The sequence below is a fragment of the Candidatus Binatia bacterium genome (genome assembly GCA_036493895.1).
Classification (GTDB): Bacteria; Desulfobacterota; Binatia; order UBA1149; family CAITLU01; genus DATNBU01.
The window spans coordinates 114,665-157,150 of record DASXOZ010000019.1 but is presented as its reverse complement, the minus strand read 5'-3'; the positions used below and the strand labels follow the sequence as shown (position 1 = coordinate 157,150).

39 protein-coding genes (1 of these 39 running past the window's edge) are annotated in these 42,486 nt (G+C 67.8%); 26 read left to right on the top strand and 13 right to left on the bottom strand.

Annotated elements, in window-relative coordinates:
• The 10 genes from VGK20_05755 to VGK20_05710 all read left to right on the top strand — a co-directional run.
• Positions 1 to 225 (top strand): RNA methyltransferase (locus VGK20_05755; GenBank protein HEY2773540.1); only part of this gene is annotated, 225 nt, incomplete at its 5' end.
• 101 nt (positions 226 to 326) lie between these two features.
• Complete coding sequence (locus tag VGK20_05750) at positions 327 to 626, top strand: putative quinol monooxygenase (GenBank protein HEY2773539.1); 300 nt, start codon at positions 327 to 329, stop codon at positions 624 to 626.
• A gap of 82 nt (positions 627 to 708) precedes the next feature.
• Positions 709 to 3,486, top strand: coding sequence for an MMPL family transporter (locus VGK20_05745; protein ID HEY2773538.1), 2,778 nt, complete (start codon positions 709 to 711; stop codon positions 3,484 to 3,486).
• A gap of 186 nt (positions 3,487 to 3,672) precedes the next feature.
• Positions 3,673 to 4,764, top strand: a complete 1,092-nt coding sequence (locus VGK20_05740; protein HEY2773537.1) for a Zn-dependent alcohol dehydrogenase — start codon at positions 3,673 to 3,675, stop codon at positions 4,762 to 4,764.
• Between the two features lie 3 nt (positions 4,765 to 4,767).
• On the top strand, positions 4,768 to 5,415 hold the full coding sequence (locus VGK20_05735; protein ID HEY2773536.1) for a hypothetical protein: 648 nt from the start codon (positions 4,768 to 4,770) through the stop codon (positions 5,413 to 5,415).
• Positions 5,416 to 5,457: 42 nt separating this feature from the next.
• Positions 5,458 to 6,528: a MaoC family dehydratase gene (locus VGK20_05730; protein HEY2773535.1), complete on the top strand. Its 1,071-nt coding sequence runs from the start codon at positions 5,458 to 5,460 to the stop codon at positions 6,526 to 6,528.
• 2 nt (positions 6,529 to 6,530) lie between these two features.
• The gene (locus VGK20_05725; protein HEY2773534.1) at positions 6,531 to 7,583 is read left to right on the top strand and encodes a hypothetical protein; all 1,053 of its coding nucleotides are present in this window, start codon (positions 6,531 to 6,533) and stop codon (positions 7,581 to 7,583) included.
• Between the two features lie 34 nt (positions 7,584 to 7,617).
• Positions 7,618 to 9,231 (top strand): NCS2 family permease, encoded by a 1,614-nt coding sequence (locus VGK20_05720; GenBank protein HEY2773533.1) that lies wholly within the window; start codon positions 7,618 to 7,620, stop codon positions 9,229 to 9,231.
• 13 nt (positions 9,232 to 9,244) lie between these two features.
• Positions 9,245 to 9,775 carry a gamma-glutamylcyclotransferase family protein gene (locus VGK20_05715; GenBank protein ID HEY2773532.1) on the top strand — a complete coding sequence of 177 codons (531 nt, stop codon included), beginning with the start codon at positions 9,245 to 9,247 and terminating at the stop codon, positions 9,773 to 9,775.
• A gap of 196 nt (positions 9,776 to 9,971) precedes the next feature.
• Positions 9,972 to 10,505 carry a hypothetical protein gene (locus VGK20_05710; GenBank protein ID HEY2773531.1) on the top strand — a complete coding sequence of 178 codons (534 nt, stop codon included), beginning with the start codon at positions 9,972 to 9,974 and terminating at the stop codon, positions 10,503 to 10,505.
• A 57-nt stretch (positions 10,506 to 10,562) separates the two neighbouring features.
• Here the strand turns inward: VGK20_05710 and VGK20_05705 are convergent, their stop codons facing one another.
• From VGK20_05705 to cofC, 6 genes are all read right to left on the bottom strand, one after another.
• Positions 10,563 to 11,432 (bottom strand): ankyrin repeat domain-containing protein, encoded by an 870-nt coding sequence (locus tag VGK20_05705; protein HEY2773530.1) that lies wholly within the window; start codon positions 11,430 to 11,432, stop codon positions 10,563 to 10,565.
• 81 nt (positions 11,433 to 11,513) lie between these two features.
• Positions 11,514 to 12,395 (bottom strand): aldo/keto reductase, encoded by an 882-nt coding sequence (locus VGK20_05700; GenBank protein HEY2773529.1) that lies wholly within the window; start codon positions 12,393 to 12,395, stop codon positions 11,514 to 11,516.
• 49 nt (positions 12,396 to 12,444) lie between these two features.
• Positions 12,445 to 13,416 (bottom strand): hypothetical protein, encoded by a 972-nt coding sequence (locus VGK20_05695; protein ID HEY2773528.1) that lies wholly within the window; start codon positions 13,414 to 13,416, stop codon positions 12,445 to 12,447.
• A complete protein-coding gene (locus tag VGK20_05690) occupies positions 13,413 to 14,036 on the bottom strand; it encodes a sigma-70 family RNA polymerase sigma factor (protein HEY2773527.1) in 624 nt (207 codons plus the stop codon). Before VGK20_05690 ends, VGK20_05695 begins: the two co-directional genes overlap by 4 nt.
• 17 nt (positions 14,037 to 14,053) lie before the next feature.
• Entirely contained in the window at positions 14,054 to 15,628 is a 1,575-nt protein-coding gene (locus tag VGK20_05685; protein ID HEY2773526.1) for a VWA domain-containing protein, read from the bottom strand.
• A gap of 267 nt (positions 15,629 to 15,895) precedes the next feature.
• Positions 15,896 to 16,567, bottom strand: a complete 672-nt coding sequence (cofC, locus tag VGK20_05680; GenBank protein ID HEY2773525.1) for a 2-phospho-L-lactate guanylyltransferase — start codon at positions 16,565 to 16,567, stop codon at positions 15,896 to 15,898.
• Positions 16,568 to 16,712: 145 nt separating this feature from the next.
• Here cofC and VGK20_05675 point away from each other — a divergent pair, with 145 nt between their 5' ends.
• From VGK20_05675 to VGK20_05655, 5 genes are read left to right on the top strand one after another with little or no spacing between them, the layout of a single operon-like run.
• On the top strand, positions 16,713 to 17,393 hold the full coding sequence (locus tag VGK20_05675; protein HEY2773524.1) for an RsmD family RNA methyltransferase: 681 nt from the start codon (positions 16,713 to 16,715) through the stop codon (positions 17,391 to 17,393).
• Positions 17,390 to 17,887: a pantetheine-phosphate adenylyltransferase gene (coaD, locus tag VGK20_05670; GenBank protein HEY2773523.1), complete on the top strand. Its 498-nt coding sequence runs from the start codon at positions 17,390 to 17,392 to the stop codon at positions 17,885 to 17,887. The genes VGK20_05675 and coaD overlap by 4 nt, the downstream gene beginning before the upstream one ends.
• A 2-nt stretch (positions 17,888 to 17,889) precedes the next feature.
• A complete protein-coding gene (locus tag VGK20_05665) occupies positions 17,890 to 19,077 on the top strand; it encodes a pyridoxal phosphate-dependent aminotransferase (protein HEY2773522.1) in 1,188 nt (395 codons plus the stop codon).
• Between the two features lie 11 nt (positions 19,078 to 19,088).
• Entirely contained in the window at positions 19,089 to 20,168 is a 1,080-nt protein-coding gene (locus VGK20_05660; GenBank protein ID HEY2773521.1) for an alcohol dehydrogenase catalytic domain-containing protein, read from the top strand.
• 7 nt (positions 20,169 to 20,175) lie between these two features.
• Positions 20,176 to 21,225 carry an alcohol dehydrogenase catalytic domain-containing protein gene (locus VGK20_05655; GenBank protein HEY2773520.1) on the top strand — a complete coding sequence of 350 codons (1,050 nt, stop codon included), beginning with the start codon at positions 20,176 to 20,178 and terminating at the stop codon, positions 21,223 to 21,225.
• 107 nt (positions 21,226 to 21,332) lie between these two features.
• On the opposite strand, the gene VGK20_05650 is transcribed toward VGK20_05655, so the two are convergent.
• Complete coding sequence (locus VGK20_05650; GenBank protein ID HEY2773519.1) at positions 21,333 to 21,590, bottom strand: hypothetical protein; 258 nt, start codon at positions 21,588 to 21,590, stop codon at positions 21,333 to 21,335.
• A gap of 430 nt (positions 21,591 to 22,020) precedes the next feature.
• On the opposite strand from VGK20_05650, the gene VGK20_05645 reads away from it, so the two are divergent.
• Together VGK20_05645 and VGK20_05640 are read left to right on the top strand one after the other, a co-directional pair.
• Complete coding sequence (locus tag VGK20_05645; protein ID HEY2773518.1) at positions 22,021 to 23,607, top strand: hypothetical protein; 1,587 nt, start codon at positions 22,021 to 22,023, stop codon at positions 23,605 to 23,607.
• Positions 23,608 to 23,631: 24 nt separating this feature from the next.
• A complete protein-coding gene (locus VGK20_05640) occupies positions 23,632 to 25,551 on the top strand; it encodes a sulfatase-like hydrolase/transferase (protein ID HEY2773517.1) in 1,920 nt (639 codons plus the stop codon).
• A gap of 66 nt (positions 25,552 to 25,617) precedes the next feature.
• On the opposite strand, the gene VGK20_05635 is transcribed toward VGK20_05640, so the two are convergent.
• Together VGK20_05635 and VGK20_05630 are read right to left on the bottom strand one after the other, a co-directional pair.
• Positions 25,618 to 27,723: a hypothetical protein gene (locus tag VGK20_05635; protein HEY2773516.1), complete on the bottom strand. Its 2,106-nt coding sequence runs from the start codon at positions 27,721 to 27,723 to the stop codon at positions 25,618 to 25,620.
• Positions 27,724 to 27,831: 108 nt separating this feature from the next.
• On the bottom strand, positions 27,832 to 28,566 hold the full coding sequence (locus VGK20_05630) for a hypothetical protein (GenBank protein HEY2773515.1): 735 nt from the start codon (positions 28,564 to 28,566) through the stop codon (positions 27,832 to 27,834).
• 311 nt (positions 28,567 to 28,877) lie between these two features.
• On the opposite strand from VGK20_05630, the gene VGK20_05625 reads away from it, so the two are divergent.
• The 7 genes from VGK20_05625 to rfbA all read left to right on the top strand — a co-directional run bounded on the left by VGK20_05625 (position 28,878) and on the right by rfbA (position 37,190).
• Positions 28,878 to 29,828, top strand: coding sequence for a glycosyltransferase family 2 protein (locus VGK20_05625; GenBank protein HEY2773514.1), 951 nt, complete (start codon positions 28,878 to 28,880; stop codon positions 29,826 to 29,828).
• On the top strand, positions 29,828 to 32,095 hold the full coding sequence (locus VGK20_05620; GenBank protein HEY2773513.1) for a glycosyltransferase: 2,268 nt from the start codon (positions 29,828 to 29,830) through the stop codon (positions 32,093 to 32,095). The genes VGK20_05625 and VGK20_05620 overlap by 1 nt, the downstream gene beginning before the upstream one ends.
• Complete coding sequence (locus VGK20_05615) at positions 32,092 to 33,189, top strand: glycosyltransferase family 1 protein (protein ID HEY2773512.1); 1,098 nt, start codon at positions 32,092 to 32,094, stop codon at positions 33,187 to 33,189. Before VGK20_05620 ends, VGK20_05615 begins: the two co-directional genes overlap by 4 nt.
• Positions 33,186 to 34,205, top strand: a complete 1,020-nt coding sequence (locus tag VGK20_05610; GenBank protein HEY2773511.1) for a glycosyltransferase family 2 protein — start codon at positions 33,186 to 33,188, stop codon at positions 34,203 to 34,205. The genes VGK20_05615 and VGK20_05610 overlap by 4 nt, the downstream gene beginning before the upstream one ends.
• Positions 34,206 to 34,251: 46 nt before the next feature.
• Entirely contained in the window at positions 34,252 to 35,028 is a 777-nt protein-coding gene (locus VGK20_05605) for a polyprenol monophosphomannose synthase (protein ID HEY2773510.1), read from the top strand.
• Positions 35,029 to 35,059: 31 nt separating this feature from the next.
• Positions 35,060 to 36,208 carry a glycosyltransferase family 4 protein gene (locus tag VGK20_05600; protein HEY2773509.1) on the top strand — a complete coding sequence of 383 codons (1,149 nt, stop codon included), beginning with the start codon at positions 35,060 to 35,062 and terminating at the stop codon, positions 36,206 to 36,208.
• A 109-nt stretch (positions 36,209 to 36,317) separates the two neighbouring features.
• Entirely contained in the window at positions 36,318 to 37,190 is an 873-nt protein-coding gene (gene rfbA, locus VGK20_05595; GenBank protein HEY2773508.1) for a glucose-1-phosphate thymidylyltransferase RfbA, read from the top strand.
• Between the two features lie 7 nt (positions 37,191 to 37,197).
• Here rfbA and rfbD read toward each other — a convergent pair whose 3' ends face one another.
• The 3 genes from rfbD to rfbB are packed head-to-tail and all read right to left on the bottom strand — an operon-like array spanning position 37,198 to position 39,714.
• Positions 37,198 to 38,055 (bottom strand): dTDP-4-dehydrorhamnose reductase, encoded by an 858-nt coding sequence (gene rfbD / locus VGK20_05590; GenBank protein ID HEY2773507.1) that lies wholly within the window; start codon positions 38,053 to 38,055, stop codon positions 37,198 to 37,200.
• 2 nt (positions 38,056 to 38,057) lie between these two features.
• Positions 38,058 to 38,645 (bottom strand): dTDP-4-dehydrorhamnose 3,5-epimerase, encoded by a 588-nt coding sequence (rfbC, locus tag VGK20_05585; GenBank protein ID HEY2773506.1) that lies wholly within the window; start codon positions 38,643 to 38,645, stop codon positions 38,058 to 38,060.
• A gap of 7 nt (positions 38,646 to 38,652) precedes the next feature.
• Positions 38,653 to 39,714, bottom strand: coding sequence for a dTDP-glucose 4,6-dehydratase (gene rfbB, locus VGK20_05580; protein ID HEY2773505.1), 1,062 nt, complete (start codon positions 39,712 to 39,714; stop codon positions 38,653 to 38,655).
• 241 nt (positions 39,715 to 39,955) lie between these two features.
• On the opposite strand from rfbB, the gene VGK20_05575 reads away from it, so the two are divergent.
• Together VGK20_05575 and VGK20_05570 are read left to right on the top strand one after the other, a co-directional pair.
• Positions 39,956 to 40,756 carry a glycosyltransferase family 2 protein gene (locus tag VGK20_05575; GenBank protein ID HEY2773504.1) on the top strand — a complete coding sequence of 267 codons (801 nt, stop codon included), beginning with the start codon at positions 39,956 to 39,958 and terminating at the stop codon, positions 40,754 to 40,756.
• An 18-nt stretch (positions 40,757 to 40,774) separates the two neighbouring features.
• Positions 40,775 to 41,725, top strand: a complete 951-nt coding sequence (locus tag VGK20_05570) for a class I SAM-dependent methyltransferase (GenBank protein ID HEY2773503.1) — start codon at positions 40,775 to 40,777, stop codon at positions 41,723 to 41,725.
• Here the strand turns inward: VGK20_05570 and VGK20_05565 are convergent.
• Positions 41,682 to 42,486, bottom strand: partial view of an acyltransferase gene (locus tag VGK20_05565; GenBank protein ID HEY2773502.1) — the 3' portion only. 527 nt of this gene lie beyond the right edge of the window; only the last 805 of its 1,332 coding nucleotides appear in the window; its start codon lies off the right edge, out of view; it ends in the stop codon at positions 41,682 to 41,684. The genes VGK20_05570 and VGK20_05565 overlap by 44 nt on opposite strands.

Sequence of the window (42,486 nt, the reverse complement as noted above, 5' to 3'; positions counted from 1 at the left end):
GCGCCGCCTGCCTCTGCCGCAGAGCAGGACGTGGCCATTGCCGATCTCGAAGGCGCCCTTGGCGAAATCGGTTTCCTCGACGGCGACCAGGGTGAGCGCGTCATGGCGTCGGTCGCATCGATCCTGGTCCGCAGCGGGCTCGACGAAAGAGAAAGCCGCATCGTTCGCGGCATTGCCCGCCAGATCCGCTGGGCTGCCCGGCGCGGCGCGACGCAGAAACTCTGACGTGCCGTGGGGTTGTTGCATGGAGCCCACACGGCAAGTACCGTTTCCCGGCTTCGTGCGTCGCAGGCCGAGCGGCAGCAAGATCCTGGAGGTTCCAAGCGATGGTCGTCGTTCTCGCGAGAATCAAAGCCCGCAGGGAATTCGCCGACGAGGTCGCCGGGCACTTCCGCGACCTCGTCGCGTGGATCGCGGACAACGAGGCTTCGACGCTGACCTACGCGTGCAACCGCTCCCAGGCCGATCCCGGCGAGTTCGTGTTCTTCGAGCGGTATGCCGACATGGCGTCGTTTCATGCCCACTCCCAATCGGCGCGCTTCGGAGAGCTGATCGCCAAGCTCCAGGGCAAGCTCACCGCAGCCCCGGAGATCACGATGCTCGACGAGGTGGCGGCAAAGCTCTGAGAACCGGCAAGCCAGAGAGCGGACGACGGCGCCGCGTCACGGCCGCGCCCTCTCGGCCGGAAGTACGGACAGGAGTACGCAATTGATTCGCGCGCTGGCATCGCTGGCAAGGCGGCCGAAAACCTGGATGGTCGCGATGGTCGCGATGACGCTGGTCGCCGTCGCCGGCATTTCGCGCCTTCAGTTCGACGGATCGGTCGAATCGCTGAGCGTCCCCGGCGATCCCGCGCGTCTGTACGACGAGCAGATCCGCAAGCAGTTCGGCGACGAAGAGATCGGCATCGCGCTGCTCGAGGCCGACAACATCTACAGCGTCGACGAGATCAAGGAGCTGCACGGGCTGACCGATGCGCTCGCGAAGGTGCCCGGCGTCGCGCGCACGCTCAGCATCACCAACGCGTCCGATCCGGTTGCCGACGTCTTCAACCCGCCGACGCTGCTGGAAGAAGGGCCGGTGACGCCGGCGAGCGTCGCCAAGCTGAAGGAGCGCGTCAAGGCCAACCCCATCTACGTTCCGAACCTCGTTGCCGCCGATGGCAAGGCGGCGGCAGTGACGCTGTTCTTCAAGGGCGGCATCACGACCGAGGGCGAGAACGAAGCCGACGCTGCGGTGCGCAAGGTGCTGGCCGATTACAAGGGCGGCGGCACGATCTTCTACACCGGAATGTCGACGATCCGCGTGCAGGCCGTCGAGCACATGCGCCACGACCTGCAGGAGTTCCTGCCGATGAGCCTGGCGGTGATGGCCGTCGTGCTCTACTCGATCTTCCGGTCCGTGCGCGCGATGGTGCTGCCGCTGCTGGCGCTCGCGCTCGGCGTCGGTTCCCTCGTGGGACTGATGGGCTGGTTCCAGGAGCCGATCACGCTGGCAACGCTCGTTCTGCCGTCGTTGCTGCTGGTGATCGGCGGCTCCTACGCGATCCACATCGTCAACGCGTATCTCGACCTGGTCCGTCGCAGCGAGATTGCCGAAAAAGGCGACGAGGCCGTCTTCGCCGCGGTGCTCGACCGGGTCGGTCTTCCGGTGTTCGTCTCGGCGCTGACCAACGCCGTCGGTTTCGGCTCACTGGCGATCCATCCCATCCCTGCCATCGCCAGCCTCGGCAAGTTCGCGGTGCTCGGCATTGCCGTCGTGATGGTCGGCAGCATGATCGGCCTTCCGCTGGCGCTGCTGTCGATGCCGGGGCGCCGCGTGGAAACCGAAGAAGCACCGGACCACGACGCCGCGCACCGCCACGGAGCGCCACGCCTGGAGAGGACAGTGGCCGCCGTCGGAAGGTTCTGCGTCGAGCACCGCGGGCTCGTGCTTGCCAGCGCCGCGCTGCTCACGGTCGCGATGACCTACGGAGCCACGCTCGTCGAGGTCGACACCGATTTCCTGCGCGCGTTCCGCGAAAGCTCGCCGGTGCGCCAGGCTTTCATGGAGATCAAGAACAGGCTGGCCGGGCCGAATCCGATCTCCGTCGTCATCACCGCGCCCGAGCCCGGCTATTTCCGCGACATCACGGCGCTCCACCACGTCAAGGATTTCCAGAACTGGGTCAAGACCGCCGACGGCGTCGACACCAGCCTTTCGCTCGTCGATTACCTCGACGAGCTGGACCTGGGGCTGCAGCAGGCCGGCGGCGAGATGATTCTCAACGAGACGACCGGCGAAGTCGTCGAGGCTCCTCCGCCCAAGAGTTTCTGGGAATCCCCGGACAAGCAGCTTCCGCAGGTGCTCCAGCTCGTCACGGCCAATCCGCGCTCGTTCTCGGGCGTCGTCGACAAGGACTTCCAGCGCCTGCGCATCACGCTGCGCACGTCGCTGACCGGCTCGCGCGATACTTCCGCGCTGATGCAGCAGATCCGCGACCACGCCGCCGACCTGTTCCCGCGCGGCGTCGACGTGCAGCTCACGGGCACGCTGGTCGTCATGGCCGCGACGTCCAACGAGATTCTTTCGGGGCAGATCGAGAGCACGGCCATCGCATTCGGCATCATCCTGGTGCTGCTGTCGTTCATGTTCCTTTCGCTGCGCGTCGGTGCGATGGCGATGATCCCGAACGTGATTCCGATCGTCGCGTTCTTCGGCGTGATGGGCTTCGCCGGCATCCAGCTCAACCTGGCGACCAGCATCATCGCCGCCATCGCGCTCGGCATCTCCGTCGACGGCACGGTGCACTACATGGCGCGCCTGAACCGCCTCGTGAAGGGCGCCGAAACCCAGAGCGAAGCGCTGCTGGCCACGCTGCGCATCATCGCGCGACCGGTGGTCGCGATGACGCTGATGCTCGCCGCCGGTTTCCTGGTGATGATGACGTCGAGCTTCGTCATCATTTCGACGTTCGGCTGGCTGACGGCGCTGACGATGATGGTTTCGCTGGTGACGACGCTGTTCCTCGTGCCCGCCACGCTGTCGACGATGTCGGTGATCAGCGTCTGGGACCTCGTCTCCTCGCGCCTCGGGCCGAGCCCTCATCTTACGATTCCGCTGTTCGAAGGGCTCGGCCGCGTCGGCGTGCGGCTGGTCGTCCTTCTCGGCAATCTCAAGAGCTTCCACAGCGGCGAGTACGTCGTGCGCCGCGGCGAAGAAGGACACGAGATGTACCTGATCCTGACCGGCAGCGGCCAGGTGCAGCTCGACCACGGCGTCAACATCCCTCTTCCGCGCGGCGGCATCGTCGGCGAAATGGCTTTGCTGCGCCGGGCGCCGCGCGGCGCCGACGTCGTCGCGTCCACCGATCTCGACGCGCTCGTGATCGACGAGGACTTCCTGCGCCGCCTGCGCATCCGCTACCCGCGTTTGGCTTCGAAGTTTTTCTTGAATATCGCCCGCATTCTCAGCGACCGGCTTGACGTCGCCAACCGCCGGCCCTGAGTCTCAGGCCGACTCGCAGGCCGCGGAAAAAGGCCCATCTGCGTCGTTGGACCCGGAAACCGGGAGCTACGACGTACAGGAAGTACGCCTCCGCTCCCGGTTTCCGGGTCCGCCTAGCATCTGGACCTTTTTGCGCGGCCTGATGATACGTTGACCGGTCCGGATCGGTACAAGGAGGAGAACTACATGCCGCGCGCCGCTGTCGTCTACCAGAAGGACCAACCGATGAAGGTCGAGGAGGTCGTCGTGCGGCCTCCCGGTGAGCACGAAGTCCGGGTCCGGGTCAAAGCCTGCGGCGTCTGCCACAGTGACCTGTCGGCGCTGAACGAGTTCTTTGCGTGCCCCACACCGGTCGTGCTCGGGCACGAAGCGGCGGGCATCGTCGAGGAGGTCGGCAGCGGCGTTACTTCCGTTGCGGTCGGTGACCACGTCGTCGCCGCGTGGTCTCCGTCCTGCGGCCAGTGCCGCTTCTGCAAGTCGGGAAAGCCGCACCTTTGCAACCTCGCCGACGATCCGACGTCGCGGGCCATGGACCGCATGACCTCGGCCGGCACGCCGGTGGCGTCCTTCCTCGGCGTCGGCGGTTTTGCCGAACACATCCTTCTTGCCGACAACGCGGTGATCCGCATCGACAAGTCGATGCCGTTCGACCGGGCTGCGCTGCTCGGCTGCGCGGTCATCACCGGCTACGGTGCTGCGCGCTACGCGGCCGACGTGCAGCCGGGCGACGACGTCGCGGTGTTCGGCTGCGGAGGCGTCGGACTCAACATCATCCAGGGCTGCCGCATGGCCGGCGCGGGCCTCATCGTCGCGATCGACCTCGACGATGCCAAGCTCGAGATCGCCAGGAAGTTCGGCGCCACCCACACGCTGCGCGGCGACGCGCCCGACCTGCACAAGGCGATCCGCGCGCTGACGCGGGAGCGCGCCGGCCTGGACTTCGCCTTCGAGGCCGTCGGCAACGCCGAGATCGCGCGAGTCGCGTTCCTTTCGATCGCCAAGGGCGGCGAACTCGTGCTCGTCGGGATCGCGCACATGAAAGAGAAGGTCTCGCTGTCGCAGATCGCGGCCGTGACCCAGGAAAAGGCCGTGCGCGGCACCACCAACGGCTCGGCCGACTCGTGGAAGACCGTGCCGCTGCTGATCGACCTGTACCGTCGCAAGGAGCTGCTGCTCGACGAGCTCGTATCGCGCACGTACCGCCTCGACGAGATCAACGAGGCGATGGCCGATCTTCGCAGCGGTCGCAACGCGCGCGGCGTCGTCGTAATGGACTGAGTGATGCGGGTCGCGTCCGTTTTCGTTGCCGTGCTTGCGGCGCTGGCCGTTGCCGGCGCGCACCAGGACGCCCGCGCGCAGGACCCTGAGCCGGTCCCGTCGTACAACCCTTTCGGTCCCGGCTACGATCCGACGCGGCCGCCTCCGCAGGCACCTTCGACGCGCGGCCCGGGAATTTCGTCGGCATCGCCTGTCGTCGCCGGACCGGCCGAGGTCGAGAACCGGCCTCCGGAGGCCGGCCCCGCCCTTTACGGTGTCGTGCTCGACATCGAGGTCGCGCCATCGTCGATGACCGATCCCCTGGATGCAAAATCCGTCACCGCCAGGACGAAGGACGGCCAGACGCTTGTGCTCAACGCGGCGTGCCTGCCAACCGCGCAGGATCCGCTGACCGTGTCGCGTTCCGGCGGCTCGATCGGCTCGTGGAACGTCTCGATCGGTGGTCGCATTTTCCAGTGCGGCGGCCGCAACGCGCACATGACAACCGAGCTCGGTGCCAACGGCTCTTTTCGCCTGAGCACCGTCGAGACGAAGTGGAGAGGTCCGCTGGTGCTGATGTTCGTTGCCGGCAAGAGCCCGGTCGTCTCGGTGACCGTGCTCGGCAGGACGATCCACGTCGCAGCGGCCGCCACCGGCCAGAAGAAGAAGTGACCCCGCGCGCCCTCGGCGCGCCGTCCCAAGGAGATCGACCGCGTGAGCGTGATCCGCAAGAAAACCGGCAATTTTCTCGAAGACTTCCGCGTCGGCGGCGTCTTCCGTCACAAGGGCGGCAAGACCGTCAACGAGGGCCTGTTCAACTCGTTCACCGAGTTCAACATGACGACGAATCCGCTGTCGAAGAACCGCGAGTACGCGCGGCTGTACGGCTACGACGACATCGTCTGCCCGCCGGGCCTGGTGATGAACGTCGTGTTTTCCCAGACCGTCGAGGACGTCTCCGAGAACGCGCGTGCCAACCTCGAGTACATCGACATGCGCTTCGGCGCGCCGGTGTATCCCGGCGACACGCTCGAGTCCGAGACGACGGTGCTCGGCGTCGCGTCGTCGACGCGCGACCCCGATCGCGGTGTCGTCCACGTCGCCAGCGTCGGCCGCAAGCAGACCGGCGAGGTCGTGCTCGCATTCGAGCGCAAGGTGCAGGTGTGGAAGGGCGACCTCGCGGCCTCGGTCGGCGATGCGACGCTGGAGAAAAAGCCTTCGGTCGAATGCGCGCCGTGGATCCCCGCCTACGACAAGGCGCGCCAGTACAAGGCCAGGGCGCACCTGTCCAACCGCGACACCTACTTCGAGGACTTTCGCGCCGGCGACGTCTTCGAGCATTCGCGCGGACGGATGGTGACCGACGAGCACATCGCGCTGACGGCCCAGCTCGACAACACGTCCCAGGTGCACTGCAACCAGCACATGATCGATGCGAACCCCGACAAATACATCGGCGGACGGCTGATCATCTACGGCGGGATTCCCTTCAACCTGTGCCTCGGGCTTTCATGCCCGGACATCGCCGACAACGCTCTGGCCGACGTCGTCTACAAGACGGGGCGCCACGTCGGGCCGCTGTTTTCCGGCGACACGGTGTTCGCATCCACGGAGATCCGCGAGTGCCGCCCTTATCCTGGCCGCGAAGACCTCGGACTGCTGGCCGTGACGCTGAAGGGCCACAAGTTCGCCCGCGCGACGGCGGGCGACGAGGCGCCGAAAAAGACCGACATTTTCGTGCTCGAGCGCGAGATTGCCGTCAAGCGTCGCAGCCACTACGCGTAGGCATGGGCGAGACTGCGACAGGGACGGTCGAGTACGAAGGAGTCGAAGTGGCCTCCTCCTGCGGCGACGTTGCGTCCGAATGGGCACTGCTCGACAGCCACGCTGCGATCGTCGATTCGAAGTGGCGCCGCTTCTTCACGGCCACCGGCGACGAACGGCGCGAGTACCTGCACGGGCAGACCAGTGCCGACGTGGCCTCGCTCGGCGAAGGCGACGGCTGCGCCGCGGCAGTGCTCACGGCGCAGGGACGGCCCCAGGCGCTGGTCGCGCTGTACGAGCTCGGCGAAACGATCTGGATCGCGACGACGGCTTCTCATTCGGCCGCGGCGCGCACCGCGCTGACGCGACACCTCGTTGCCGACGATTGCGACTTCGGCGAGGAGATCCCGGCACGCTGCTTCAGCATCGCGGGGCCCGGTACGCACGCGCTTCTGGCTGCCGCCGGCGCCGCCGACCAGTTTCGCGGCCGCGCGTGGGCGGCTGCGGCGGCGCGGATCGCCGGGCACGAGGTGCTGCTTTTTTCGCGCGACGACCTTCGCGTCCCGTGGATCGACGTGCTCATCTGCGACAGCGCCGGCAATGCCGGCGACGCCGGAGCCGTCCTCTCCACAATCGAGGCGGCCGGCGCTCGACGCTGCGGCGTCTCAGCGGTCGAGATCGTGCGCATCGAGAGCGGCTGTGCGCGCTTTGCCGTCGACGTCGACGAATCGCGCATCGCCGTCGAAGCCCGGCTCCAGTGGGCGATCCATTTCGCCAAGGGCTGCTACGTCGGCCAGGAAGTCGTCGAGCGGGCAGTCAGCCGCGGGCGCATCAACCACGAGCTCTCGCTGGTGTCGGTGGCTGCCGAAGTGGCACACGGGGACCGCGTCCACGGCGGCGGCGAGCGCGACGTGGTGACGAGCTTTGCCGCCTCTCCCCGCCTCGGCCCGATCGCGCTTGCGTACCTGCCGGTCGCGATGGCCTCGCCGGGCTCCTCGGTGACGTTTGGAGATGCGGGCATCGCCGGGACGGTGCTGCCGTGGCCGCGAGAGCGCACACTGGCCGGACGCGGCTGAACGCGTTCCTCCGCTACAATCGAAACGGCTGCCCGTGACCACCGCACGACCGCAAAACGCGTTTCGCTGGTTCGTGCGCGGCGACATCGACGGCTTTTTCGGCCTCGCGATCGACAACCTCGTCCAGCTCCTGGTCATCGTCGCGCTCTGCCGCTCGGTGCTCGGCTTCGATGATGCGATTCTGCTCGGCCGCGTCCTTCCCGGTGCAGCGGTCTCCATCCTCGTCGGCAACCTGTTCTACGCGTGGCAGGCGGCCGGCCTTGCCAGGCGCCAGGGACGCGGCGACGTGACCGCGCTGCCGTACGGCATCAACACCGTCAGCCTGTTCGCGTTCGTGTTTCTCGTGATGCTGCCGGCGCGGCTGGCGGCGATTGCGGGCGGCGCATCGCCGGCCGACGCGTCGCTGCAGGCGTGGAGAGCCGGGCTCGCGGCCTGCTTCGGAAGCGGGCTTCTCGAGAGCGCCGGCGCCTTCATCGCCGAAACGATCCGCCGCCGCACCCCGCGCGCGGCGCTGCTGTCGTCGCTGGCGGGGATCGCCGTGTCGTTCATCGCGCTCGGTTTTTTCTTCAAGGCGTACGCATCGCCGATGGTCGGCATTCCGACGCTCGTCATTGTCCTGGTTGCCTATTTCGGACGCGTGCGGCTGGTCGGCGGCGTTCCCGGCGGCCTGGTCGCGATCGTTGTCGGCACCCTTCTGTGCTGGATCAGCGGCGTGGCCACTGCGGGCGCGGGAGCCTGGCACGATGCGGCGGCGAGCCTGGGCATTCGCATCCCCGCGCCGGTGCTGGGCGATCTGTTCCGCTCCCTCGGCGACGGCAGCATCGTCACGTATCTTTCGGTGATCGTGCCGATGGGCGTCGTCAACGTCATCGGGTCGTTGCAGAACATCGAAAGCGCCGCGGCCGCCGGCGACGAGTACGAAGCAAGGCCGTCGCTGCTCGCCAACGGCATCGGCACCCTTGCGGCGTGCGCGTTCGGAAGCTGTTTCCCGACGACGATCTACATCGGTCATCCCGGATGGAAGGCGATGGGCGCGCGCGTCGGCTACTCGATCCTGGGCGGCGTGTTCGCGACGGTACTGTGTCTTACCGGCGCCGCCGGCCTGGTCGCGCTCGCCGTGCCGATCGAAGCCGGCATGGCGATCGTGCTCTACATCGGCATCATCATCGTCGCGCAGGCCTTCGACGCGACTCCGCGCCACCACGCGGCAGCGGTTGCCGTCGGTCTTCTTCCCGGCATTGCCGCGTGGGGAACGATGATGCTCAAGACCGGGCTTCGCGCGGGCGGAGTCGGCATGCCGGGCGGCACGCCGTTTTCGGCGGTGCTCGAAGGCAAGCTCGCCATGTTTGACCTTGCCGGTCGCGGCGCGTTCGCGCTGGAGCAGGGATTCATTTTCACGGCGATGGTGCTGGCGGCGGTGACGGCCGAAGTCATCGACGGCAACTTCGCGCGCGCGGCGGCGTGGTGCGTCGCGGCGGCGGTGCTTTCGTTCGTCGGGCTGATGCACGCGTACGCATGGACCCCGGGGGACACGGTGGTCGCGCTGGGTTTCGGGACCGGAATGTCCTGGGCGGGCGCGTACCTGCTGGCCGCCGCGATCCTGGTCGTGGTGCCACTGGTGCGCACCGAAGGGGAGGGCGGCCATTGAGCCGCGTCGCGAAGTGATCCGCGTCTACGCTTACGGCTCCAATCTCTGCGTCGAGAGGCTGCGCGCGCGCACGCCGAGCGCGTACGTCGCCGCGGTCGGAACGGTCGCCGGCCATGCGCTGCGCTGGAACAAGCGCTGTCCCGACGGCTCGGGCAAGTGCAACGCGTTCGCGACCGGGATCGAGACCGACGTCATCTGGGGCGTGGTCTACGAGTTGTCGGCGCCCGACAAGGTCGTGCTCGACCGCTTCGAAGGGCTCGGGCACGACTACTTCGAGCAGACCGTGGAAGTGCGCACCCGCGACGGCGACGTCATGGCGGCGATCGCCTACGTCGCCAATCCTGCGCTGCTCGACGACGGCCTGCGGCCGTTTCGCTGGTACAAGGATTTCGTCACGACCGGTGCTCGCCAGCACGGACTGCCCGTCGCGTACCGCGCGCTGCTGGAGGCCGCCGAGGCGCAGGACGATTGCAACGCCGAGCGCCACGCGCGCGAGACCGCGGTGCTCGAGGCCGCGCTTCGCACGCTGCGCGAGGTTGAGTAAGGCAGGGATTCTACCGGGCCGGCGGCGGCGCTACCCCCGCCGAGCGGAGCATGATGTTCCCGGCCGGGTGTGCGCCCGGCTTCCCGCGCGCTTTCGCAGGGGTTCCATGTCACACTGCCGCGACGGGGGCAGGAAGATCGGGCCGGCTCGCTCGAGCAGGACCCCGCGCCGCGCACACCCAGGACACGGAGGCATCGTGAAGAAGACATCGATCTTGCTGCTGCTCAGCGCTGCGGCAGCACTGGCCGGCTGCGGAGGATTGTTCGGAGGGGGCGGAGGCGGTGGCGACACTGCCGAAGTCATGGGCAACATCCTGGACACGACTCCCGAGATCGGCGGCCGCAACGTCGTGGTCTTCGCCTATCGCGTCAAGGACGTTCCGGCCGATTGCACGACGCCGGTACTCCCCCGGACCAACGACACGAACTCGAACGAAGAGCTGAAGGACGGCAACTCCACCTTCGACATGACCAAGGTGAAGACCGGCCGACTGGTCCTCGTGTTCCTGCTCGACAATCCCGGCAAGGATGCGGACGGAAAAATCGATCCCGGCGATCCGGTCGCGGTGCTCGACGATCCGGAATGCGTGCTCGACGACGTGCCGAACAAGTACGTGATCGAAGCCACCGACATCAAGATCAACTTCGGGCTGACCGACGTCCTCGGATTCCCGGCCCCCGGTCGGGCCGAGGCGGGCAACCTGAAGGAATTCCCGAAAAACCAGAAGTAACGGAGTCGCCGAAACCGTCGCGCGGCGGTCGTCGTCGCGCACGCGAGCAGGGATTTTTCAGGGTTCCCGCGCTTCCTTGCGAAGCTCGGCCAGGCGCGCGGCGCTCGGCTCGGCAAGTCCTGCCTTGCGCAGCCTGGCGGCCACCTGCTGCTGGCCGCTGAGGACTGCGAACTCGAGCAGCGTCACCTCGTCGTCCATCTTGACGGTCGCATCCGCGCCGGCATCGAGCAGCATCGAGACCATCTCGGGCTTGCTCTTGCCGACGGCGAGCGTGAGGGCGTCCAGGTCGGCATCGTCGTCGACGAGGCGCAGCTCCAGGTCGGGTTTCGCTTCGAGCAGGGCCTTCAGCACCGCAACGTTGTCCGCGGCGACTGCCTGGATCAGAGCCGTCTTGCCGTTGGCGGCCCTTGCGTTGATATCGGCGCCGGCGGCGAGCAGGGCACGGACGACCGCGGGAGCTCCGGTCTGCGAAGCTGCCGCCATCAGCGCGGTATCGCCTTCGCGCGCTTTCAGCTGCTCGTCGACAGCGTGCAGCGGCGCGTCGACCTTGGCACCGTGCTGCAGCAGCAGTTGCACGGTGGCGACGTCGCCGTTCTCGGCCGCCATCACCAAGGGCGCAAGGCCGGCGCTGGTCTTGTTCGGGTCGGCTTTGAATTCCAGCAGCAGGGCGGCCACGTCGGCGTGGCGTCCCGCGATGGCGTAGCCAAGGGCAGTGGCACCGGTCGAGCGGGCGGCATTGGCGTCGATACCGTTGGCCAGCAGCTTCTTGACCTCTTCGGCGTTGCCCTTTTCGCACTCGAGCAACAGGTCCGCGTCACGAAGGATCGTGCGCGCGGCCGAGAGGTCTTCGGGCTTGGGAACGGGAAGCTCGACGGGTGCCCTGTCGGCGGAGGCCGGCCCCGCGGCGACCAGGACGGCGGCGAGCACGGCGAATCTCAGCAGCCAGAGCATCCGGCAATTGTGCAGGAACCGGCGGAAATCGAAAGATTCGCGCGTGCGGCCCTGCGTTCAGATGTCGTCGAGACCGGCTTCGAACAGCGGCTGCATTCCGTAGCGCGCAATGTCGGCGTCGATTTCGGCGAGGGAGGGCGCCGGGGCCGGTGCCGCCGCAGCTTCGAGGATCGGCCGGAGCAGCCGCCCGTCGCTCGAGGAGTTCAGGAAAAACCCGGGCCGCGACAGCGCGAAGCGAACGCCGCGGCCGATCGCATCGGCGTCGGTCAGCGGCTCGTACCAGCTGAAGTGTGCCGCGGCGCCGTCCTGCCAGCGCCGCCTGGCCACCGACTTGATCGTCTGCAGCGCGACGCCGCGGTCGCGGCACAGCGCGGCAAGCTCCTCGAAGTCGGATGCATACGCCGCCTGGCGCATCATCGTCGCGTTGTACGGCACCAGCACGCTGTCGAACGCGAATCGCTGCAGGCTGAGAATGTGGCGCCGGGCGACGGTGAAGCCGTGCCCGGTGACGCCGACGAAGCGCACCAGCCCTTCGGCGCGCGCATCGACCAGTGCTTCGAGCGCGCCGCCGGCCCCGAGCGCGACTTCCCACTCATGGGGGTCGACGAGATTGTGAAGCTGGATGAGGTCGACCTGGTCCACCTGCATCCGCTCGAGGGAGCGCCGGATACTTTCGTAGGCGCCCTTCTTCGTCCGCTCTCCGGTCTTCGTCGCAAGGAAGAAATCGCGGCGGTGCGTTTTCATCCACGGTGCGACGCGCAGCTCGGAGTCGCCGTACGCCGCGGCGGTATCGATGTGGTTGATCCCGTATTCCAGCAGCGTTTCGAGCAGGTGGTCGGCGCGGTCCTGGCGCATCGAATAAAGCGCGGCAGCGCCGAAGATCACGCGGCTCGAGAGGTGGCCGGTGCTGCCGAAAGGGAGACGGTCGATCTGTGCCATGTCCGCAGTTCTAGCGCGCCGCCACTGTGGACGCACGCGCCGGGCAACGTTACGGCGACGGCGACGAGACCAGCACCTGCTCTTCGTGCCCGTCTTTCGTCTGCAGCATCAGGATCACGCTCGCGAGCTGTCCGTCCTTGAGATGAAGCACGACGCGTGTCGCGTGGCGACCGGCGTACAGGCCGCTCTCGAGCGTGGCGGGCGGCGAGATCGCGATGTCGGCTGCGCCGTCGACGACGGAGCACGACTGGTGAATCGCGTTCGACACGCGCTCGCACGCTTCACTGGCGCTCAGGCCCGGGTCGAGGCCGAGCGGCCACGGCGTCCGCTGCCGTCCGGGGCTGTTCCCAAGAACGGAAGCCGACGCTTCGGCGGATTGCTTCTTGTCGGGCATATCTGCGAAGTCCTGCGCGCGCGGCTGGGATGACGCCAGGGCGCCGGACATGCCAGCCGGCGGAGCCGCGGTCACGGCAGGCGGCGGTGGAGCCGGCACGGCAGCCGACGGTGGAGCGGCCGGAGTGTCACTCCTCTGGTAGCCGAGGGATCTGAGCTTCTCTTGGGTTGCAGAATCCACCCCAGCATTCGGGTTCGGTTTCCGAGCGGCCTTCGCGGCAGTTTCCGCGTCGCGGGCAATCTTCGCACGTTTCGTAGACGTCGTTTCCCGCTCGTTCTCCATGGCGCTGGAACGCGCGGCCGATGACGGCGTGGAAGGCCGCACCGCGCTGTTGGTGCTGGCGAAGTCATCGACGTTCGAGACAAGCGGCGACCCTGGCGGAGCCAGGCGCGTCAGCGCGACTGTCAGGATCACCCCTGCGGCGGCAGCCAGTGGAGCCAGATAGCGCAAGCGAAGCACCGATCGACGACCACGACCAGTCGCCGCGACGGCATCGCGTGCCGCATCGAGAATCGCACGGTCGACCTCGGCGCGCGGTTCGTCGCTCGAAAGTTCGCGATAGAGCCGGCGAAGCTGCTCGTCGCCGGGAAGGTCGTCTGCGCCCTGCTCGTCCAGTCGATCGCTCACAGCCATCCCTCCAGGCACTTTCGCAGGCGTGCGATGGCGTAGCGGACACGGCTCTTGATCGTCTCGGGCTCGGCGCCGGTCACTGTCGCGATGTCGCCGAGGCCGAGTCCCGACTCCTCCTTGAGAAGGAAGGCTTCGCGCTGCGCCGGCGGAAGCGCGTCCAGGCAGCGTCGCACGGCATCGCCGGCCGCGTTGTGCTTCCACGCAGCGTCCGCTGCCGACATCACGCAGGTGTCGGCGAGGTCTGGGCCGCCGTCGGCATCGATGGAGACGTCGAGCGAATGGGGCTTGCGGGCGCGGTAGTAGTCGATGAGACGCGAGTGCGCGATGCGATAGAGATAGGTCTTCAGAGTGGCGGCCGGGATCCAGCGGTCGCGCCCGCGCACGAGGGTCATCCAGACGTCGTGGTACAGTTCCTCGCCGGCATCCGGTTCGCCGGCCTGGCGCACCAGGAATCGATAAAGCGAGCCGCGATAGCGACGATAGAGTGCTTCGAAGGCTGCTGCGTCGCCGAGCTGCCACGCGTGCATCAGGTCTTCGTCGGAGATGGCCTCGTGCATCGGCGTCGCCGCGACTTGCGCGACGACGCCGATGTTACCACTACGCCGGGTCCTGGCCACCAGCCGAGCCACGCGCCTCAGGAGAGGACTTTGGCCGATCGCACGAGGGAGACGAATTCACTGCGGTAACCGAATTCGTCCTTGCCGCGCGAACCCAGAGCGAGGTCGAGAACATTGTCCATCGTCCAGGCTCCGGTCTGCTTCCCGCCGCGAAGGAGCTGGCCGAACCCGGCCACGGCGGTCGCGAACCGGAAGTCGTCGCCGGCGTTGGCGAAGGAAGCCAGCAACGCGGACTTCTCGACGGGAAACTCGACCAGCTTGCTGTCGGAGCCGCCGGGCTGCTTGTAGCGCAGCTTGACGAACGCGATCTCGGCGGCGCTGGCGAGATCCGGTGACGGCTCATCCGCCGAGGGCGCCGTGTGGCGGTAACGCAGGGGATCGACGGATGCAGCGGCGCCTACCGGTGTCAGTTCGTATAGTGCGGTCACCGACTGCCCGGCTCCGACTTCGCCGGCATCGACCTTGTCGTTGTTGAAATCCTCGCGCGCCAGCGCGCGATTCTCGTAACCGATCAGCCGGTACTCGCGCACGGCGCGAGGATTGAACTCGACCTGCACCTTGACGTCCTTCGCGACCGTCACCAGCGTGGAGTGCATCTGGTCGACGAGAACCTTGCGTCCCTCGGTCAGGTTGTCGATGTACGCGTAGCTGCCGTTACCCGTGTCGGCGAGCTGCTCCATGTTCTGCTCGTTGTAGTTGTCGACACCGAAGCCGAGCGTCGACAGCTGCACTCCCGACTCGCGCTCGTGGGCGACGAGGTCCTTCAGCTGCTGGAAGTCGGTGATCCCGACGTTGAAATCGCCATCGGTCGCGAGCAGCACCCGGTTGATTGCGCCCTGGATGAAGCTCGCGCGGGCAGCGCGGTAGGCAAGACGGATTCCCGCTTCCCCGGCCGTCGATCCGCCTGCGGAAAGCCCGTCGATCGCCCGGCTGATCTTGTCGTGCTCGTTGCCCGGTGTGGGGTCGAGAACCACTGCGGTGTTGCCGGCATAGACGACGAGGCTCAGCCGGTCCTGGCTGCGAAGCTGGTCCACGAGCAGCTCGAGGGATTGCTTGAGCAGCGGCAGCTTGTTCGGCTGGTCCATCGAACCCGAGACGTCGATCAGGAACACGAGGTTCGCCGGTGGCATCGACCGGGCCTCGACGTCGTCGGCGCGCACGGCAACCCGCATCAGCCAGTGCTCGCCATTCCAGGGGCACGGCGCGAGCTCGGTGCGAACGCCGAACGGATCCTTGCCGTTGCCTGCCGGGTAGTCGTACGGAAAGTAGTTGATCATCTCCTCGACGCGCACCGCATCCTGCGGAGGGCGTCTTCCGCCGGCGATGAAGCGCCGGACGTTCGAGTAGCTGCCGGTGTCGACGTCGAGGCTGAACGTCGAGACGGGATCGTCGGCGACACGTTTGATCGGATTGTCGTCGATGTGCTGGTAGCGCTCGGTGTTGGAAGGGATTGGAGGAGCATTCCCGGCGAGTGCCTGGTCGCGAGCGATCTTCGCGCGTTTGGTGAACAGCGTTTCCCGCCCGTTCTCCAGGGTCTTCTGCTGGTCGGACAGATGTGTCGCCGTCGATCCGTCGATTGCAGCCACCGGCATGTTCGAACTGCTCGCGAGGGTGGACGGAGCCGCGTCCGGCTGCCGCTGGCCACAAGCGGCGAGCCCGGCGAGGATCGCAAGGAGAGCGGCGAGAACTGGAATATTGCAGGCGAATTCTCTGGAATGGCGCACTGGACACCTCCGTTGGAGACTGGCTTCCAACGGAAGAACGGCGCCCCGGGCCAAAACGGGTTGTCGGGTGGAAAATAAAGGCTCGCCTGGACGAGCGCACCGATTCGACGGGAACTCCGGGAACCCTTGAGGCGCTCAGCTCTCCGCCGCCGCTTCGCCTGGATCGCGGGCCAGCAGCTCGCGCCACTGCTCGACGAGCTCGCAGGTGCGATAGCCGTCGCGCGACGGCAGTGCCTCGAGGTCGGCCGGGGTGTCGACGTCGATGGCGAACCCCTCGAGCGCGAGGATCAGCATCTCGACTTCGCGCAGGCGGCATTCCTGACGATATGCTGCGAGGCTCTCGCCTTCGAACCGGAAATCGATCGGCATCGGCAGGCTGGTGACCAGCGCGTTGGTGCCGGTGGCCGACGACGACGGGACGACGATGACCGGGTAGCGCTCGGCGTCCACTTCGAAGAGCGCGTCGATCTCGAACGGATCCAGAAGCGGAACGTCTCCCGGAATCGTCAGCAGTCTCGTTATACCGCGAGAGGACAGCTCGCCGGCGGCAAAGGTTACGGCGGCATTGAGACCGCGCGCATTGCCCTCCTCCAGCGTCTCGGCGCCGAGGCGCCGGGCGTGGCGGAGAAGCCCCGCATCCGAGCTGACGACGACGATGCGCGACAGGCGCGTTGCCGCGGACAGGGCCGCGAGCATGTCTTCGAGCATCGCCAGCGCCAGCTCCTCGCGCTGGGACTCGGCAAGGCAGCCCGCGAGGCGCTTTTTCGCGCCGGCAATCGAGCGAACCGGGATCAGCGCCGCGTTCACGACGCGCGACCGTAGAGCAGACTCGCCCGGCAGTAAAGATGCACACGAGGGCGCGCAATTTTGCCCGCCGGCCCTCTCTCGGATATAACGCGACCACTTGCGGGGCCGGCATTTTTGCCGATCCGCAGGCCGCACGAGACCGGGGATGCGAGTCATCGGTGGAACCTTCGGCGGCCGCCGGCTGCGGGCGGTCGAAGGGCGCGTGACACGGCCCACCAGCGATCGCGTTCGCGAAGCGCTTTTCAGCCGGCTCGAAGCCCGCTACGGCCTTTCCGGCGCGACAATCCTCGACGTTTTCGCAGGAACCGGCGCCCTGGCCATCGAAGCCGTCAGCCGCGGGGCCTTCCGGGCCGTCTGCATCGAGCTCGAGCGTCGCGCCCTCGACACGCTTCGCGGCAACGTCCGCGAGCTCGACATCGGTCGCCAGATTCGGGTTTTTGCCGACGACTACCGGCGCGTGCTGGCCCGCCTGGCCGCGAAGGCGCCGGGCGGCAGCGACCCGGCCCCGGCCCCGGCACTGCCTGCCCAGCCGCCCGGCCGTACGTTCGACGGCGTTTTCATCGATCCTCCTTATGGCAAGGGACTGGCGCTCGAGGCCCTGGAGTCGGTCGTCCAGCTCGCTCTGGTCAAGCCGGGCGGCTGGGTCACGGTCGAGGTCGGCCGTCGCGAGTCGCTGCCGCCGGTGGTGGCCGGACCGATGTCGCTGCTGACGCGTGTGCGCGACGACGTCTATGGGGATACAAGGCTCGCGCTCTATGAGGCCGCGCGTCCTGCGGCCCGGAGCGGTCCGGCTGCCGAGGCGCCGGCGGCGGAGGTCGAGCAATGAGATCAGGTTTCGCGGTCTATCCCGGCTCCTTCGATCCGTTGACCAACGGACACATGGACATCCTGCGCCGCGCCCTGAGCGTCTTCGACGAGGTGCGCGTGGCGGTGGCCTACAACCAGGAAAAACCGTCGGGCCTGTTCACGCCTCCCGAGCGCGTGACGATGATCCAGGAAGTCGTCCGCGAAGAGTTCGGATCCCACGTCAGCGCCGATGCGTTCCACGGCCTGCTGACCGAGTACTGCCGAAGCATCGGCGCAGGCACCATCGTGCGCGGACTTCGCGCCGTCGCCGATTTCGAATACGAGTTCCAGATGACGATGATGAACCGCCATCTCGCGCCCGACGTCGAGACGGTGTTCCTGATGGCCGGCGAGCAGCATTTCTACACCAGCTCGCGCCTGGTCAAGGAAGTGGCCAGCCTCGGCGGCGACGTTCACGGGCTGGTGCCCGACATTGTCGAGCCCCACCTGCTGGCGCGCGTCGGAAGGGGCTGAGAGTGGTCGCACCGCCTCTTTCCAGCCGCCTGGCTCGCGTCAAGCCGTCGTCGACGCTCGCAATGACGGCCAGGGTGCTCGAGCTCCAGCAAAAGGGTGTCCAGGTGATCGGCTTCGCGGCCGGAGAGCCGGATTTCCCGACGTGGAGCCACGTCTGCGAAGCGGCGCACCAGGCGATCCGCGACGGCCAGTTCCGCTACACCGCGGTCGGCGGCACGCCGAAGCTGAAGGAAGCGATCCGCACCAAGCTGCAGCGAGACAACGATCTCGTCTACGCGGACAACGAAGTCGTCGCGAGCTGCGGCGGCAAGCATTCGCTGTACAACGCGATGCAGGCCGTGCTCGACGAAGGCGACGAAGTGGTCGTACCGGGGCCGTTCTGGGTGAGCTATCCGGACATGGCGGCGCTGTCGGGCGGCAACGCGCGCATCGCGATGGCGGACGAAGCCAACGGTTTCCTGCTGACGCCGAAGGAATTGGAGGCCGCTCTCACTCCGAAAACGAAGCTGCTGATCCTCAACAGCCCGTCCAATCCGACCGGCGCTACGTATTCCGAGGACCAGCTCGCCGCGCTCGCCGACGTGCTCACGCGGCACGCGTGCTGGATCATCGTCGACGACGTCTACGAGTTCATCCGCTACGACGGCACCAGGCCGCGCCACCTGGCCACGCTCCAGCCGGCTCTTCGCGATCGCATCATCCTCTGCAACTCGGTCTCGAAAACCTACGCGATGACCGGATGGCGGATCGGCTACACCGCTGCGCCGGCGCCGGTCGTCAAGGCGATCACGACGCTGCAGAGCCAGTCGACTTCCAACCCGAGCTCGATCGCTCAGGCTGCGGCTGCCGCGGCGCTGGCAGGTCCCCAGGACCAGCTCGCGCCGATGGTCACCGAGTTCCGGCGGCGTCGCGACTACATCTGCGAGCGCGTGCGGGCCGTTCCGGGCTTTCGCGTCGACGTTCCAGGCGGCGCGTTCTACGTGTTCGTCAACGCGAGCGGAGCGTTCGACCGTGCCGGAGTAAATGACGGCGACGCGCTCGCCCTCAAGTTGCTCGACGGCGCGCGAGTCGGCGTAGTCGGCGGCAACGATTTCGGCAGCGCCGACCACTTCCGCATTTCGTACGCGACGTCGATGGAGTCGATCGAGAAGGGGATGGACGCAATCGAGCGCTTCCTCGGCTCGCTGTAGCCCGCACCGCAATGAAGCAGGTCGTCCTCGAGCAGCCCCGTCGCCTCGTGCTTCGCGACGTCGCCGATCCCGTTCCCGGGCCCGAGGACGTCGTCGTCGAAGTGCGCGCGGCGCTCACGTGCGGCACGGATCTCAAGTCGTACCGGCGAGGGCATCCGAAATTCCCGTACCCGGCGCCGTTCGGTCACGAAGCCTCGGGCATCGTCGTCGCAAGCGGCAGCTCCCAGTCGGCGTTCCACGTCGGCGACGCGCTGATGCTCGCGAACAGCGGGCCCTGCGGCGCCTGTTTCTGGTGCCGCAACGACGAGGAAAACCTGTGCCTGACGCTGACCGGCGAGCTTCTCGTCGGCGCCTATGCGGAATACCTTCTGGTGCCGGCGCGGGTGCTGCGGCGCAACGCGTTCGTCAAGCCGGAATCGATGCCGTTCGAGACGGCGGCGCTGCTCGAGCCGCTGTCGTCGGTGTGCTTCGGCCTGACCAGGATTCCCACGCGCAAGGTACGCGGCGCGGCAACGGTGCTGCTGATCGGCAGCGGCCCGATCGCGATGCTGTGGCTGCGGGCGCTGCAGGCCGCCGGCGCCGAGCGCGTGATCGTCGCCGGAAAAAGGCCGGCGCGGCTGCAGACCGCCAGGAGCATGGGGGCGATCGAGACCATCTCGCTGGCGCCCGGCGACGACGAGGCGCTTCTGTCGATGATCGCCGATGCCACCGACGGTCGAGGCTGCGACGCCGTCGTCGAATGCACGGGACAGACCGAAGTCTGGGAGTCCGCGCCCCGCTACGCGCGCCGCGGGGCGAGCGTCGTGCTGTTCGGCGGCTGCGCGGCCGGAACTACGGTCTCGTTCGATACGATGCGCCTGCACTACGACGGCATCGAGCTGACGAGCCCGTTCCACTTTCGTCCGCGCGACGTGGCCGAAGCGCGCCGCCTGCTGTCGCGTGACGACCTCGACTGGTCGCCGCTGGTCAGCGGTCGTGTGGGGCTGGCCGAAGTGCCGGAACTGTTCGCCCGTCTCGGCGACCGCGGCGAAATGAAGATTGCGGTGATCCCGGAGCACGGCGCGGCGGCGACGTCCGGCACCGGCGCCTGAACCCGACATGAAAGTTGCACGTCTCTACAGCGCCACCGACATTCGCGTCGAAGAGGTGGACCGCCCGGTGCCGGGGCCGGGGCAGGCGCTGGTGCGTACCCGCGCTTGCGGCATCTGCACCGGCGACATCATGGGCTGGTACCTCGAGCGGCGTGCGCCGCTGGTGTTCGGGCACGAGCCGGCCGGCGACATCGTTGCGCTCGGGGAAGGCGCTGCCGAAATCCTCGGCCGAGACGAACGCAGCTTCGCGGTCGGCGATCGCGTCTTCGTGCATCACCACGCGCCGTGCGGCCAGTGCCGCGCGTGCCGCCAGGGCCGCCACGTGCACTGCGCGACGTGGCGCCGCACCAACCTCGTGCCCGGCGGCATGGCCGAGTTCTTCGTCGTGCCGGCCGAGAACCTGGCCACCGATACGCTGCGTCTTCCCGAGAAGATGACCTACGCCGAAGGAAGCCTCGTCGAGCCCGCGGCCTGCGCCGTCAAATCGCTGCGACGCGCGGAGCTTTCCGCCGGCGACACGATTCTCATCGTCGGCCTCGGCATCATGGGCATGCTGCACGTCGTGCTCGCGCGTGCGGCCGGCCTTCGCGTCATCGGTGCAGACCTCGTCGATTTCCGGCTGCGTCGCGCGCTCGAGCTCGGCGCCGAAGCCGTGATCGACGTACGCTCGCAGAAGCTGGCCGAAGGAATGCTCGAGAAATGCGCCGCGAAAGCCGATGCAGTGATCTGCGGGCCGGGTTCGATCGACGCGATGGAAGCGAGCATCGATGCGGCGGCTGCGGGTGGCCGCGTCGTGCTGTTCACGACGTCGAAGCCGGACGAAGTGCTTCCCGTGCGCCCTTACCGCATTTATTTCGACGAGATCTCGATCGTGCCGAGCTACTCGTGCGGACCCGACGACACGCAGGCCGCGTTCGACGCGATCCGCGGCGGCATCATCCGCGAACAGGACCTGATCACGCACCGCTTCGGCATCGATCGGGTGACCGATGCGTTTCGCGCGGCAGCGCGCGTGGACGAGGCCCTCAAGACCATCGTCGAGTTCGACGCAGGCTGAAACACGAAGGGAGCGCTGGGGCCAGGCGCCAGCGCGCAACATCCGTGCGTGCAACGCATGGAGGAGCGGGGCTGGTGCCTGGCACCGGTCTGGATGGAAACGGCCTGCTACTTTCGCAGGCCCTTGTGGAAGACGGTCTCCGACTTCTCGGCGGCCATCGCCGCGCGGTCGGCTGCAGCTTCGGCGCGGTTGGCCGCGGCCTCGGCACGATTGGCAGCTTCCTCGATGCGCATCAGGTCACCTTCGGCGACCACCGAGCCGCCGCCGCTGTGACTGGTGCGGGAGCAGTGTCCCTGCGCACACATGCATCCGCTCGACAGCGCCGCCACCGCCACCGCCGCCACGATCCACTTCGCATTCATCATTCTCTTGGCTCCTTTTCGGGGTGCCGGTCCCGATTGCGCGTTCTGCCGTGCGCCGCTGCGCACGACGGACACGCGGGCGCTTGCCCGCCTGCCGCGTGACCGGGACGTTCGAACCTCGGACGGCCCCCCTCGAATCCCTCGAAGATAAGCCGACTTCCGGGCATTTGCCAAGCAGGGGGCACCCGGTTCCGTGTGCCTTACTTCCGCCGCCTGCCCGGCAGTCCGGCCCAAACGTGCGTCGCGGCGCGCGATTGCCGGGGAATCGGGACCGGCGGCGCTCGTCCTTCGTGTTGACACGGCCGCCGGCACGGCTGGCGGCGCCGGTCGTTCTCCATTGCCGGCGGGCGATCGGCCGAAGCGCGCAGCCCGCTCGGCGGAGCGGCCTGCGGGCGCGTGGAAGGCGCGGGTTCGCGCCGCTATCATCCGCGCGATGTCTCTCGCGTCGGCCTCGCCGCTTGCCCGGGAAGGACGAGAGCTGCCGCTCGCCGACTGCGCCGTCAGCCTCGCCCTGGACCGGCCCCTCGCCCGGATCGCCGCGCTCGTCGCCGCGACCGCGGCTTCGTACGCTGCCGAACTGGCCGCTGCCGCGGCGGCCGTCCTGCTGTACCTGCCGGCGCTGCGGTTCGGTTTCGTCTTCGACGACGGCTCGCTGATCGACGCCAGCGGCTGGCCGCAGCGCCTCGGCGGCCTCGTGCCGTATCGGCCGCTGCGTTACGCGAGCTACCTCGTCGACGGCTGGCTCGGCGGCACGCCGTGGATCTACCACGCCCACAACATCGCGCTCCACGCGCTCGCGTGCGCGCTCGTTGCGAGCATTGCGCGCAGGCTCGGGGCGGCGCGCATCGCGGCGGCAGCGGCCGGGCTGCTCGTCGCCGTTCATCCGATTGCAGTCGAGTCGGTGGCCTACGTTGCGGGACGACGCGATCTTCTGTGCGTGGCGCTCGGCCTGGCTGCCGTGCTCGTGTGGATCCGCGGTCGCGCGCCGGCGGCACTGGTGCTGGTGGTGCTCGCGACGGCTGCCAAGGAAAGCGGACTGCTCTTTGCGTCTCCGCTCGTCGCGGCCTCCGTGGCCGGCATCGGTCCTCGCATGGACGATGCATCGCAGAAGCGCGCGCTTGCTGCACTGTTCGCAGCCGCAATCGCGGTCGCGGCACTGCTCGTTGCGGGATACGGCGCAGTCGGTCCCTGGGGCCCGGCCGGCGACGTCGCGTCGGTCGCGTTCGTCGGCCGCGTCGCAATGCACTACGCGAGCGGCCTGCTCGGGCTTCGCTCTTTCGCGCCCGAATATCCTGCTCTTCTTCAGTATTCCCCTGCTGCCGGTGAGCTTGCGCTGCACCTGCTGTTCGCGGCCGCGATTGCCGGCGCCGTCGTGCTGTCGCTGCGCCGATGCCGCAGAGCGAGCGGTAGCGACAGATCGCCTGCTTTTGCCGCCGCATGGACCGCGATGGCAATGCTCGCCGTCGCGATATGGGGAGGACTTCACGAGCCGGGAGCCGATCGTCACGCGTATCTCCTGCTCGCGCCCATCGCGATTGCGGCCGCGTTGCTGCTGACGCGCACGCGTTTGGTTCATGCGCCGCGGTACCTCGCACCGATCGCAATCGCTGCGCTGCTGCTGGCGAGCGCCGCTGCCAGTTACGGCCAGATGCAGATCTGGGGCAGCGAGGGCGCACTGTGGACTCGCGCGGCCGCCGATCCGGCGGCGTCTTCGCGCGTGCACGCCAACCTTGCGCGCAGTCTCGCGCTCGAGGGCAACCTGCGCGGCGCCACCGGTCATCTCCATGTCGCCATCGAGCGCGATCCCGCCAATCCGCGGCTGTACCTCGGCCTGGCAGCGCTGCGCTGCGCTGCCGGACATCCGTCGTGGGCCAGGCGCGATCTCGAACGGGCGCGCGTCGCCGGCGCTGCCGGCGGCGAGGTTGCGGCCGTCGAGCAGGATTGCAATTTCCCCCTTGCAGTGAGCCCGGTCGCTGCGCCTGACAGCGGCCACTCTCCGGATCCCGGCTCGGGATCCTGAGCCCGTACGGGCTTCTCAACCGTCATGACCTGCGCCGCCGTCGTCTTCTGTTGCGTCATCGCGCTCGCCTGTGCGGGCGGCTTCGGTGCTCCGGCGTTCGCGGCGGTCGTCGCATCGGATGCGTTTCGCGCCGCGCTTCCTTTCCTCGGCATCCTGATCGCTGCGCGTTTCGCGTCGATCCGCCGGCCGGGCAGCATCCGCACGATCGATCGCGTGCACGCCGCGCTGCAAGGCCTGCTGGCGGGCATGGCCTACGGCTGGTGGTGGGTCGAGCCGCACGCGCTGCTGACTTCGTCGTCGCCGGGAAGCCTCGTCGCGATGGGCTATCTCGCGGTGGCCGGTGGCCTGGTCGGACTGGTCATGGCGATCGTGGCCGAGCGGGCCCGGGACCCGCGCATCGCGCGCGAGATCATGCTCGGGGCCTTCGTGCTGTTCCTGTTAGGCGGCGGTCGCATCTACCGCGCGTACGACCACATCGAAGCCGGAGCGAGGCTGGCAGCGGCGCTCGCCATTTTTGCCTCCACGCTGGCGCTGGCACTGGCATCGTGGCTGGCGCTTCGAAGACGGCCCCGCGTCGCCGCAGCGATTCCCGCGCTCGCGCCGGCAGTGGCCGGCCTGGCGCTGCTTTGGTTCGCGAGCTCGGGTGCACCGGCCGTCGCCACGAGTCGCGACTCGGTGCTGCTCGTCGTCGTCGATACGCTGAGGGCGGATATCGCGGACGGACGCTTTGCGGCCGATCCCGGCGCGATGCCCGAGCTCGAACGCATCGCCGGTTCGGGAGTGCGCTTCACGCAGGCCGTCTCGCCGGCGCCGTGGACCCTGCCTGCAACGGTGAGCCTGCTCAGCGGCTGGAACCCCCACCGTCACCTGTTCGGCGTCAGTGCGTCCAACTGGGACGAGCTGCCGGGCGATCCGCGCGCCGTGTACATGGCCGGTGCCCTGCGCGACGGCGGCTACCTGACCTCCGCATTCGTGCGCAATCCGTACCTGAGGCCGTATTTCGGCTTCGACCGCGGCTTCTACCAGTTTCGCCCGTACCACGGCCGCGCCGTCGACGGCATCGCGCTCGCGCTGGACTGGCTGCACGACCACGCGGATTCGCCGTCGTTCACGCTGTTGCACCTGATGGACCCGCACTGGCCGTACGAAGCGCCGGAAGGATTCGGCGCGCCGCGCCAGCCGTGCCCGGACTGCGACACTCTGTTCGGCGCCCAATACTGGCCGACGACCGCCGCCGACCGCGCCGAGCTCCAGCGGCGTTATGCAGCCGAAGTGCGTTACACCGATGCGATGCTCGGCCGCCTCTTCGACACGCTGTCGGCCGGCGGGATCCTCGACCATAGCTGGCTCATCGTCACCGCCGACCACGGCGAGGAATTCTGGGAGCACGGAGGATTCCTGCACGGGCACTCGCTCTACGACGAGCTGCTGCGCGTCCCGCTGGTCATCGTGCCTCCACTCGCCGACAGAAGCGCACACCGCCATGTCCGCTTCGACATGCAGGTGCGCCTGGAGGACGTCGCGGCGACGATCCTGGACATCGCGGGCCTGGACACCTCGCTCGCGGTCGACGGCAAGTCGTTGATGCGAATCCTGCGCGGCGAAATGGACATCACGCCGCGCGTCGAAGTTTCGGGGCTCGTCAAGTCGCCGAAGGACCTCCGCTGGTCGGTACGCATGCCGCCGTGGAAGGCCGTCGTGTCGCCGGATCTCAAGGACAATCGGCTGTTCGATCTCGCGCACGACCCCGGCGAGCAGCACAGCCTGCTGTTCCCGCAAGTGCCGGGGCCGCGCGATCGCGCCAACGGTGAGAAGTTCTTCGAGCTGCAGCGCATGCCGCTGTGGATGCACCTGCCGGTCCATCGCAAGCCGGCGCCGGCGCGTTCCATTGCTCCGGAAGCCGACACGCGCCGCCAGCTTCGCAGCCTCGGCTACGCCAACTGACCAGCAGGTTGCGGAAAAACCCGGACCGAGGGGAGGGGTTTTTCCGCAGCCTGCCGGAGCGCGTTGCTATTTCGGCGCGGTGCCGCGCGGGTCGAGGCTTCGCTCGAGGCGGAAGATGCCGATCTCCGTCACGTCACGCTCGGTTCCGTTCGGAAGACGGTCGTAGGTCTCCTCCACGACGCGCAAGGCCAGGATCGGGCGCGTTACGGTCGTCATGCGAACGTGCGGGATCGGATCCTGGGCGCCGACTCCGTTCGAGACGTAATAGACCGGCCCCCGCGCGGTCAGGTACCAGACCAGGCCCGGCAGGAAATTGTCGTCGTCGGCAGAGTCCCGCGAGGGAACGGTAAGGTTGTTGCGGTCGGCGAGCATCCACAGCGCAGGCGAGATCATCATCGCGCTCACGTCGCGGTCGACGAGCACGGTGCCTCCCGGCGGAATCGATTCGGCCAGCTCTCGAAAGCTCTGATAGCCGTCTTCGAAGAGTTTTCGATTCCAGACCAGCCCGGCGCCCTCATGGACTGCGAACGCCATGGTCGCAAGGCACGCGAACATCAGCAGGCGGCTGCGCGCGCCGAGCTTGCGCGCGCAGTAGGTCGCCAGCAGCAGCAGCATCGGAAGCAGCAGTGGCACGAAACGGCGCCCGCCCCACACCAGCTCCGGGTAGACGTGCGGGTTGTAGAAGAGGATCAGCGCAGAGGAGAGCCCAAAGCCGAGGGCCAGCGGCGCGGCGGCCAGCACGTCGCGATCCTGCCAGGCAAGCGCGAAACCCGCCGCAGCCAGCGCGAGCGTCGCACTGCCGACGTAGAAGGACAGCCACATCGGCGTGCGATCGAACAGGAAGCTCGCCGCCATCCAGTGGCCGCCGAGCACTGCGGCAAGGAAGCACCAGCGCAGCGTCGCCTTCCATCCGAGTCGGCGCAGGGACAGCGCGACGGCGACCATCGCCGCGAGCGCTGCCGCAATGACCAGGTGCGTCGTGTCGCTCGAATACGGGTTCTCGTACAGGAACAGCAGGCGGATGCGCGCATTCTCGAGCAGGTCGGGAACGGGAAGCGCCCACGTTCCCGGCATCAGCACTGCTTGGGCGACCGCGAGCGCGAACAGGATCGCGACGGGTGCGAGCAGAAGCACAGTCAAGCGGCGCGGCGACTGCAGGCCCGGCCCGTTCCACAGCGCCGAGGCCGGCTGGATGCAGAGCGCCATTGCGAGGAACGCGACGACCTCGATGCGCGTGAACACTGCCGCGCCCAAAGCCGCGCCCGCCAGCAGCACCGTGTCGCGGCGCGGGCTGCTCGCCGTGCGCGACAGGACCGCCAGCGTCGAGATCGTGAAAAAGGCAGCAACCGCTTCCGACGTCGGCATCCTCGCGAAGTAGTAGAACGGCTCGCTGGCGCCGAGCAGTGCGGTTGCGACCAGACCGAGCACCGGCCCGCACCAGCAACGTGCCAGCATCGAGAAAGCCCACAGCGCCAGGGCGCCGAACACCGGCGCATAGCCGGGTGCAGCCTCGTCGCGGGTGGCGAGTCCCGGCGCTCCCGCCGTCGCGAAAAGTGCGGCCCATACCGAAGGGACCGGGAAGAAGGCCGGCCACGCCTCGGTGTCGTCGAGGGATTCCACGACGATGCCGCCGGGCAGGCGGCGGTACGGTGGGCCGTTGGATCCGGTGGCCTGGGACATCGAGTCGAACAGCACTTCGCGCGTGACCGCAGGAAGGGTTGGACCGAGATCGTCGTGAAGCGCCAGGGTGCCGTGATGGGCGAGCCAGACCCCCGCGCCGAGGTACGCCGAAGAATCCGAAGCACCGAGGAAGGCGGGATAGCCCGGCCAGTAAGCCAGCAGGGCGGCCGCGACGACCGCGAGGCCGATGGGGTCCCGGCAAACTCGCCGCGCAGCGCCCGGCGGCTGCGGCTCGCGCCAGCGCGTCCTTGCGACGGCTCCCGCCGCGGCCAGGACCAGGGTCGCGGCGATCGTCGACGGCAGCGAGAACTTTCCCGACACGGCCAGCGCCGTCGCGCACACCGTCGTTGCAACCGTGCTGGCAAGGACACGCGCGAATGCAACGGGCACTTGTCCGCCGCGCCTGGCAACCAGAAGCTGGCCGGGCGCGTAGAAGCAGAAGTAAGCTGCGGCCAGCTGGAGGCCGAGGTGCAGGGGCGTGGCGTCGGTCACGACGGGGTAGAAGACTGGAAAAAACAGGAAGGCAAAACGAAAGCGGGGCGGTGCAGAATCTGCACCGCCCCGCAAGTTGCGTTCAGGATCGCTTGCGCGAAGCCTGAGTTACGGCCTGGTCGCGCCGCCCAGCTTGGCGAACGGCTTTCCGTGCGTGCCGCCCGGAGCCTTGATCGTGACGTTGACCGTCTCGATCGAGGTGCACGGCGGCAGGTTGGAGTTGTTGGCGCCAACCAGCGGAACCAAGGCAGCTGCGCTGCTGCTGTTGACCGAGATCGAGCCGTTGTTCGGCGTCGAGTACGCGAACGTCACCGGGAAGTCGATGACGGTCATGTCGCCGTTGGTCCTGTCGTCGAACGTCGTGCGGCTCAGGGTCGCGAGCTGCCAGCCGTCATCACTGGAGTTGATCGGCGTGATGCCGTCAGCGCGATAGATGCCGCTGCACTTGCTCTTGACGAACGTGACGTGGCACGCGCCGGCGGGCAGGCCGAGGCTGGCGCCGGACGAGTTGGTCAGCGTCGAGCAGTCCTTGACGAGCTTGGCCTGGGTCTGCACAGAGCACTTGCCCTTCGGGCCAGAGGCGGGACCGTAGATGTAGTCGGTGCCGTTGTGGCCGACGTTGCCGACGCCGTGAGGAGTCACGGGCGTGCAGGCATCGGTTCCCGCCTGTGTCTGAGTGTTCGGACTTGGATGCTCAGTGCCGGGGCACTTCGCATAGTTGCGGACCATCGAGCCTTTCACGCCCTTGGCGGGCGCGCTGTTAAATGCGCACTGAGCGCTGGCGGTGCCCGCGTAGAGTCCCACGAGGGCAACGGCAGCCAGAGGCAGAGTAAATTTCTTCATATGCGGATTTCTCCTCCCGAAAATTCAGATCTAAGAACAGTCGTTTTGCTTCGAAGCGAACGGTGGTCGGGCCACCTTTTTTTTACCTACCAAGAGGGAGTCTCGTCTCCCCCGACTCTGCTCGAGACACGATGCCGCCCTATAGAAGCGACCTCCCCTGGCAGGTCCGGGGGCAGTTATAGGTGGCTGGCCTCGGGATTGTCAAGGATCGCAAACAAGCTTTTTATCGGATCTTGCGACAATTCGCCGCCTGATTTTGCGGATGCGCCCCTGCGTCGTTCCTGTCATAAGGACCGGCGGACTTCGCGCCCATGAAGCTGGTGATCCAGATCCCTTGCCTCAACGAAGAGGCGAGCCTTCCGGCTACACTGGCAGATCTTCCTGTCAGTATAGAAGGCGTCGACGAGATCGACATCGTCATCATCGACGACGGCAGCACCGACGGCACCGCCGCCGCGGCGCGTCGTTGCGGCGTACGAAACATCGTTCGAGCGCCGGTGAACCAGGGACTGGCACGAGCTTTTTCCGCCGGGCTCGATCATGCACTCCGCCTCGGTGCTGACATTATTGTCAATACCGATGCGGACGGCCAGTACCGCGGCGACCAGATCGCGATGTTGATCGCGCCGATCCTCCACCACGAGGCGGACGTCGTGATCGGTGACCGCAGGCCGGGCAGCCTGGCGCACTTCTCGATCCCGAAGCGGATCCTGCAAGTGGTCGGCTCGTGGATCGTTCGCCAGCTGTCGGGAACCCGCGTGCCCGACGCCACCAGCGGCTTTCGCGCCTTCTCCCGCAAGGCGGCCCTGAGGATGAACGTCGTCTCGGACTTCACTTATACGCTCGAGACCATCATCCAGGCCGGCAAGAAGCAGCTGCTGGTGACCCATGTCCCGATCGACGTGAACCCGGAGACACGGCCGTCGCGGCTGTTTCCGGGCATCCCGAGCTACATCCTTCGCAGCACGGCCACGCTCGTACGCATCTATGCGCTCTACGAGCCGCTGCGGGTATTCACGATCATCGGCCTTCTGTTCCTTTCCGGCGGGGCCCTGGTCGGAGGCCGCTTCCTCTACCTTTATGCTGTGACTGGCGGCGGCGCCGGGCACATCCAATCGCTCATTTTTGCCGCGGTGCTCACGCTGACCGGCGTGCAGACGATCCTGATCGGCCTGCTTGCCGACCTGATCGGCTCGAGCCGCCGCATGCTCGAGGACACGCTGCTGCGTATCCGTCGCATCGAGCTCGGCAGCCGCGACTGATGCGGGCCGCGCTGTTCGGCACGTACAACCGCTTCCACAGTGCCAACCGCATCGCGGCGATCGCGGCCCGGGCGGCCGGCTTCGAGCTCGTCGAGTACCACGAGCCGCTGTGGGAGGAGACGCGCGACAAGGACGCGGCGTATTTCTCCATTCGTTCGCTCGCGGTGCTGGCGGGGCGCTGGCTCGCCGCGGCATGGCGGCTGGCGCGTGCATGGCGCCGCACCGGCGGCGCTCCTGTTGCCATCGTCGGCTTCAACGGCCAGCTGGACGTGCTGCTGCTGCGCGTTCTCGGGTTTCGCCACGGGCCTCGCATCGTCTTTGCCCCGCTGGTCTCGCTCACCGAGACGCTCGTCGAGGATCGCCGCGTCTACGAAGAAGGCTCGTGGGCGGCACGCGCCCTGGAGGCCCTCGACCGGCTGACGTGCCGCGCGGCTGACGTGGTCGTCGTCGATACCGAGCAGCACCGGCGCTGGTTCGTCCGCGAGCTCGGCGTCGATCCTTCCAGGCTGCTGGTCTGCCATCTCGGTGCGGATCCCGAAGTGTTCCTCGAGGTTCACGATTCGACGCGCGCGCCGCGAGACGGCCGCGAGCGGGCGCGGCCGCATCGCGAAGACGCGACGGGCGAGGCGCGGCCGCTCGAAGTGCTGTGGTTCGGCCAGTACCTTCCGCTGCACGGCCTCGACGTCGTCGTCGATGCGGTGGGTCGCCTTGCGGCGCGCGACGGCTTCGCCGGACGGTACGTGTTCACGTTCATCGGCACGGGGCCGCAGCGGGCGCGCATCGAAGCGGGCCTTCGCGCGACGCGCGCCGACGTTCGTTTCATCGACTGGGTCGCCTACGAAGACCTGCCGTCGCGCATCGCCGCTGCCGACATCGTGCTCGGCATCTTCGGCTCTTCGCAGAAGGCCGCGATGGTGATTCCAAACAAGGTCTATGAAGCGGCGGCGGTCGGAGCGGCCATCGTCACCGCCGACACCGAGGCCATTCGCGAAGTGTTCGAAGGCGGCCGCGAGGTGGTGCTGTGCCGCGCCGACGGTCTTGCCCTTGCCGATGCCATCGAGAGCCTGGCCGAGCCGGTGCGCGGCGAGGCGCTTCGAGAGGAGCTCGCCAAAGCGTCGCGAGCCCGCATGCTGCAGTCGTTCTCTACCGAAGCGCTCGCAAGGTCATGGTCGGTTGCGCTGGCAGGTCCCGATGCGCCGGCCGGCAGCGCTCACCACGAATCGCTGCCGCGCGTGGGCGTCGCGGTGCTGTCGTTCCAGGACTCCGTGCGCACCCTCGAATGCCTGCACTCGATCGGCGGAGACGGCTACCCGGATCTCGACGTCCTCGTGATCGACAACGGCTCGGTCGAAAGCGAGCGATTTGCGCTGGCCGAAGGGATCCACGGCAGGATCGACGCCGAGGTGTTGCGGCTCGAGCGCAACATCGGCTTTGCCGCGGGCTGCAATCTCGCTCTCGACAAACTCTTCGCGCGCGGTTGCGATCACGTGCTCCTTCTCAACAGCGATGCACGCCTGGCTGCGGGCTGCATCGAAGCGCTCGTGCGCGGCAGCAGGGCGCGGCCGGGCGTCGGCCCCGTCGGGCCTCGCGTTGCAGACGGCCGTCCGGGCCAGAAGCCGCTTTCGCTCGGCGAAAGGTACTGGGCCTGGGCGTTGTGGGCTCCGCGCTCGCTGCTTCGCGTGCGCGCCGTGCACCAGAGGCCGTATCGCGCCGGCGGCATCACCGGATGCGCGATCCTCGTTTCACGCGCGCTGTACCAGAGGATCGGCGGCTTCGACGAGAGCCTGTTCGCGTACTACGAAGAGGTGGATTTCTGCCTGCGTGCGCGCGAAGCGGGACTTTGGCCGCTGGTGGTGCCGGAGGCGCAGGCCGGGCACCGCGGCGCGCGCGGATTCGCCTCCGGCATGACGCCGCTGGCGGCGTGGCTCAAGGCGAGAAACCTGTGGCTCGTCGGGATGCGGCACGCACGCCAGGACGTCTCGCGCGACGTATTCGGCGCCGGCTATCATTGCCTCGTGCTCGCGAGCGCGCTCGGCTACCTGCTGCGCGGGCGCAGCGACGTCGCGCGCGCGATGATCGCCGGAATGCGCGCAGGAAAACGCCGCTACGTCGGCTTTCCTCCGGCGCCGCTGTTTGCCGCGTCGGGTTACCCGGCCAGCGGTTTACCGGCGGACGCCGACGGCTCCGGCGCTCGCAGTGCAACGGGCGCGTCCATCGGTGCTGCCGCTGTCCGAAAAAACCGCGGCACCGGCGAGGCCGCACGATGAAGATCGCGATCGGCGCCGGGACCGGCACCGTCGGCGGCCCCGCAACGTACGCGGTCGAGCTCGTGCGTGCGCTGGTCACGATGTTCCACGAGCACGAGTTCGTCGTGCTGACCGACAAGCCCGCGCCGTTCGCGACGCTCTGCGCGACGCGCGAGCTGCCGATGACCTCGCCGTGGCAGCAGCCGCTGTGGGATCACGTTCGCGTGCCGAGGGCGCTTGCCGCCGGGCGTTTCGATCTCTACCACGCAACCAAAGGCGTGGTTCCCCGCCTTGGCAAGACGCCCGCCGTCGTCACCATCCACGACCTGGCCAGCCACGTGATGCCGCAGACGTTCCGTGCGGCACAGAGGATCCACCTTGGGCTGGAAACGCCGTGGGCGCTGGCACACGCGCGCGTCGTACTGGCTCCGTCGCAGAGCACGGCCGACGACATCGCCAGGCTGTTCCCTTCGCTCGCGACGCCGGTGGTCGTCACTCCGGAAGCGGCCGCGTCGGGCCTTCATCCCCCGACTCCAGACCAGATTGCCGCGTGGCGCGGCCGCCGCGGCATCGACCAGCTCGCGTGCGGCTATCTCGGGACGATCCAGCCACGCAAGAACGTCGCGCTTTTCGTCGATGCGTTCCTTCGGGCCGCGCGCGACCGCGACTGGCGCCTTCTCCTTGCAGGACGCCTCAGGCCCGGCGAGGAGGTGCCGTCCGGAGGAGGCGACCGGCGCATCGTCCATCTCGGCGCGATGCCTGCGGACGAGATCGCGCCTTTTCTCGGCTCGCTGCGCTGCATGGTCTCGCCGTCGTCCTACGAGGGTTTCGGACTGACCTTCATCGAAGCGATGGCCTGCGGGTGTCCCGTCGTCGGGCTTCGCAACAGCTCGATTCCCGAAGTGGTGGGCAGCGCCGGCGTGTTGCTCGACCGTCCGGACGTGGAGGCGCTTGCCGCCGTCATCGAACGGCTGATGACCGACGATGCGATGGTCACCGATCTTTCGCGGCGCGGTCGCGAGCAGGCGGCGAAGTTTTCGTGGAGCGAGACGGCAAGACGAACCATGCACGCCTACCGCCTTGCGCTCGGCGAAGCGGGCGCGGCGCCGTCATGAGTGCCGGTTCTCCCGGTCGCTCGTCCGCGCTCCCGCAAGCCGCGCGCGTCGTCGCCGTCGTACTCGACTGGAACGGCGCGAGCGACACCGTGCGCTGCGTGCGGTCGCTGGCCGCGCTCTCCGACGGCGCACTTGAGACCATCGTCGTCGATAACGGGTCGCGCCGCAGCCCTCGCGATGCGCTTGCGAGCGCCGGACTGGACGCGTCGATCGTCGAGACCGGCGTCAATCTCGGCTATGCGGGCGGCAACAACGTCGGAATCGCCGCGGCGCTCGAGCGCGGCGCCGATTTCGTCTGGATCCTCAACAACGACGTCGAAGTCGATGCCGGCGGCCTCGAGCCTCTGCTGGAGGCGGCCGCGCGCAGTCCCCGCGCCGGCGTGCTCGGCAGTCGCGTCGTGCGCGGAGACGATCCGTCGCGGATCTGGGTGGCCTGGGGCGAGGTCACGTGGGGCCAGAGCCTGATCCGGCTGGTCGGAGAAAACGCCGCTGACGACGAGCGCTATCGTATCGAGCGCGACGTCGAGTGGCTTCCGGGCTGCGCGCTGCTGTTTCGCGCCGCCGCGCTGCGCGAAGTCGGCGGCTTCGACGAGGAATTCTTCGCCTACCACGAGGACGTCGACTGGGCTGCTCGTGCGCGAAGGGCCGGATGGACCTGCCGCTACGTCGGCACCTCGCGCATCGTCCACCACATCCACGGCAGCTCCGGAGGCGCCGCGCACTACGGCGGCTTCCGCAAGTACCTTTCGGCGCGCAATTCGGTGCTCTATGCGCGCCGCCACGCGACAGCAGCCCAGGCGCTTCGCCTGGCAGCGAGCATCGTCGTGACGTTTCCTTTCCAGCTCGCGAGAAGGGCCCTCTCCGGCGAGGCCTCCGGCGTGTGGATCAAGCAGCAGGGCTGGCGCGACGCGCTGCGCGGACGCCCGATTCCTCTCGTCGAGCTTGGACTGCGGGAGGCCGGCGGTGCTGACAGCGTTGCCGTGCAATTGCAGGCAACCGGTCGCCACGCGGAATGACGCTCGTCGGACCTGCCGATTTCATATAGATTTTCCCGGACCCGCAATGCGCAAGATCGTCGTCATCCCCACCTACAACGAGAAGGAAAATCTCGCGGCCATCGTCACCGAGGTTCTTCGGGTCGATCCGGCCATCTGTGTCCTCGTCGTCGACGACAATTCGCCCGACGGTACGGGTGCGATCGCCGATGCGATGTCGGCGGCGGACTCGCGGGTGCAGGTGCTGCACCGGCCAGGCAAGGACGGGCTCGGCATCGCGTACCGCGACGGGCTGTCGAAGGCCGTGCAGATGGGCGGCGACCTCATCGTGCAGATGGACGCCGACTTCTCGCACCCGCCGTCGGCGCTTCCGGGCTTCTTCGATCTTGCGCGCGACTACGACCTCGTGCTCGGCTCGCGCTACATCGACGGCATCACGGTGGTCAACTGGCCGATGCTGCGCCTGATGCTGAGCTATTTCGGCAACGAATACGCGCGCCGCGTGCTCGGCGGGCTCCCGGTGATGGACGCCACCGGCGGCTTCAAATGCTGGCGCCGCAGCGCGCTGGAAGCGATCTCGCTGGAGGACGTTCGCGCCAACGGCTACTGCTTCCAGGTCGAGACGACGTTCCGCGCGTGGCGGGCCGGGCTTTCGATCAAGGAGACACCGATCCTGTTCGTCGATCGCCGCCTCGGCACTTCCAAGATGCACCTGTCGATCGCCGTCGAGGCGATGCTGATCGTCTGGAAGCTGAGATGGATGGCCTTGACGGGCAGGATCCGCAAAGCCCGCAAGCTTGCCGGTCCCGGCGGCACCGCCGGGCGGGCGCCGGAAATTTCCTGAGCACCCTCCCGTCTTGCCTGCAGGCCATGCGATGAAGCGCCGCATCCTCGTCCTCAACGAGCGCGATCCGGTCAACCCGATGACCGGCGGCGCGGAGACGCACGTCTTCGAAATCCTCCAGCGCCTCGTCTCGCGCGGTCACGAAGTCACGCTGCTGGCCGCGAGCTTCCCGGGCGCGCTGCGCGAGCAGACCGTGCAGGGCGTACGCGTGCGCAGGCTCGCCAACCGCTATTTCTACTACGCGATCGTGCCGTGGGTGGCGCGCCGTCTCGCGCGAGAGCACGACGTCGTCGTCGACGTGCTCAACAAGCTTCCGTTCTTCAGTCCGTGGCTCGTCCCGTTGCCGTGCCTGGCGATCGTGCACCACCTGTTCGGAACCACCGCTTTTCGCCAGGTGCCGGCGCCGATCGCCGCGATCTCGTGGCTCATGGAAAAGCTGATCCCGGCGGCGTATCGCGGCGTGCCCGTGCTCGCGATCTCGCCGAGCACCAGGGCCGACCTGATCGGTCGCGGGCTTGCCGCCGACCGCATCTACGTGGTGCCGCCGGGCATCGACAAGAGCACCCACCAGGCGGTCGACGACGGCCTCGATCGCGAGCCGCTGGTGCTGTGGATCGGCCGCGTCGAGCCGTACAAGAGGGCTGACCTCGTCATCGACGCGATGGCCGAAGTGCGTCGCGAGGTTGCGGCGGCGACGCTCGTCATCGTCGGTGCCGGTTCGGCGCGCGCCAGCCTCGAGGCACGTGCGCGCGCCCAGGGCCTCGAGCACTGCGTGCGCTTTACGGGATTCGTGCCGGAGCACGAGAAGATCGCGTGGATCCAGAAAGCCTCGGTGCTCGTGCAGACCTCCGAGAAGGAAGGCTGGGGAATGACGGTGATCGAGGCCAACGCCTGCAACACCGTCGCCGTGGCCAGCGACGTCCCGGGGCTGCGCGATTCGGTGCAGCGTGGCCGCACCGGGCTGCTGTTCGAGTACGGTGATCGAGCGGGACTGGTGCGAGCCCTGGTGCGTGCCCTCGGCGATCGCTCGCTGCGCGCGGAGCTGATCCGCGGCGGCCACGAGTGGTCGGAGCGATTCGGATGGGAAGAAGTGGCCGACGATGCCGAGCAGCTCGTCGAGGAAGCGATCCGGCCCGGCGCGAGTCGGGTTCACCTCGCCGCCTCGCCGTTTCCACAGTGATGCCTGCCATCGCGAAAGCGTTCTTGACAGCCGACGGGCGCGCCGCCAAAGTCGCGCGCTTCGATACGGCAACCCGGGTGCCTGATCCCGGGCAATGAGAGGATTTGCGTTGAAAGCGATCATTCTTGCCGGCGGTTCCGGCACCCGGCTGCATCCGATGACGCGCGTCGTCTCCAAGCAGCTCCTGCCCGTGTACGACAAGCCGATGGTCTATTATCCGCTGTCGACGCTGATGCTGGCCGGCGTGCGCGACGTACTGGTGATCTCGACGCCGGAGGATCTTCCGGCCTACCGCAAGCTGCTCGGCGACGGCTCCGACCTCGGCATCGCGCTCTCCTACGCCGTGCAGCCGACACCGGGCGGCCTGGCCCAGGCCTTCCTGATCGGGCGCGAATTCGTCGGCAGTGACCGCGTGTCGCTGGTCCTCGGAGACAACATCTTCTTCGGCCACGGGCTCGGCGAATCGCTCGAGCGCGCCGCGGCGCGGGAGCGCGGCGCGACGGTGTTCGCGTACGCGGTTCACGATCCCGAGCGTTACGGAGTCGTCGAGTTCGACGCAGCGGGGCGCGCGGTCTCCCTCGAAGAGAAACCCGCCTCGCCGCGCTCCCACTATGCCGTCACGGGCCTGTACTTCTACGACAACCGCGTGCTCGACATCGCGGCCTCGCTCGCGCCTTCGCCGCGCGGCGAGCTCGAGATCACCGACGTCAATCGTCGCTACCTGGAGACGGGCGATCTCGAGGTGGAGGTGATGGGGCGCGGCATCGCATGGCTCGACACCGGGACCTGCGCCGCGTTGCACCAGGCGTCCAATTTCATCGAGGCGATCCAGGAGCGCCAGGGCCTGCGGGTGGCGTGCCTCGAGGAGATCGCGTGGCGCAAGGGCTTCATCACGGCCGAGCAGCTCGACGCTCTCGGCGCGCGCACCGGCGGAGATTACGGCAAGTACCTGAGGGCTGTCCTCACCGACAGGAGGGAATGATCGCTCGTTACTGCGTTGCGCGCTCGTGCTCGGCCAGCACGGCGGCGACGTTGTCGCGCCAGCTGCGGCTGGCGCCGAGCAGCACTTCGGTCTTCGACAGGTCGAGAATGCTGTAAGCAGGCCGCCTGGCCGGTCTCACGAATTCGGCGCTCGTGCAGGGATCGACGCGGCACGCGCTCGCGCTCTGCTCGATCACGGCGGAGGCCAGCTCGTGCCAGCTGCAGCTTCCGCCGTCGGTAACGTGGAAAATCCCGCGCGCGCCGTGCCGGGCGAGCGCGAGCGTACGCTCGGCGAGGTACTGCGCGCTGGTCGGCCTGCCCACCTGGTCGCTGACGACGCGGATCGAAGCATTGGCGCGACCGAGTCCCAGCATCGTCAGCACGAAATTCTTCGCCCACGGTGCGTACAGCCAGCTCGTGCGCACGATCAGGTGCTGGCAGCCGCTGTCGAGGATGGCCTTTTCGCCGGCGGCCTTGCTGCGGCCGTACGCGTTGACCGGCGAGATGGGATGGTCGACCGGATAGGGAGAAGCCGCGTGGCCGTCGAAGACGTAATCGGTGCTGAAGTGCACGAGCAGCGCACCAAGGCGCCGCGCGTGTGCGGCAAGCAGGCCGACTCCGCCGCCGTTGATGGCGGTCGCTTCGTTCTCGCGCGTCTCGGCGCCGTCGACGTCGGTGAATGCCGAGCAGTTGACGATCGTCCGCAGGCCGGCGTGCATGTGCGGCTCGACGCTATCCGGTTTCGTCAGGTCGAAAGCCGGCCACGATACTCCGTCGAACGGAAGAGCCCGCGACCGGAGCAGAAGCTCGAACGCGTGCCCGAGCATTCCGTCGGGACTGACGAGAAGGATCGGACTGGAGGCCACGCTCAACCGTCCTTGCGCCTCTCGGTGCGGGCCTGCTCGTAATGCGGCAGCCGCTCGCGCGGGATGTCCGTCAGGCAAAACGCGCGCGCCGAGTCTTTTTCGTTGACGATCGGACTGGCAACCGGCCAGTCGATCGCCAGCGCGGGATCGTTCCACAGCACCGACATCTCGGACGCGGGATGGTAATACTCGGTGCACTTGTAATGGAAGATCGCCTCGTCGCTGGTCACGCAGAAACCGTGCGCGAAGCCCGGCGGCACCCAGAACTGGCGGTGGTTCGTGTCCGAAAGCACGACCGCGGTCCAGCGTCCGAAGCTCGGCGACCCGACGCGCACGTCCACTGCGACGTCGTAGACCTCGCCGAGAAGAACGCTGACGAGCTTTCCCTGGCAATGCGGGTTCTGCAGGTGCAGACCGCGCAGGATCCCGCGCCGTGAGCGCGAGATGTTGTCCTGCACGAAAGGCCCGGGGATTCCGGCTTCCACGTACCGCTGCGCCGCCCAGCTCTCGAAAAAATGCCCGCGCTCGTCGCCGAACACTCGGGGCTCGATGATGCAGACCTCGGGCAGGACGGTCGACAGGACTTTCATCGACGCGTCAGGATGCAGCCGACGCGCGCCGGCCGTAGTTGTGCTCGATCCAGCGCAGGTAGTCGCCGCTGCGCACGCCGTCCACCCACGCGCGGTTGCCGAGGTACCAGCGCACCGTGGCGCGAAGCCCGTCGTCGAACGTGTGCTGAGGCGACCAGCCGCATTCCTTTTCGGTGCGGCTCGCATCGATCGCATAGCGAAGGTCGTGACCGGGCCGGTCGGCGACGTACGTGACCAGGCTCTCGAAGTCGGCCAGGGGGCAGCCGGTCTCTTCGGCCAGCACGCGGCAGATGCGAGCGACGACGTCGATGTTCGTGAGCTCGCAGTCGCCGCCGACGTTGTACGTCTCGCCGGTGGCGCCGCGCTCGATGACGGCCCAGATGGCCTCGCAGTGATCCTCCACGTAGAGCCAGTCGCGCACGTTCAGGCCCTTGCCGTAGACGGGCAGCGGCTTGCCGTCGAGCGCATTGAGGATCATCAGCGGGATCAGCTTTTCGGGGAACTGGTACGGGCCGTAGTTGTTCGAGCAGTTCGTGATCTTGACGGGCAGGCCGTAAGTGCGCCCGTACGCGCGCACGAGATGGTCGCTGGCGGCCTTGGAAGCGGAGTAGGGGCTGGACGGGTCGTAACGCGTCGTCTCGGTGAAGCGTCCGCTCTGGCCGAGCGAGCCGTAGACTTCGTCGGTGCTGACGTGGTGGAACAACGCGCCGGAGCGGCTCGCCGAGTGGGTGCGGAAGGCCTGCAGCAGGTTGAAGGTCCCGACGATGTTGGCGTGCACGAAATCGCCGGGAGAGACGATGCTGCGGTCGACGTGGCTCTCGGCGGCAAAATGCACGACGAGATCGGGCGGAAGCCGCGCGAACAGCTCGTCGACCGCCGCGGCATCGGCGATGTCGACGCGCTCGAGCGCGTAATTCGGCAGCGCGTCGATGCCGTCGAGGTTGGCGGGGTTGGCCGCGTACGTGAGCTTGTCGACGTTGGTGAAACGGTCGCCGGCCCGTCTCGGCACCGACAGTCGCAGGAAATTCGAGCCGATGAAGCCGGCGCCGCCGGTGACGAAAATGTTCATGCGGGATCCAGGTTCCGTGGAGGGCGCCGCGGCGCTGGCCGCCCGCGGCTGCGTTCGGCCGAGAATAGACGGGGTCCGCCGCCATGCAAGCGGAGGGGCAGGGCAGTGTCCGCCGCCAGGCCGCTGGGCAGGCGACACGGCTGCGACGTTCGTGCTATAGACGCCCGGTTCGACGGGTCGCGGCAGTGGCCGGGGGATCTGTCGCTGGGCGTATCGCGCCCGCACGGGAGTGGGCAAGCCAATGCTGTTCGGCAAGAAAATCGTCGTCGTGATGCCCGCGTACAACGCGGAATCGACGCTGCGGCGCACCTATGCGGAGATCCCTTTCGAATACATCGACGAGGCGATCCTCGTCGACGACGGAAGCTCGGACCGCACCGTCGACGTCGCCCGCGAGCTCGGCTGCCGCACGCTGGTGCACCTGCAGAACAAGGGCTACGGCGGCAACCAGAAGACGTGCTACCGCGAAGCGCTGCGTCATGGCGCGGACGTCGTCGTGATGCTGCATCCCGACTACCAGTACACGCCCAAGCTGCTGGTCGCGATGGCCTCGATGATCGCGGTCGGCGAGTACGACGTCGTGCTCGGCTCGCGCGTGCTTTGCCAGAGCGCGATGAGCGGCGGCATGCCGGCCTACAAGTACGTGGCCAACCGCCTGCTGACGCTCTTCGAAAACATCCTGCTCGGCCAGCACCTGTCGGAGTACCACTCGGGCTATCGCGCATTTTCGGGCAAGGTCCTCGAGACGCTGCCGCTCGAAGAGAACTCCGACGACTTCGTGTTCGACAACCAGATGCTGGCCCAGTGCGTGCACTTCGGCTTCCGCATCGGCGAAGTCTCGTGTCCCACCAAGTACTTTCCCGAGGCCTCCTCGATCAGCTTCCGGCGCAGCGTGCGTTACGGGCTCGGCGTGCTTCGTACCAGCCTCGCGTTCTGGCTGCACCACGTGGGCGCGTCGCGCAGCCCGCTGTTCAACGAAGGCGGCGGTCGTCTCGGCGTCGAGCATCACCCGCATGTGCACGGCCATACGGTCGGGGACTGAGCGGGGTCCAGGGTCCAGATGTCGAGCCTGGTCGATTGTCCGCACTGCGGTGCGGCGCAGGGTGCGCCCCTGTTCGACGCCGCCGATCCGCTGTCGGCGGACCGCTTCGAGATCCGCCGCTGCACCCGCTGCGCGCTCGTGCACGTCTCTCCGCGCCCCACGCCCGAGCGCCTCGCTCAGTACTATCCCGACGGTTATTTCGGCAAGCGTCACCCGCTGCTCAAGAACTTTTTCATGAACCTGCGTGTCGGCGCGTTGCCGGCTACGCCGGGGCGGGTGCTCGACATCGGCTGCGGGCGCGCCGATTTCCTGATGGCATGCCGGCGCCGCGGCTGGCGGGTGGCCGGCGTCGAGCAGGACGGCGCGCCGATCATGGAGCTTCGTCGCGAGCTCGGCCTCGAAGTGGTGTCGACGACGGAGCTGGCCACTCTTCCCGACGCATCGTTCGACGCCGTGACGATGTGGCACGTCTTCGAGCACATGTTCGATCCCCACGAGATGCTGCGCGAGATCGTGCGCCTGCTGCGTCCGGGCGGGACGGCCGTGATCGAAGTGCCGAACTTCGGAAGCTGGCAGGCCCGCATCGATCCTCAGTACTGGTTCCACCTGGACGTGCCGCGCCACCTGCTGCACTTCGAGCGCCCGACGCTGGAGGCGATGCTCGATTCGGAGGGCCTGAGGCCGGTGCGCTGGAGCACGTTCTCGGCCGAGTACGATGCGTTCGGGATCCTCCAGAGCTTCCTCAACCGGCTCTGTACGACGCCGAACTACCTGTTCCAGGTGCTGATCGGCAGGCGCGGCAAAGGGACCGCGGGGGACGCGCTGGTGACTGCGCTCACGACGCTGCCTCTTGCGGCCCTCGCAACGATTCTTGCCGTGGTCGCGCCGTTGTTCGGCGAAGGCGGCGTGCTGCGCGTCGTCGCGGTCAAGCCGTTGCAGGCGACAGGGGGCGGACAGGTCTCTCCCTGACAGGCGCCGCTGCGCCGATGCGCTTCTTGCGATCGAGGAACGGCTTTTCGATGAAGCGGTACGTCAGTGCCGACAGCGCCACCGACATCACGACTACTGCGGCCGCGACGGCGAGCGTCTGCACGTTCCACGTGAGGAACACGCCGGGCCTCCACAGGCGCAGCCAGTGGAACGTGTAGACCATCACCGGAAGGTGCACGAGGTAGAGCGAGTAGGACCAGCGTCCCACTGCCGCCAGCGCGCGGTTGCAGAAGAGGCGATACGACCTGAGCGGGGCGAGCAGCAGCAGCAGCAGCACCGAGCCCCAGCACAGGCCTTCGATCACGTGCCAGCCGAAGTACGCGCGCTGCTCGGCCCGATAGTATCCAAACCACACGAGCCAGCGCAGCAGGGTCCCCAGTCCGAACAGGCTCGCGAGCAGCAGCAGGTCGGCGCCGCCGCGGCTTAGCAGGCGGCTTTGCGCGAGGCGAAGGCGCAGCGCTGGCCCGTGCGAAGCATACAAGGCTGCGGCCAGCACACCGGTCATGAAAATGGGTGCGAGCGCGAGCACGGAGTGCGACAGCGAGAGCTCCGCGGTGGTCGTGCCGAGTGGCCAGGCGCTGAACAGGTACTCGACGAACGCCGCGGAGTAGAGCAGCACGGCTGCCGCGCCGATCCGCCTGCCTCGCCTGCTGGCGAGACAATACGGCAGCAGCGGCAGCAGCACGTAGAACTGTGCCTCGGTGGCCAGGCTCCACCAGACCGCGCTGAACGGAGGAATC

Bases quoted from the DNA above. Each gene is read 5' to 3' on its own strand.
- VGK20_05750 (HEY2773539.1), top strand. From the start codon at position 327: ATGGTCGTCGTTCTCGCGAGAATCAAAGCCCGCAGGGAATTCGCCGAC.
- VGK20_05740 (HEY2773537.1), top strand. From the start codon at position 3,673: ATGCCGCGCGCCGCTGTCGTCTACCAGAAGGACCAACCGATGAAGGTC.
- VGK20_05735 (HEY2773536.1), top strand. From the start codon at position 4,768: ATGCGGGTCGCGTCCGTTTTCGTTGCCGTGCTTGCGGCGCTGGCCGTT.
- VGK20_05725 (HEY2773534.1), top strand. From the start codon at position 6,531: ATGGGCGAGACTGCGACAGGGACGGTCGAGTACGAAGGAGTCGAAGTG.
- VGK20_05700 (HEY2773529.1), bottom strand. From the start codon at position 12,395: ATGGCACAGATCGACCGTCTCCCTTTCGGCAGCACCGGCCACCTCTCG.
- VGK20_05685 (HEY2773526.1), bottom strand. From the start codon at position 15,628: ATGCCGGTGGCTGCAATCGACGGATCGACGGCGACACATCTGTCCGAC.
- VGK20_05675 (HEY2773524.1), top strand. From the start codon at position 16,713: ATGCGAGTCATCGGTGGAACCTTCGGCGGCCGCCGGCTGCGGGCGGTC.
- coaD (HEY2773523.1), top strand. From the start codon at position 17,390: ATGAGATCAGGTTTCGCGGTCTATCCCGGCTCCTTCGATCCGTTGACC.
- VGK20_05660 (HEY2773521.1), top strand. From the start codon at position 19,089: ATGAAGCAGGTCGTCCTCGAGCAGCCCCGTCGCCTCGTGCTTCGCGAC.
- VGK20_05655 (HEY2773520.1), top strand. From the start codon at position 20,176: ATGAAAGTTGCACGTCTCTACAGCGCCACCGACATTCGCGTCGAAGAG.
- VGK20_05650 (HEY2773519.1), bottom strand. From the start codon at position 21,590: ATGATGAATGCGAAGTGGATCGTGGCGGCGGTGGCGGTGGCGGCGCTG.
- VGK20_05645 (HEY2773518.1), top strand. From the start codon at position 22,021: ATGTCTCTCGCGTCGGCCTCGCCGCTTGCCCGGGAAGGACGAGAGCTG.
- VGK20_05640 (HEY2773517.1), top strand. From the start codon at position 23,632: ATGACCTGCGCCGCCGTCGTCTTCTGTTGCGTCATCGCGCTCGCCTGT.
- VGK20_05630 (HEY2773515.1), bottom strand. From the start codon at position 28,566: ATGAAGAAATTTACTCTGCCTCTGGCTGCCGTTGCCCTCGTGGGACTC.
- VGK20_05625 (HEY2773514.1), top strand. From the start codon at position 28,878: ATGAAGCTGGTGATCCAGATCCCTTGCCTCAACGAAGAGGCGAGCCTT.
- VGK20_05620 (HEY2773513.1), top strand. From the start codon at position 29,828: ATGCGGGCCGCGCTGTTCGGCACGTACAACCGCTTCCACAGTGCCAAC.
- VGK20_05615 (HEY2773512.1), top strand. From the start codon at position 32,092: ATGAAGATCGCGATCGGCGCCGGGACCGGCACCGTCGGCGGCCCCGCA.
- VGK20_05610 (HEY2773511.1), top strand. From the start codon at position 33,186: ATGAGTGCCGGTTCTCCCGGTCGCTCGTCCGCGCTCCCGCAAGCCGCG.
- VGK20_05605 (HEY2773510.1), top strand. From the start codon at position 34,252: ATGCGCAAGATCGTCGTCATCCCCACCTACAACGAGAAGGAAAATCTC.
- VGK20_05600 (HEY2773509.1), top strand. From the start codon at position 35,060: ATGAAGCGCCGCATCCTCGTCCTCAACGAGCGCGATCCGGTCAACCCG.
- rfbC (HEY2773506.1), bottom strand. From the start codon at position 38,645: ATGAAAGTCCTGTCGACCGTCCTGCCCGAGGTCTGCATCATCGAGCCC.
- rfbB (HEY2773505.1), bottom strand. From the start codon at position 39,714: ATGAACATTTTCGTCACCGGCGGCGCCGGCTTCATCGGCTCGAATTTC.
- VGK20_05575 (HEY2773504.1), top strand. From the start codon at position 39,956: ATGCTGTTCGGCAAGAAAATCGTCGTCGTGATGCCCGCGTACAACGCG.
- VGK20_05570 (HEY2773503.1), top strand. From the start codon at position 40,775: ATGTCGAGCCTGGTCGATTGTCCGCACTGCGGTGCGGCGCAGGGTGCG.